The sequence below is a fragment of the Pseudomonas sp. D8002 genome, from assembly GCF_013385695.1.
Lineage (GTDB): Bacteria > Pseudomonadota > Gammaproteobacteria > Pseudomonadales > Pseudomonadaceae > Aquipseudomonas.
Window position 1 is genome coordinate 1 of record NZ_JACAPM010000005.1, and the last position, 56509, is coordinate 56509.

A 56509-nucleotide genomic window follows, 5' to 3' on the forward strand; every position below is an offset into this window, starting at 1 on the left:
TACAAGCGGGCTTGCTCGCGAAAGGGCCCTATCAGGCGCCGAGAAACCCGGCCACCTTCACAGCCGCAGCCTCCAGATGCTGCTCATGACTAAACCCCGAAGCCTTCAACGGCTTCAAATCATGATCCCCCGCCACCAGCCACATCACCTCGATACTCGGCGACAACACATACCCCTCCACCGCCGCTCGATTGCCCAGCGCATCCCGCTCGCCCTGCACAATCAACGTCGACGTCTTCAGCCCGGCCAGGTGCTCGGTTCGTGGCTTCTCCGGCTTGCCCACCGCATAGAACGGATAACCCAGGCACACCAGCGCGTCCGCGCCCAATTCATCCGCCAATAGACTGGCCATCCGCCCGCCCATGGACTTGCCGCCAACGGCCAGTTTCCCAGCGACATGACGTCGCACCTCGGCATACACCTCACGCCAGCATTCCAGCAGTTTCGGGGCTGGATTGGGTGGGCGTTTGCCCCCGTCCACACGGCGCTGGGCCATGTAGGGAAACTCGAAGCGCAACACGTTCACGCCATGCCCGGCAAGGCGTGCAGCCATGTCGTTCATGAAGCCCGAGTCCATCGGCGCACCCGCGCCGTGGGCCAGGATCAACGTCGTGGGCGTACGCGCGATAGACCCTGTGGCGACATCCCACAACCAGCCGCATTCCCGCACACACTGCGCCCATTGATCCCCGTCAATACTGGCCTTGTGCTCTTTGCCCATGCTTGCCTCGCTTTTTAGTCTGCCTATAACTCCAGCCCAAGTGCCGCATTTGCTTGGGTTGAACCGTGGATGGGGAACCATGAACACTACTTTAAGTACCGCCTATAACTACAAGGTGGTCCGCCAATTCGCCATTATGACGGTGGTGTGGGGCATCGTCGGCATGGGGCTCGGGGTTTTTCTCGCTGCCCAGTTGGTATGGCCCGAACTCAACTTCAATTTGCCCTGGACCAGTTTCGGCCGCTTGCGCCCGCTGCACACCAACGCGGTGATCTTTGCCTTTGGCGGTTGCGCGCTGTTTGCCAGCTCCTTCTACTCGGTGCAACGCACCTGCCAGACCCAATTGTTCGCGCCAAAGATCGCGCAGTTCTGCTTCTGGGGCTGGCAGCTGGTCATTGTGCTGGCCGCGATCACCTTGCCGCTGGGCTACACCAGCTCCAAGGAATACGCCGAGCTGGAATGGCCGATCGACATCCTGATCACCATCGTCTGGGTGGCCTATGCCATCGTGTTCTTCGGCACGGTGATGAAGCGCAACACCAAGCACATCTACGTCGGTAACTGGTTCTTCGGTGCGTTCATCATCACCGTGGCCATCCTGCATATCGTCAACAACCTGGAAATCCCGGTCAGCCTGACCAAGTCCTACTCGCTGTACGGCGGTGCGACGGATGCCATGGTGCAGTGGTGGTATGGGCATAACGCGGTAGGCTTTTTCCTCACCGCCGGCTTCCTCGGGATGATGTACTACTTCGTGCCGAAACAGGCCGAACGTCCGGTGTATTCCTATCGCCTGTCCATCGTGCACTTCTGGGCACTGATCACCCTGTACATCTGGGCCGGCCCGCACCACTTGCACTACACCGCGCTGCCGGACTGGGCACAGTCCCTGGGCATGGTGATGTCGCTGGTACTGCTGGCACCGAGCTGGGGCGGGATGATCAACGGGATGATGACCCTGTCGGGCGCCTGGCATAAGTTGCGCAGCGACCCGATCCTGCGATTCCTGGTGGTTTCCCTGGCCTTCTACGGCATGTCGACCTTCGAAGGGCCGATGATGGCGATCAAGACGGTCAATGCCCTCTCCCACTACACCGACTGGACCATCGGCCACGTACACGCCGGGGCGCTGGGTTGGGTAGCGATGATCTCCATCGGCGCGCTGTATCACATGATCCCGAAAATCTTCGGTCGCGAGCAGATGTACAGCCTCGGCCTGATCAACGCGCACTTCTGGCTGGCCACCATCGGCACCGTGCTCTACATCGCCTCGATGTGGGTCAACGGCATCGCCCAGGGCCTGATGTGGCGTGCAGTCAACGAAGACGGCACCTTGACCTACTCCTTCGTCGAAACCCTGGTGGCCAGCCACCCAGGCTTCATCGTGCGACTGGTGGGCGGGGCGATCTTCCTCAGCGGCATGTTCCTGATGGCTTACAACACTTGGCGCACCGTGCGTTCGGCACAACCCGCCGAAGTCGCCGCTGCGGCGCAGATGGCCTGAGGAGTCGATGATGAAACACGAAACCATTGAAAAGAACGTCGGCCTGCTGATGCTGCTGATGGTGCTCGCCGTGAGCATCGGCGGCCTGACCCAGATTGTGCCGCTGTTCTTCCAGGATGTGACCAACAAGCCAGTGGAAGGCATGAAGCCCTACACCGCGCTGCAACTGGAAGGCCGCGACATCTATATCCGCGAAGGCTGCGTACAGTGCCATTCGCAGATGATCCGCCCGTTCCGCGCCGAAACAGAGCGTTATGGCCACTACTCGGTGGCCGGTGAAAGCGTGTGGGATCACCCGTTCCTGTGGGGCTCCAAGCGTACCGGGCCGGACCTGGCCCGCGTCGGCGCGCGCTACTCGGACGACTGGCACCGCGCGCACTTGTACAACCCGCGCAACGTGGTACCGGAATCGAAGATGCCGGCGTACCCATGGCTGGTCACCGCCCCGGTCGACAGCAGCCACACCGAGACCAAGCTCAAGGTGATGCGCACCCTCGGCGTGCCGTACACCGACGACGACATCGCCGGTGCCGTGGCCTCCCTCAAGGGCAAGACCGAGATGGACGCGCTGGTTTCGTACCTGCAAGTGCTCGGCACTGCCATCAAGAGCAAGAGGTGAGCCATGGGATTTGATTTCGATGCTGGAACCATCCGCGGGCTTGGCACGCTGGTCGTGGCCATCGCCTTCATCGGCTTGTCGCTGTGGGTGTTCAACTCCCGGCGCAATTCGGAGTTCGCCGAGGCGTGCCTGCTGCCGTTTGCCGATGAACCGCTACCGCCAACCCCCGACGCTCAAGAAGAGCCTGCAACAAGGAGCAACCGGCCATGACTACCTTCTGGAGTACATGGATCTGTGTACTGACCCTCGGCAGCCTGATCGGCCTGACCTGGCTGTTGATCGGCACCCGCAAGGGCGAGACCAAGGGCAGCGTGGACCAGACCATGGGCCACGCCTTCGACGGGATCGAGGAGTACGACAACCCGCTGCCGCAATGGTGGTTCATGCTGTTCGCCGGCACCCTGGTGTTTGCCGTCGGCTACCTGATCCTCTACCCGGGCCTGGGCAACTGGAAAGGCGTATTGCCGGGCTATGAAGATGGCTGGACCCAGACCAAGGAATGGGACAAGGAGATGGCCAAGGCCGACGCCAAATTCGGGCCGATCTTCGCCAAATTCGCGGCCATGCCGGTGGAAGAAGTTGCCAAGGACCCTCAGGCGCTGAAAATGGGCGGCCGCCTGTTCGCCTCCAACTGCGCGGTGTGCCATGGCTCGGACGCCAAGGGCGCCTACGGCTTCCCGAACCTGGCAGACAACATCTGGCGCTGGGGCGGTTCGGCGGATGCAATCAAGATGACCATCATGAATGGCCGTCATGCCGCGATGCCGGCCTGGGGTGAAGTGCTGGGTGAGGACGGTGTGAAGAACGTCGCAGCCTATGTGCGCCATGAATTGGCAGGCCTGCCGCTGCCGGCGGACAGCACCGCGGATGTCGCCGCGGGCCAAGTGGCATTCAGCACCACCTGTGTCGCCTGCCACGGGCCGGAAGGCCATGGCGTGGAAGCCATGGGCGCGCCGAACCTGACGCAGCCAGGTGGCTTTATCTACGGCACCAGCCTGGCGCAGTTGCAGCAGACCATTCGCCACGGCCGCCAGGGCCAGATGCCTGCGCAGGAAGTACTGCAAGGCAATGACAAGGTGCACCTGCTGGCCGCCTATGTTTACAGCCTGTCCCACAATGCTGATGGCGCAACGCCTGACAGCCAACCCGAGTAATCCTGCACCACCCAAAAGCCGCGCCTGATTCAGGCGCGGCTTTTTTGCGACCCATTGTCGCACCCTTCCGATCGCTGACTTTCCCCTCCTGCCATTCGGGTCTACGCTTGTTTGCACAGTGGACTGGCATTGGCCGGTCGACGGCCGACTTGCACTCGATGGGTTGAAACATTTCTGCTCGATGACAGGCGCAAAGGCTGGTACCTACCGGCTGTCGTGCCACTGGCCATTCGTCACCCGAGCTGCTTGTTTACACACACTCAGTTACAAGTACCTTCGACCCGTTTAAAATCCTGTCCAAGTCGTCAGCTTTTAACCCTGAATTTTGTCCTTACGCCAAACATGGAAAGGGCGCAGAATCTGGTTTGGAACGCATTGACGCAGGTCACCTTGCGTTGCAATGGAATCTTGCTTTCTCCATACTTGCGACCGATTTTTACCCTATAAAAAAACTAAACCGTGGAACCTTAGAATGAGCACAGCAATCAGTCCGACTGCTTATAACTATAAGGTAGTCCGCCAGTTCGCCATCATGACGGTGGTCTGGGGGATCCTTGGCATGGGGCTCGGCGTTTTCATTGCCTCGCAACTGGTTTGGCCAGAGTTGAATTTTGGCCTGCCATGGACGACATTTGGACGCCTGCGCCCGTTGCACACCAACCTGGTGATTTTCGCCTTCGGTGGATGTGCACTGTTTGCCACTTCTTACTACGTCGTGCAGCGAACCTGCCAAACGCGACTGATTTCCGATGCACTGGCGGCCTTTACCTTCTGGGGTTGGCAAGCGGTCATCGTGGGCGCGATCGTCACCCTGCCGCTGGGCTACACCACCACCAAGGAATACGCCGAGCTGGAATGGCCGATCGCCATTTTGCTGGCGATTGTCTGGGTGACCTACGCAGTGGTGTTCTTCGGCACCATCGTCAAGCGCAAGACCAAGCACATCTATGTCGGCAACTGGTTCTACGGGGCATTTATCCTGGTGACGGCGATGCTGCATATCGTCAACCATGCGTCCTTGCCGGTCAGCTTCTTCAAGTCCTACTCGGCCTACGCCGGTGCGACGGACGCAATGATCCAGTGGTGGTACGGCCACAACGCCGTAGGTTTCTTCCTCACCACCGGCTTCCTGGGGATGATGTACTACTTCGTGCCGAAACAGGCCGAGCGTCCGATCTACTCCTATCGCCTGTCCATCGTGCACTTCTGGGCCCTGATCACCCTGTACATCTGGGCCGGTCCGCACCACCTGCACTACACCGCATTGCCGGACTGGGCCCAGTCCCTGGGCATGGCGATGTCGATCATCCTGCTCGCGCCAAGCTGGGGCGGCATGATCAACGGCATGATGACCCTGTCGGGCGCCTGGCATAAATTGCGCACCGACCCGATCCTGCGGTTCCTGGTGGTCTCCCTGGCGTTCTACGGCATGTCGACCTTCGAAGGCCCGATGATGGCGATCAAGACGGTCAACTCGCTGTCCCACTACACCGACTGGACCATCGGCCACGTACACGCCGGCGCCCTCGGTTGGGTAGCGATGATTTCCATCGGCGCGCTGTACCACATGATCCCGAAACTGTTCGGCCGTGCGCAGATGCACAGCGTCAGCCTGATCAACACCCACTTCTGGCTGGCCACCATCGGTACCGTGCTCTACATCGCCTCGATGTGGGTCAACGGCATCACCCAGGGCCTGATGTGGCGTGCAATCAACGATGACGGCACCCTTACCTACTCCTTCGTCGAAGGGCTGCAAGCCAGCCATCCGGGTTACATCGTGCGCGCCCTGGGCGGTGCGATCTTTGCCAGCGGCATGCTGTTCATGGCCTACAACGTGTGGCGCACCGTGCGTGCCTCCGACCCTGTAGAAGCCGAAGCCGCTACCAAGATCGCCGTTGTGGGAGCTCACTGATGAAGCATGAAGTAGTCGAGAAGAATATCGGCCTGCTGGCCTTCTTCATGGTCATCGCCGTGAGTATCGGCGGCCTGACCCAGATCGTTCCGCTGTTTTTCCAGGACGTGACCAACAAGCCGGTGGAAGGCATGAAGCCGCGCACCGCCCTTGAACTGGAAGGCCGCGACGTCTACATCGCCAACGGTTGTGTCGGCTGCCACTCGCAGATGATCCGCCCGTTCCGCGCCGAAACCGAACGCTACGGCCACTACTCGGTCGCCGGTGAAAGCGTGTGGGACCACCCATTCCTGTGGGGTTCCAAGCGTACCGGCCCGGACCTGGCCCGGGTCGGCGGTCGTTACTCCGATGACTGGCAGCGTGCGCACTTGTACAACCCGCGCAACGTGGTGCCCGAATCGAAAATGCCGGCGTACCCGTTCCTGGTCGAAAACAAACTCGACGGCAAGGACACCGCCAAGAAGATGGAAGTCTTGCGCACCCTGGGCGTGCCCTACACCGACGAAGACATCGCCGGCGCGGCAGCGGCCGTGAAGGGCAAGACCGAAATGGACGCACTGGTGGCCTACTTGCAAGGCCTTGGCACCATCATCAAAAGCAAACGGTGATCTGGATGGATATCGGGATGATTCGAGGCCTGGGCACCGTTGTCGTGATGGTGGCCTTTATCGGCCTGGCCTTGTGGGTGTTCAGCCCCAAGCGCAAGTCGGAGTTTGAAGACGCGACGTTGCTGCCCTTCGCGGATGATCCCGAAGCCATCAAGCACGTCGTGGAAGCGTCTAGGAGTAACAAAGAATGACTACGTTCTGGAGTCTGTACGTCACAGTCCTCAGTCTGGGTACCATTTTCGCCCTGACCTGGCTGCTGCTGTCGACCCGCAAGGGCCAGCGCGCCGAGCAAACCGATGAAACCGTCGGCCACTCGTTCGACGGCATCGAGGAGTACGACAACCCGCTGCCCAAATGGTGGTTCATGCTGTTCGTCGGCACCATCATCTTCGCCCTCGGTTACCTGGCGCTGTACCCTGGCCTGGGCAACTGGAAAGGCCTGCTGCCGGGCTACAACTACCTCGACAACGACAAGCAAACCCCATTTGCCAATGGCCAGACCGGCTGGACCGGCGTACACGAATGGGAAAAGGAAATGGCCAAGTCGGACGCCCGGTTCGGGCCGATCTTCGCCAAGTTCGCCGCCATGCCGATCGAAGAAGTGGCCAAGGACCCGCAAGCCTTGAAGATGGGTGGCCGCCTGTTCGCCTCCAACTGCTCGGTGTGCCACGGTTCCGACGCCAAGGGTGCCTACGGTTTCCCCAACCTGACCGACGCCGACTGGCGCTGGGGCGGCGACCCGGCCACCATCAAGGAAACCATCATGAAGGGCCGCCACGCGGTGATGCCGGCGTGGGCCGAAGTCATTGGCGAGCAAGGCGTGGCCGATGTGGCCGGCTTTGTGGTGACCAACCTCGATGGCCGCAAATTGCCGGAAGGCGCGAAGGCAGACGTGGCCAACGGCGAGAAACTCTTCGCCGCCAACTGCGTGGCGTGCCACGGTCCTGCCGGTAAAGGTACACCCGCCATGGGCGCGCCTGACCTGACCCACCCTGGCGCGTTCATCTACGGTTCGAGCTTCGCGCAACTGCAGCAGACCATCCGTTATGGCCGTCAAGGCCAGATGCCTGCGCAGGAGCAGTTGCAGGGCAATGACAAGGTGCACTTGCTGGCGGCCTATGTTTACAGCCTGTCCCATGGAGACAAGGCAGCTGAGGAGCAGTAAGCATTAAAACCAAAAAGCCCCGCGCAGCCAATGCTGCGCGGGGCTTTGGTAATGGGGCATTGGTGGAACTCAACTTACCCCGAGGACGAGGCGTTACCGTTCTTCATGCACTTGGTCCATTCTTTTAATAGCAGCGTTGATCGCCCCCCGATCAGCCGATTTAGACCAATCCGTCAGTCCTAACTGTGCCACTAACTCAGGACGACTCAAGATTTCCCGCGCGACCATCGCTTCATCTGGGCCGCGATCATGACGCGTCCCATCCGCGATGTTCTTCAGTGAAGCGTAAGTCACACCCTCCCTGCGATCAATTCCACCCCAACCGCGCTCCGGGTAATAGGTGTCATATTCATTCAGGAGCTTTTGCGCCAGTTCTTTATCACTCATCGTGGCCAGGGGAAACCCCATATTCTGACCCACGGTTATGATACTTTCACGATCGATTTTGCCATCGTGCTTATGCTTTCCGTACCCATCGAGTTTCTCCATGAGTACAGGATTTTCCAGCAGCGAACGGGCAAAATTCATGTCGTCACTGCTGTAGCCACTCTGCGCAGAGGCATACGCAACCTGTCGTAGAGAGTCGCGGGTGATGTAGTCTGGTTGCGCAGGGTCGGCATACTTATCAAAGTTTCTGAGTAGACGGTCGGCCACCCGATAATCATTCCAACTACTGAATTGCTCTACGCTGATGCCAGAGGATACTGGCAGCGTCGAAGCCGATGGTGGAACGGCTCCAACATTATGCGTGTCATTAGCACGTTGAATGGTCATTGGTTTCCTCGATTTGAATAACGTCAAAACAAAATAAATTTATCGGCGCGCAAGAGACCTAGGCATAACGTTCAACAATTGCTCATCAAAGGTTTCATCGTGGTAACGCTGCGCGCTGCTACAAAACATTGCCGAACACTGATCCAGACTTGATCTCAACGTCGGCATTTCCTGCGTGGCAATAACGCGATCAGCGTTCCTACAACAAACGTTTCATTCTGTGTAAACAAAGGCTCGTTTGGGCCTAAGAACTGATATCGCAGAAGCGTCAGCTTCCTAACCAATCGTTGTAGGTTATTTAACAGCGCAAAAAGCAGTTATAAAAACGCCACCACACCGGCCCGTAGACCTCTCCTGATTTACTTACTCAACACCAGGAAGTCGCAAGGGAAACGGCAAGGTGCACTTGCTGGCGGCGTATGTTTCGGACTGTCCCATGGGAACAAGCCGCCAGACGCCGTGTGAGGAAAAGCGGTGAAAAAAAACGGCCCCGCCAGTGGAGATTGGCGGGGCCGTTTTGTTTTCAAGTCGAAAAAGTCGTCACCGCCAGCAACGCATCTACATTTGAGATTGATCAAGAAAACCGCAGGTAGTAACGTGACTACATTCGTACTCCATACGGAGGTTAGCCCCCATGACCATCACCACCATTTCCAGCCGTGAATTCAATCAAGACACAAGCGGTGCCAAAAAAGCCGCCCGCCAAGGCCCGGTTTTTATCACTGACCGGGGCAAGCCTGCCCATGTACTGCTAAGTATTGAGGACTACCAAAAACTGACAGGCCTCAATGCCGACATCGTTGACCTGTTGGTGATGCCTGAAGCGGCAGATATCGAGTTCGAAACCGAACGCGCCGTGATCACTCATCGACCCGTGGACTTCACTTGATGTATCTACTCGACACCAACGTCATCTCTGAACTGCGCAAACCCCAGGCCGATGCCAAGGTCGTCGCCTGGGCCAAAAGTGTCATCGCGCCACGGATGTATATTTCAGCCATTACCTTGAAGGAACTGGAAACAGGAGTCCTGCGAATGGAGCGGCGTGATCCCGCCCAGGGGAAGGTTTTGCGCACATGGCTCAAGCGCCATGTCATGCCGGCGTTTGATGCCAGAATCCTGCCGATTGATGCAGCAGTTGCCCTGCGCTGTGCCAGCTTGCATGTGCCAGACCAGGCCAACGAAAGTGACGCGCTGATCGCTGCAACCGCGCTGGTTCATGGGCTGACAGTGGTCACGCGCAACACTGGCGACTTTCAATCCAGCGGCGTCGCGCTGATCAATCCATGGGACGAATGACCGGTAAGGCTGCGAAAACCGTCCATACTTCACAAGTCAATTGACCCAGATCACGTACACCATCAATTGATTTCCCCCAACGCGACCAAAGGTCGCACCCGTCGAAGGGTATCAGGGGCGTATCATTAGGCCACTGCAACACCCCTATTTTGACCCCGGCTGGCACGTACTGGCCGAGGCAAATCTCCACTGCCGTGGGATGCAATGATGAGCAACCAGATTCCGGTACATGACGTTACTCCGCCTGCCAAAAATTCGAATAACACCGTCGATCTCTACGCATCGCGGGAGAAAATCTACACCCGTGCCTTCACCGGCTTGTTCCGCAATCTGCGGATGCTCGGGGGTGCCGGTTTGTTCCTGCTCTACTTCGGCACCGTGTGGCTGAACTGGGGTGGCCACCAGGCAGTCTGGTGGAACCTGCCGGAACGTAAATTCTTCATTTTTGGCGCAACTTTCTGGCCCCAGGATTTCATCCTGCTGTCGGGCATCCTGATCGTGGCGGCGTTTGGCCTGTTCTTCATCACCGTGTATGCCGGCCGCGTCTGGTGCGGCTACACCTGCCCGCAAAGCGTGTGGACCTGGATCTTCATGTGGTGCGAAAAGGTCACCGAAGGCGACCGCAACCAACGCATCAAGCTGGACAAGGCGCCGATGAGCGCCAACAAGTTCCTGCGCAAGTTCGGCAAGCACAGCCTGTGGCTGATCATCGGCTTCGTCACCGGCATGACCTTTGTCGGCTACTTCTCGCCGATCCGTGAACTGGTGTTCGATTTCTTCACCGGCCAGGCGGATGGCTGGTCGTATTTCTGGGTCGGCTTCTTCACCCTCGCCACCTACGGCAACGCCGGCTGGCTGCGCGAGCAGGTGTGCATCTACATGTGCCCGTATGCGCGTTTCCAGAGCGTGATGTTCGACAAGGACACGATGATCGTTTCCTACGACCCGCGCCGTGGCGAAGTCCGTGGGCCGCGCAAAAAAGGTATCGACTACAAGGCCCAGGGCTTGGGGGACTGCATCGATTGCACGATGTGCGTGCAGGTGTGCCCTACCGGCATCGACATCCGTGACGGCCTGCAGATTGAATGCATCGGCTGCGCGGCCTGCATCGACGCCTGCGACAACATCATGGACAAGATGGAATACCCTCGCGGGCTGATCAGCTACACCACCGAGCACAACCTGTCCGGGCAGAAAACCCATAAGCTGCGCCCGCGCCTGATCGGTTATGCCCTGGTGCTGCTGGCGATGATCAGCCTGTTGGTGGCCGCCTTCTTCGTGCGCTCGCTGGTGGGTTTCGACGTCAGCAAGGACCGCGTGCTGTACCGCGAAAACGCCGAGGGCCGGATCGAAAACGTCTACAGCCTGAAGATCATGAACAAGGACCAGCGCGACCACACCTACGTGCTTGACGCCGCAGGCCTGCCAGACCTCAAGCTGCAAGGCCGGCGCGAGATCAAGGTAGCGGCCGGGGAAATCTTCAGCATGCCGGTGGAGTTGTCGAGCGCACCGGAACAACTGCCGTCGAGCACCAACGAGGTGAAATTCATCCTCAGGGATGCCGATGACGACAGCGTCCACATTGAAGCCAAGAGCCGATTCATCGGCCCACAAGTCCGTTAATAGAGAGCCGAACAATGCCCGCAGCTACTGCCGCAAGCCCCTGGTACAAGCACCTCTGGCCCTGGATCATCATTGGGATCCTGACCTGCTCGGTGACGTTGACCTTGTCCATGGTGACCATCGCGGTGAACAACCCCGACAACCTGGTCAACGACAACTATTACGAGGCCGGCAAAGGCATCAACCGTTCCCTGGACCGCGAACTGCTGGCCCAGACTCTGCAACTGCGGGCCAAGGTGCACCTGGACGAGTTGACCGGCGAAGTCGAATTGCACCTGACCGGCAACAGCGGGCCCGGCACCCTGGAGCTGAACCTGATTTCGCCGACCCAGCCGGAGAAGGATCGCAAGATCATCCTGACCCGCAGCGACAGCGAGCCCGGCCGCTACATCGGCCAGGTGACCGACAAGGTCGAAGGCCGCCGCTTCGTCGAGCTGCTAGGGGTGGAAGGCGACCGGACCTGGCGTATGTTTGAAGAAGAACAGGTCAGCCATGACAAGGACTTGCTGCTGGGCGACGAGCCGCTGCAGGGTGCTGAAGACCTGAAAAAATAGAGCGTCACCTGTTTGATCGTTCCCACGCTCTGCGTGGGAATGCATCCCGTGACGCTCCGCGTCACAAGAGCGGACGCGGAGCGTCCAGCGAAGCGTTCCCACGCAGAGCGTGGGAACGATCATCGGAACTGAGCCATGACCACCCCGATCCCCTGCTACCACTGCGCCCTGCCCGTGCCGCCCGGCAGCCGGTTCACTGCCGTGATCCTCGGCGAGCCCCGCGAGCTGTGCTGCCCGGGCTGCCAGGCGGTGGCCGAGGCAATTGTCGCCGGTGGCCTGGAAAGCTATTACCAGCACCGCAGCGAAGCCTCGGCCAACCCCGAGGCGCTGCCGGTGCAACTGGTGGACGAGCTGGCGCTGTATGACCGTGCCGATGTGCAAAAGCCTTTCGTGCGCCACGACGGTGATCTGTCGGAAGCCACACTGTTGATGGAAGGCATCAGTTGCGCCGCCTGTGGCTGGCTGATCGAAAAACACCTGCGCAGCCTGCCCGCCGTGGCCGAGGCACGCCTGAACCTGTCCAACCACCGCCTGCACGTGCGCTGGGCCGACGGGCAATTGCCCCTGAGCCAACTGCTCGGCGAATTGCGTCACATCGGCTACGCCGCCCACCCGTATCAAGCCGACCGCGCCGCTGAACAACTGGCCAGCGAAAACCGCCTGGCCCTGCGTCAACTGGGGGTGGCCGGGCTGCTGTGGTTCCAGGCGATGATGGCGACGATGGCCACCTGGCCGGAATTCAATATCGACCTGAGCCCGGAGCTGCACGTGATCCTGCGCTGGGTCGCGATGTTTCTGACAACGCCCATCGTGTTCTACAGCTGCGCGCCGTTTTTCAAGGGGGCGATGCGCGACCTGCGCACCCGCCACCTGACCATGGATGTTTCGGTGTCCCTGGCCATTGGCGGTGCCTACCTGGCCGGAATCTGGACCGCCATCACCGGCACCGGCGAACTGTATTTCGATGCAGTCGGCATGTTTGCCCTGTTCCTGCTGGCTGGGCGCTACCTGGAGCGTCGCGCCCGGGAACGTACGGCGGCAGCCACCGCGCAGTTGGTCAACCTGTTGCCAGCCTCGTGCCTGCGCATGAGTGCCGACGGGCAAAGTGAACGGATCCTGCTCAGCGAACTGGCCCTGGGCGACCGGGTACTGGTGCATCCGGGGGCGGTGCTGCCGGCAGACGGCATCATCCTCGACGGCCAGTCGAGCATCGACGAATCGCTGCTGACCGGCGAGTACCTGCCGCAACCACGCCAGGTCGGCGATGCCGTCACTGCCGGCACCCTCAACGTCGAAGGTGCGCTGACCGTCGAAGTCCGCGCCCTGGGCCACGACACGCGCCTGTCGGCCATCGTGCGCCTGCTGGAGCGGGCCCAGGCGGAGAAACCCCGGCTGGCGGAGATCGCCGACCGCGCCGCCCAATGGTTCCTGTTGTGCTCGTTGGTCGCCGCTGCGGTCATCGGCCTGGTGTGGTGGGAGCTGGATTCGTCACGGGCGTTCTGGATCGTGCTGGCGATGCTGGTTGCGACCTGCCCTTGCGCCCTCTCACTGGCAACACCCACCGCCCTGACGGCAGCCACCGGCACCCTGCACAAACTCGGCCTGCTGCTGACCCGCGGCCACGTGCTGGAAGGCCTGAACCAGATCGACACGGTGATTTTCGACAAGACCGGCACCCTTACCGAAGGTCGCCTGGCGTTGCGCGCGATCCGCCCGTTGAGCCTGCTGGGCAGCGACGAGTGCCTGAGCCTTGCGGCGGCGCTGGAGCAACGTTCGGAACATCCGATCGCCCGCGCATTCGGCCGCGCGCCGTTGGCGGCGGATGAAGTGCTCAGCACGCTGGGCCTGGGCCTGGAAGGCCGCGTCGGTGACCGCCGGTTGCGCATTGGCCAGCCGGGTTTTGTCTGCGAACTGAGCGGCTGCGCCCTCCCCGCCTCGCCGAAGGAAGCCGGCCAATGGCTGCTGCTGGGCGACACCGACGGCGCCCTGGCCTGGTTTGTCCTGGATGACCGCCTGCGCAGCGACGCGCCCGCCTTGCTCGCCGCCTGCAAGGCACGCGGCTGGCGCACGTTGCTGCTGTCGGGAGACAGCTCGCCGATGGTTGCCAGTGTCGCCGCCGAGCTGGGCATCGACGAAGCCCATGGCGGCCTGCGCCCCGATGACAAGCTGCAAATGCTGCAACAGTTGCACAAGGAAGGCCGCAAGGTGCTGATGCTCGGCGATGGCGTCAACGATGTGCCGGTGCTGGCCGCCGCCGATATCAGCGTGGCCATGGGCTCGGCCACCGACCTGGCCAAGACCAGCGCCGACGCGGTGTTGCTGTCGAACCGCCTCAACGCCCTGGTACAAGCCTTTACCCTGGCCCGGCGCACCCGCCGGGTAATCATTGAAAACCTGCTGTGGGCCGGGCTGTACAATGGCCTGATGTTGCCGTTTGCCGCCCTCGGCTGGATCACTCCCATCTGGGCGGCGATCGGCATGTCCCTCAGTTCGTTGACCGTGGTGCTCAATGCCCTGCGCCTGACTCGCATGCCGAGCACGCCAGCCGTGAGCCCCGCCCCCGTAACCCGCCCGCTGCCGGCTTGAGCCGCGCGGGCATGGAGTGCAGATGCCAGCTCTTTACGTGATGATCCCGGCGGCGCTGTTGATCGTTGCCATCGCCATTTACATCTTCTTCTGGGCGGTGGACAGCGGCCAGTACGACGACCTCGATGGCCCGGCCCACAGCGTGCTGTTCGATGACCAGGACCCGAACCACCTGGCGGCCGTCGATGAAGCCAACGGCCCTGAACAACCGCCCAAGCCGAAAGATCCGCCCCATGCTTGAACTGGCGCCCCTGCTGGTCTCGGCGGTGATCCTCGGCCTGCTGGGCGGCGGCCATTGCCTGGGTATGTGTGGCGGCCTGATGGGCGCGCTGACCCTGGCGATTCCCAAGGAGCAACGCAGTCGGCGCTTTCGCCTGCTGCTGGCCTACAACCTGGGGCGCATCCTCAGCTACGCCACCGCCGGCTTGCTGATCGGCCTGGCCGGCTGGGCCGTGGCCAACAGTCCGGCAGCGATGTTCATGCGCATCGTCGCCGGGCTGTTGCTGATCTGCATGGGCTTGTACCTGGCTGGCTGGTGGAGCGGCCTGACCCGTATCGAAAGCCTCGGGCGCGGCCTGTGGCGGCATATCCAGCCGGTTGCCAACCGTTTGCTGCCGGTGTCCAGCCTGCCCCGGGCGTTGCTGCTGGGTGCGCTCTGGGGCTGGTTGCCGTGCGGGTTGGTCTACAGCACGTTGCTGTGGGCGGCCAGCCAGGGCAATGCGCTGGACAGTGCGGTGCTGATGCTCGCGTTCGGCCTTGGCACCTGGCCGGTACTGCTGGCCACGGGCTTAGCCGCTGATCGAGTCACCGCGTTATTGCGCAAACGCAGCGTGCGGATGGCTGGCGGCCTGCTGGTCATGCTGTTCGGCATCTGGACCTTGCCCGGGCCGCACCAGCACTGGCTGATGGGCCACTAGATCGCCATGTGGCATAGCGCCGCTCCCCGTTGATGCAAATCAAGATGGCTTCCCCACCCAGCCCCTAGACTCGGCCCACTAGCCTATCCGGGGGAACGCCCGCATGCTCGACGCCATTCGTTGGGACACTGATCTGATTCACCGCTACGACCTGGCGGGGCCACGCTATACCTCGTACCCCACCGCCGTACAATTCGACAGCCAGGTCGGCACCTTCGACCTGCTCCACGCCCTGCGCGACAGCCGCAAGGCCGTACGGCCCCTGTCGCTGTATGTGCATGTGCCGTTTTGCGCCAACATTTGCTACTACTGCGCCTGCAACAAGGTCATCACCAAGGATCGCGGCCGGGCTCACGCCTATCTGCAACGCCTGGAGCAGGAAATCCAGTTGGTGGCGTGCCACCTCGACCCCAAACAGCCGGTGGAGCAGCTGCACTTCGGCGGCGGCACCCCGACCTTTCTCAGCCATGACGAGCTGCGTCAGGTCATGGGCCGCCTGCGCCAGCACTTCAACCTGCTGGACGATGACTCCGGCGACTACGGGATTGAAATCGACCCACGGGAAGCCGACTGGGCGACCATGGGCCTGCTGCGTGAACTGGGGTTCAACCGCGTCAGTATCGGCCTGCAGGACCTGGACCCCGAAGTGCAGCGTGCGGTGAACCGCCTGCAAAGCCTGGAAGAAACCCGCGCAGTGATCGACGCAGCGCGCACCCTGCAGTTTCGTTCGATCAATATCGACCTGATCTACGGTTTGCCCAAGCAGACACCGCTGAATTTCGCACGCACCGTGGAAGAAGTCATCAGCCTGCAACCGGACCGCCTCTCGGTATTCAACTACGCACACCTGCCGGAACGGTTCATGCCCCAGCGACGGATCAACACCGACGACCTGCCCTCCCCGGCGGAAAAACTGCTGATGCTGCAAACCACCATCGAGCAGTTGACCCGGGCGGGCTACCGCTACATCGGCATGGACCACTTTGCCCTGCCGGACGACGAATTGGCCGTCGCCCAGGAAGAAGGCACGCTGCAACGCAACTTCCAGGGCTACACCACCCACGGGCATTGCGATTTGATCGGGCTTGGGGTGTCGGCGATCAGCCAGATCGGCGACCTGTACTGCCAGAACAGCAGCGACCTGAACCACTACCAGAACGCCCTCGCCGGCGCGCAACTGGCCACCAGCCGTGGGTTGTTATGCACCACGGATGACCGGTTGCGACGGGAAGTGATCCAGCAGCTGATCTGCACGTTCAGCCTGAATTTCGAGAAGATCGAACAGGCCTTCAACATCGATTTTCGCGGCTATTTCGACGAGCTCTGGCCGCAACTGGAGGCGATGACCGAGGACGGACTGATCGAACTCGACCCACAGGGCATCCGCGTATTGCCGGCGGGACGCCTGCTGGTACGCTCGGTGTGCATGGTGTTCGATGCCTATCTGGAGCACCAGAATCGGCAACGATTTTCGCGGGTAATCTGAACCTGTCCTACTTCGCCAGCAGGGCCATCGCTTCCAGCTGCGACTCAGGAGACTCGTCCTTCAAGGCCTTGGTCAACTGCGATTGGGCCGTCATCAAGCCGGCCTGCAATGTCGCGATATCACTCTGCAAGGCGGCCACTCTGGCCTGCCTTGCCTGCGGGGTCTTTGAGGCGTCGGACATGGCAGCTGAGAGCTGAGCCAGCTTCTCGGCGAGCTGTTTTCTCATCTCGCGAATCATTTTCAACAGCTGCTTGATGTTGTCTTTCAGGTTGCTGTCGTCAATGTCCTTGTTGGAGTTGGTGCTGGCCTTGGAGGCTTTCAGCCCCGCCCCCGAGATATCCACCACCAGTCCTTGGGGCTTGGTGTCAGTGGCCCGATCGGTCGAAGACGCTTGGTCTTTATCGTCTGCAGCGGGGTCTTTTTTCGCATCAGGCACGGTTAGCGAAGAAACAATGGCAGGGTTGGTTGCGCCAATGGAAAGCATGATCTGAGCCTCCAGCTCTAGGAGTGACAATCCTGTATCGACCTCGATACAAAATTCTTTATACCGCTGCTGCTTTTCTGTACACGCTGGCCTGATTGCCCCCCGGTGCGTTACCCTTACGTCTTATGTGTGTTTTCCCACAAGGATTTAAGAAATGTCCGAGCCAGTTAAACTGCGCGCTCATAGCCAGGCTCATTGCAAGGATTGCAGCCTGGCCCCCCTCTGCCTGCCACTTTCGTTGAATCTGGAAGACATGGAAGCGCTGGACGAGATCGTTAAACGCGGTCGCCCACTGAAAAAAGGCGAGTTCCTGTTTCGCCAGGGCGACAAGTTTGACTCCGTTTATGCAGTACGTTCTGGCGCGCTGAAAACCTTCAGCCTGAGCGATGGCGGCGAAGAACAGATCACCGGCTTCCACCTGCCGAGCGAACTGGTCGGACTGTCGGGCATGGACACTGAGATTCACCCCGTGTCGGCCCAGGCCCTGGAAACCACATCGGTGTGTGAAATCCCGTTCGAACGCCTGGATGAGCTGGCCCTGCAACTGCCGCAACTGCGTCGCCAGCTGATGCGCGTGATGAGCCGGGAAATCCGCGACGACCAACAGATGATGCTGCTGTTGTCGAAGAAAACCGCCGACGAGCGTATCGCCACTTTCCTGGTCAACCTTTCCGCACGTTTCCGCGCGCGGGGTTTCTCGGCCAACCAGTTCCGCTTGAGCATGTCGCGCAACGAAATCGGCAACTACCTGGGCCTGGCGGTGGAAACCGTATCCCGGGTATTCACCCGCTTCCAGCAGAACGAGTTGATTGCGGCCGAAGGCAAGGAAGTGCATATCCTCGACCCGATCCAGCTCTGCGCATTGGCTGGCGGTTCGCTCGACGGTTGATCCAGACGCTTGCGGCCGAGCCAATCGGCTGGGCCGCAGGTATACTTCGAGTCCGCTTTCCTCCCCAGGACTCCTCGACGATGGTCTTCGATTCGTTCGACATCAAATCCCTGATTCGCCCAGTCATCGACTTCCCCAAGCCTGGGGTGATCTTTCGCGATATCACGCCGCTGTTCCAGTCGCCCAAGGCCTTACGCCTGGTGGCCGACACCTTCGTACACCGCTACGTCGAAGCCGACTTCACCCACATCGGCGCGATGGATGCCCGCGGTTTTTTGATCGGTTCGATCATTGCCTATCAGTTGAACAAACCGCTGATCCTGTTCCGCAAGCAAGGCAAATTGCCGGCTGACGTGCTGGCCGAGAGTTACCAGACCGAATACGGCGAAGCCTTCCTGGAAGTGCACGCCGACAGCCTGTGTGAAGGTGATTCGGTGCTGATGTTCGATGACCTGATCGCCACCGGCGGCACGCTGATCGCAGCGGCCAACCTGGCGCGGCGCATGGGCGCACGGATTTTCGAAGCGGCGGCGATCATCGATCTGCCGGAGCTGGGTGGTTCCCAGCGCCTGGAAGACATGGGCATTGCGACGTTCTGCCTGACGCAGTTTGCACTGACAGACCAATAACCCCGGGACTCGTGTGGCGAGTGAGCTTGTGTGGCAGGGAGCTTGTGTGGCGAGGGAGCTTGCTCCCGCTGGAGTGCGCAGCGCTCCCAAAGATCTTGGGGCCGCTACGCAGCCCAGCGGGAGCAAGCTCCCTCGCCACAGCTCCCTCGCCACAAAAGCGCTTTCTACAAGCCCATCTGCTTGCTGATGATTTCGTTCATCACTTCCCGAGTCCCGCCACCGATGGACAGGATGCGGTTGTCGCGATACAGCCGCTCCACCAGGTTGCCGCGCATGTAGCCCTGGCCGCCGAGGATCTGCACGGCATCAAAGGTCACGCGGTCGGCGGTGTCGGTGGCGAGGTTCTTGGCCATCGAGATCTCCTTGATCACACTCTTGCCCGCGGCCATCTTGGCGGCCTGGCGGTAGGTGAATTCCCGCGAGACCTCCACCGCCGTGGCCATTTCCGCCAGGCGATGCTTGAGCACCTGGAACTTGCCGATGGGTTTGCCGAAGGCCTCGCGCTGGGCCGCCCACTTCAGGCTTTCCTCCAGGGCCATCTGCGCAGTCATATTGGCCATCAGGGCCAGGGCCAGGCGCTCGCTCTGGAAGTTGCCCATGATGCAGGCGAAACCCATGTTCTCGGCGCCGATCAGATTGCCTACGGGTACGCGGCAATCATCGAAGAATAATTCGGCAGTGTCCGACGCCCACCAGCCCATCTTCTTCAGGGGTGTACCGGTGGTGAAACCAGGCGTGCCCTTTTCGATCAACAACAGGCTGATACCGCCAAACCCCGGCCCACCGGTACGCACGGCGACGGTGTAGAAGTCGGCGCGCTGGCCGCTGGTGATAAAGGTTTTGCTGCCGCTGACCCGGTAATGGTCGCCGTCGCGCACAGCACGGGTCTGCAGGCTGGCGACATCGGAGCCGCCACCGGGCTCGGTGACGGCCAGGGCGGCGATCTTCTCGCCGGATAACACCTGCGGCGCCACACGATCGCGCACCTCGGGCCGGGCCCATTTGACGATGGGCGGCAAGCCGATATCCAGCGAGCCCAACCCTGCCACTACTCCGCCGGAGCCGCAGCGCATCAGTTCTTCGCTGGCGGCGACCTTGGCGAACAGGTCACCTTCGTGGCTGCCTCCAAGGGCTTCGGGGTAACCGATGCCCAGGATCCCCGCCGCACCGGCCTTGAGGTACAGCTCCCGGGGGAAGCTTTCCGCTTCTTCCCACTGCTCGATGCCCGGCAACATCTCGCGCTCGACGAAACGACGCACGCTGTCGCGGACCAATTGGTGGCTGGGGTCGAAGTATTCCTGATAGGCAGACATCGGCAAGCTCCACGGGACGGTAGAGCGAACTTACCAAGCGCTTGCTTGGTTATCAAGCAAGAGGAAAGACTCGTGAACGCCACAAAACAAATGTGGGAGCGGGCTTGCTCGCGAATGCGGTGTATCAGTCGCCAGATGCATTGACTGAACCACCGCATTCGCGAGCAAGCCCGCTCCCACATTTTGTTCTGCGGTGTTTGTTATAGGGCGATCGGCTTACGTCCGGCAAACGAATGCGCCAGGGTCCCGCCATCCACCAGTTCCAGCTCGCCACCCAGCGGCACGCCGTGGGCGATGCGCGAGGTAATCAGGCCTTTGTTGGTCAGCAGCTGGGCGATGTAATGGGCCGTCGCTTCGCCTTCCACCGTAGGGTTGGTGGCCAGGATCACCTCGACGAACGTGCCCTGCTCCTCGATCCGCGTCACCAGTTGCGGAATACCAATCGCCTCCGGCCCCAGCCCGTCCAGCGGCGACAGGTGGCCCTTGAGCACAAAGTAGCGCCCGCGGTAACCGGTCTGCTCCACCGCGTAGACATCCATCGGCCCTTCGACCACGCACAGCAGCGTGTCGTCGCGACGCGGGTCGGCGCATTGCGGGCACAGCTCTTCCTCGGTCAGGGTGCGGCACTGGCGGCAGTGGCCGACCCCTTCCATCGCCTGGCTCAGGGCCTGGGCCAGTCGGGAGCCGCCGCTGCGATCACGCTCCAGCAGTTGCAGCGCCATGCGCTGGGCGGTTTTCTGACCCACACCTGGCAAAGTGCGCAGGGCGTCGATCAGTTGACGAATCAGGGGGCTGAAGCTCATGGGGAAAGGTCCGACAAAACAACGAGACGCGGTTTATACCCGCGCCTCGGATTAGCGTCAAATGCTCAATCTTGTGCGACCCGCACCACCAACTTGCCGAAGTTGCGCCCCTCCAGCAAACCGATAAAGGCTTCAGGTGCCTGCTCCAGGCCTTCCACCACGTCCTCGCGGAACTTGATCTTGCCATCCCGCACCCACGGCGCCATGGCACTGAGGAATTCCGGTTGGCGGTCGCCATAGTCGTCGAACACGATAAAGCCCTGGATCCGCACACGCTTGGTCAGCAAGGTACGTTGCAACGCCGGCAGCCGGTCGGGACCGCTGGGCGCTTCGTGGGCGTTATAGCCGGCGATCAGGCCACACAAGGGAATGCGCGCCTTGGCATTCAGCAGCGGCACGACCGCGTCGAATACCTTGCCGCCGACGTTTTCAAAGTAGATATCGATGTCCTTGGGGCAGGCCTGGGCAAGCTCCTCGGCAAAGTTGTCGCTCTTGTGATCGACACAGGCATCAAAGCCCAGCTCGTCCACCACATAGCGGCACTTGTCGGCGCCGCCCGCCACACCGACCACCCGCAGGCCCTTGATCTTCGCCACCTGGCCCACCACCGAGCCCACCGCACCGGAAGCGGCCGCCACCACCAGGGTTTCCCCGGACTTGGGCTGGCCGATATCGGTGAGGCCCATATAGGCGGTCATGCCGGGCATACCCAGCACACCCAGGGCCATGGACGGGCTGGCCAGTCCCTTCGGTACCGGGATCAGGTTGCGCCCATCGGAGATGCTGTGGCTCTGCCAGCCGGTGGAACCGACCACCAGGTCACCCACCTCGAACTTCGGATTGCGGGACTGTTCGATGCGGCTGACAGCGCCACCGGTCATCACTTCGTCGATTTCTACCGGTGCGGCGTAGGACGGCGCATCACTCATGCGCCCGCGCATGTAGGGATCCAGGGACAGGTAAAGGGTCTTCAGCAAAACCTGGCCGTCGGCCAGTTCCGGCAGCGCGACGCGCTCCAGGCGAAAGTTTTCCGGCACCGGTGCGCCGTGGGGGCGTGAGACCAGCACAATGCGCTGGTTGAGGGTCAATGCTTCGGACATCAGCGAGGCTCCTTCTATCGGTGATTGAATTCAACGGTATAGGGTGCAGACCCCAACACAGGGTCCAGGGTTCGACAAAACTCTCGCAGTAGCCGTTGTCGAGCGCCAGCGAGGCTACGTTAGCCGCACCGCTGCTTTCATGCCAGACGTGGGACCGAGTCGCTGCCGACGCAGCCTCGCTGGCGCTCGACAGCTGCTACGGGTATGGAAAATAGCCGGACAAAAAAATGCCAGGCGCGGGGCCTGGCATTTTCGGTGCTGCGCTTGCCGATCAGAACGGCAGCTTCATGCCCGGTGGCAGTTGCATGCCAGCGGTCACGCCAGACATCTTGTCCTGGCTGTTGGCTTCGATCTTGCGCACGGCGTCGTTGACGGCCGCGGCAAACAGCGCCTCGAGCATTTCCAGGTCGTCTTCGCCGACGCCCGGCAATACGCTTGGGTCGATGCTCACGCGCTTGATGTCGTGACGACCGGTCATCACCACGCTGACCATATCGCCACCGGCTTTACCGGTGACTTCGGCGTTGGCCAGTTCTTCCTGCATCTTGGCCATCTTTTCCTGCATCTGCTGCGCCTGCTTCATCAGGCCGGCCATGCCACCTTTCATCATGGGAATCACCTCAAAAGTACGTGGATCAATTATTGGCCCCGGGTTATGACGCTTGGGGTACCGGGGCTTCTACAGGTTCAATAGTATCGTGCCGCACCACCGCGCCAAACTGCTGCATCATCTGCTGGATGAGCGGATCACCGTGGATCGACTCTTCAGCCTCGCGCTGGCGGTTGACCCGGCGACGGGACGCCGCCTGGGCCGGGGTTTCCTGCTCGGGCTTGATCAGCTCGATGCTGATGGTCAGCGTGCGCCCGTGGAACTGGTTCAGGGCATCGTTGAGCCGGCGCTGCTGGGTCGCGTTGAACAGGGCGCTGTGGGCCGGGTCCAGGTGCAGCAGCCAGTGGTCGCCATCAACGGCAATCAGGGTGCAGTTGGCGGCGATGCTGCCGGTCATGCCGGAGATCGGCAGTTTCGGGAACAGCTCCAGCCATTGCAACGCCAGGCCGGTGGCCGGCATCGCGGCAGGTTCGGGTTCAGGCTCCGGGGCAGGCTCGGCGGTGTGTTCGCTGGCCAGGTCGTCCAGGTAGCTGTAGGCCGAATCCATGTCCGGCTCGATGTAATCTTCGTCCAGCGGCGGCTCGTCGTCGAGGTCGGTGCCCGGGGTGGCGGCGTCCACTTGCGCAACGGTCGGCTCCGGCACCGGGGCCGAAACCCACTCGGGGGCGTCCGGCACCACGCTGTCCGGGGTCGGCGCGGGCATGGGTGTCAGTTCAGGCTGCTCGCTGGTGGTTTCCAGCACCGGCTCGACGGCAGGCTGCAGCTCGACCTCGACCTCGACCTCTACCGGGTCGTTCCACGGCAGATCGACTTCAGGCACGGGCGCAGGCTCAACCACCGGCTCCGGCACCACCACAGGCGCCACGGGCTCGGCGACAACCGGGGCGGCGGCCTGTGCAACCGGCGCAGGCGGCGCAACCACTGGCGCGACAACAGCCGGGCCAGCCACTGGTTTGGCGGAATCAACTGTGGCCTGGCTGATCCCCACTGGCTTTAGCGGCTGTCTCGGCGCATCCGCCGTGTCGGCGGGCCTGAAGGCCAGCATCCGCAGCAGGACCATTTCGAAGCCGCCCCGCGGATCGGGTGCCAACGGCAGGTCACGTCGCCCAATCAGGCCCATCTGGTAGTAGAACTGTACGTCTTCGGCCGGTAACGCCTGGGCCAGGGCCAACACGCGGTCGCGGTCGCCGTGGCCGTTGTCGACACCTTCGGGCAGGGCCTGGGCGATGGCGACGCGGTGCAGCACATTGAGGATTTCCGACAGCACGCCATTCCAGTCCGGGCCTTGCTCGGACAGGTGGCGCACGGCTTCGAGCAACGCCTTGGCGTCGCCTTCGATCAGCGCGTGCAGCACGTCGAACACCTGGCCGTGGTCCAGGGTGCCGAGCATCGCCCGCACGTCGGCGGCCAGCACCTTGCCTTCACCGAAGGCGATGGCCTGGTCGGTAAGGCTCATGGCATCACGCATCGAGCCGTCGGCGGCACGACCCAGCAACCACAGGGCGTCGTCTTCGAACGGTACGTTCTCGACACCCAGCACGTGGGTCAAATGCTCGACCACACGCTCCGGGGTCATGTTTTTCAGGGAGAACTGCAGGCACCGCGACAAAATCGTTGCAGGAAGTTTCTGCGGGTCGGTGGTGGCCAGGATGAATTTGACGTAGGGCGGCGGCTCTTCCAGGGTCTTCAACAAGGCGTTGAAGGAGTGGCTGGACAGCATGTGCACTTCGTCGATCAGGTAGACCTTAAAGCGGCCACGGCTCGGTGCGTACTGCACGTTGTCGAGCAGCTCGCGGGTGTCTTCGACCTTGGTGCGGCTCGCGGCGTCGATCTCGATCAGGTCGACAAAACGCCCTTCGTCGATTTCCCGGCACACCGAGCAGGTACCGCACGGCGTCGAGGTGATGCCGGTTTCACAGTTCAGGCACTTGGCGATGATGCGGGCAATGGTGGTCTTGCCCACCCCGCGGGTACCGGTGAACAGGTAGGCGTGGTGCAGCCGCTGGCTGTCCAAGGCATTGATCAGAGCCTTGAGCACATGGGTCTGGCCGACCATTTCGCGGAACGAGCGCGGACGCCATTTACGTGCAAGAACCTGATAACTCATCGAAAACCGTCGCAACTGGGAAGCGGAAGCGGGTAATGCTAGCGGAGCAAGGGGGAAATTGCATCCGGCACGCTCGTCTAATCTGACTAAGCTGGTCTGACCAAGCCTGTAAAAGGCTGAACCCGGAGAATTTATGCGCGCAGTCCTGGGCGCCTTGTGGATGATTGCCACGGTCACCCTGGCGGCACCCGCACCTCTGCGATTCTCCATTTCCGACAGCTGGACTATGCCCATGGTGCAACTTGACCAGGGCCAGCCGACCCAGGGGATTTTGTATGACCTGATGTTGAGCCTGGCCACCCAGGTCGGCCGTCCTGCGATATTCCATGTGCTGCCGCGTGCGCGCATCGACACCGCCATGGAGCGCGGGGATGTGGACGTGCGCTGCTACGTGACACCGGCGTGGCTGAACAACCTGTCGGGGGACTACACCTGGAGCATCCCGCTGCTGGTCCAGCGCAATGTGCTGGCCGCCGCGCGCGTGCCATCAACGTCGGTGGCACTGGACAGCCTTGCGCCGCAACACATCGGCACGGTACTCGGCTACAGCTACCCGACCCTGGAGGCGCGCTTCGCCAGCGGCCAGTTCAGCCGCGACGACAGCCGCAGTGAAGAGCAAGTGCTGCAAAAACTGGTGGCCGGACGCTTCAACTATGCAGTGATCAACGAATGGATCCTTGACCGCTTCAATCAGCAATTACCGCCCACACAGCGCCTGCATACGGTGGCCGTGATCGAGGAGCAACGCCTGGGCTGCTATGTGCGCAACGACCCGCAGGTGCCGGGGCAGCAGATCCTGCGCACGTTGCTGCGGATGAAAATGTCCGGGGAGATTGATGAAATCATCCAGCTGTATATCGGGAACAGCGCTCCCGCCCCTTAAGATCACCTGATTGTCCTTGTGGCGAGGGAGCTTGCTCCCGCTGGAGTGCGCAGCGCTCCCAAAGATCTTGGGGCCGCTACGCAGCCCAGCGGGAGCAAGCTCCCTCGCCACAGCAAGCTCCCTCGCCACAATAAACATCACTCAAGCTTTTGCCACTGCGGCGGCGGTGCAAATTCCTCGACCCAACCCGGCACGTCTTCTGCAGGCATCGGCCGGGCGATGAAATAGCCTTGGGCCACTTCGCAGCCCATGCGCATCAACAGCTGGCCGTGCTCCAGGGTTTCCAGGCCTTCGGCAATCACTTCGCGGCCAAACGCGCGGGCCAGGCCGATCACGGCCTTGGTCAGCGCCAGGTCGTCCTTGTCGTGCAGGATGTCGCGCACGAACGACTTGTCGATCTTGATGGTCTGGGTCGGCAGGCGCTTGAGGTAGCTCAGGGAGGAATAGCCGGTGCCAAAATCATCCAGGGAGAACTGCACGCCCAAGGCCTGGCAGGCCTCCAGGTGCTGGGTGACACGCTGGATATTGTCGATGGCCACCGACTCGGCGATCTCCAGGTCCAGCCGGTGCGGCTCCACCTGCGGGTATTGCGCCAGCAAGTCTTGCAGGCGCTCGACAAAATCCTCGCGCTGGAAGTGCCGCGCCGCGATGTTCACGCTCACCGACCACCAATGCCCATGCACCTGCCAGCGATGCATCTGGCCCAACACCTGGGCGATCACCCATTCGCCGATATCGACAATCAGGTCGGTCTGCTCGATCAGTGGCAGGAAATCCCCCGGCTTCACCAGGCCACGCTCGGGGTGCTGCCAGCGTAACAACGCTTCGAACCCCACCACCGTGCCGCAGCGCAAGTTGACCTTGGGCTGGTAATGCAGGCACAACTGGCCCGCCGCCAGGGCCTGGCGGATCTGCTCCACGGTCTGGTGGCTGGCCTTGACCTCCTGTTCCAGGGATACATCAAACAACTGGTAGCGGTTGCGCCCGCTCTGCTTGGCCACATACATCGCCTGGTCGGCATGGCGCAGCAAGGTGTCGGCGTCCTCGTCATCCAGGGGGAACAGCGTGACGCCGATGCTGGCGAACACATTCAGCTCCGCCCCCTGGATCGAGTACGGCTCGGAAATCGCCTTGAGGATGCGCAGCAAGGCGCCGTTCAGCTCGTCGATATCGCGCACATAACGCAGGATCAGCACAAATTCGTCACCGGCGAGCCGGGCGACCACGTCCTCGCCGCGGATGATCTCCCGCAACCGAGTGGCCACTTCCACCAACAACAGATCCCCACAGGCATGCCCATACCCGTCGTTGACCGCCTTGAAGCCGTCCAGGTCGAGCATGCACAACGCCAACGGTATGTCTTCGCTGCGGGAGAACTCCAGGGACTGGTTAAGCAACTCCGACAGATAGGCGCGGTTCGGCAAGCCGGTCAGCACATCGTGGCCGACCCGCCATTGCAGGGTGTGCAACAGCTGGCGCTTTTCGCTGACATCAAAGCGGATCGACACGTACTTCTGCACGCGCCCGGTCTTCTCATCGAGCAGCGGCACCATGGTGCTGTCCACCCAATACAACGTCCCATCCTTGGCCCGGTTGCAGATTTCCCCACGCCACACCCGGCCTTCGCTGATGGCTTGCCACATGCCCTGGAAGAACCCCGCAGGGTGCAGTCCCGAGCTCAGAATGCGGTGATTTTGCCCCAGCAACTCGTCACGCCCGTAGCCGGACATGCCGCAGAACTGGTCATTGACGTAAGTGATGCAGCCCGCCAGGTCAGTCTCGGAGAAAATGGCGGCTGCATCCACGGCCCTGCGGTATTTCTCGTCCATGAGTCAGGCTCACTGTGGCTAGCGGTTGAACCGCTCGACCAGGGCGCGCAACCCGGAAGAGATGCTTTCGAGTTCCCGGCCACGGGTGACTGCAGCGTTGGCATTGCCCGCTGTCTTTTGCACCGTGGCGGCAACGTTATTGATCTGCTGTGAAACTTCCTCGGCGACGTGGGATTGTTCCTGTGAGGCAGCAGCCATTTGCTGACTCATACCGGTAATACGCTCCACCGCGTGGCGAATGCCTTGCAGCGCCTGCTGCGCCTCAAGTACTTGCTGCACGCCCTGCTCGGCCTCGTGAATGCCCAGGCTCGCGATCTCGACCGCCTCATCGGCGCCCGCCCGCAGGTTCTGGATGATGCCCTGGATCTGCTGGGTCGACTCCCGCGTCTTGCCCGCCAGGGCGCGCACCTCGTCGGCCACCACGGCAAAGCCACGGCCCTGCTCGCCGGCGCGGGCCGCTTCAATGGCCGCGTTGAGGGCCAGCAGGTTGGTCTGGTCGGCGATTGCCTGGATCATGCTCGCGGCCACCTGGATTTGCTGGGTCTGCCCGGCCAGGTTGCCCACCGCCTGGTTGATCTGGGTGACGGTGCCGGCCAGCAGCTGGATCGCCTCGCGCGACGTGCCGGCCACCTGGCTGCCCTGCTCGGCGAGGGTGTTGGCGGTGTGGGCTTCACTGGCGGTTTGTTGAACGTGCACTGCCACTTCGGCGATGGACGCAGCCATCTCGGTCATGGCGGCGGCGGTCATGTCGGTCTCGGCACGCTGTTCCAGCAACGCCGATTCGGTGGTGCTCGACAACACGCTGGAATGGGCGGCTGCTTCGGCCATCTGGTTGGCCAGGTCGCTGAGGCGCGTCAGGGCGGTTTTAAGTCGCGCTTCTTCGCTGATCAGGATCATTTCGAGCTGCGCGGTCGGCCCCAGCGCGTCGCTGTAGGTCATGGCGCTGATGGGGTCGGAAAAGGTATTGGGCGTGTTCTGCACAATCTGCTTGAGCTGTAGCCCCAAGCGTTGATGCCCCCAGACGCCCAGGCCGAGAAACAAGCCGACAGTCAACGCCTGGGCCCACAAACCCGGAACCCATTGGAAGGCGGCGACACTGGCAACGGCAGCGGCCAGTGGCAACGCCATGGCCCGGGATACAGACGCCACACGCCGCATCGGCGAGACCGCCGCACCACCTGCCTGCAACCGCGCGTACAGCGCTTCTGCGCGGCGCACCTGTTCGCGGGTGGGCTTGACCCGCACCGACTCGTAGCCCGTCAGCCGCCCGTCTTCGAGAATCGGCGTCACATAGGCGCTGACCCAATAATAGTTGCCGTTCTTGCAGCGGTTCTTCACCACACCCATCCAGCTCTGCCCGGCCTTGAGGTAGCTCCACATCAGCTGGAACACGGCGGGCGGCATGTCCGGGTGGCGCACCAGGTTGTGGGTGCTGCCGATCAGCTCGGCCTGGGTAAAGCCGCTCATGGCGGCAAACTCGGCGTTGCAGTAGGTAATATGGCTGTTGACGTCAGTTGCGGAAATTAGCCGTTGCTGCTCCCCAAAAGTCTGTTCAACAGCAGTGACCGGCAAATTGAGACGCACGTTAAAGCTCCATGGACAGCATTCGATCGCCCTCTCGACCACCGGGTAGGCAGGACAGGCGGATTCGTATTTCCAGTCGGGCTGCGCCGTCGATCGGCTGGTTGGCCGCAAAGGTACGCAAACCCACGATTTTGCACAGCAATTCATCATCCATTCAGTGATGATCAACTAGGCTTGAATTCGGGTATCCGGCACGTGAGGCGCAATGAAGCGTGGCACTGACGAGCGACATTTCAGTCCCTGCCAGGCGTCCGTTTTATGGGCACATTTATGAGAGTAAGGAGAGAGCAATGATTTCCTGTTTCATAAACCTGCCTTCTGAAACGAGACCACCAAATACTTGTCCTAGATGCCGATTCTACGAATTACATCACATTTTGCAAGAAAAGGTGATGGTACATGCGGTTGTCTAATTTTAAGATTTATCGTTAAGTTCTTGATTCTAAATGGGAATTGAGCGATGCACATTTCAAGTTTGGGTCCAGCCATCAGACGTTACCGCAAGGTCGCAGGGCTTACTCAGGCTGAACTAGGTGAAAAAACCGGTTTTGACCCTAAAACCATCAGCCGCTTCGAAACCGGCACCTATACACCCAGCGTCGAGGCACTGTTCTTGTTCGCAGAGGCGCTGGGAGTGAAGCTGAAAGTCTTTTTCGCAGACCTGGTCGACGAGGAGGAACAGCGCGCTTATCTGTTCGGTGTCATTCACAAAGCCACCCCGAAGGATCTGGGAAAGCTGATCGCAGCGGTAGACCAGGCCTTGTCCAAGCCTTAGAGCTCGCAACACACGTGCACGCAATAAAAAGAGCAGACAGCCAGATTGACTGTCTGCTCTTTGCTTGATGACTCCTGACATGAACTGACAGGACAGCCCCTTAGACTAGGGACTGAGCCGCGCCATTGCTGCGTCATTCCACGGAGTCATCATGAATAGCATTGCCCATTACTTTTTGTTGTACGTCGACAGCCCGGCCACCAGCGCCAACCTCTACAGCCGGCTGCTGGACAAGCCGCCGGTGGAGCTGGGGCCGACCTTCGCGCTGTTCATCCTCGACAACGGGGTGAAACTCGGCCTGTGGTCGCGCCATACCGTGGAGCCTGCGGCCCAAGCCTCGGTTGGCGGTAGCGAGGCGGGTTTCTGCGTCGCTGATATCGCAGCGGTCGAAGATTTGCACACGCGCTGGGCGCAACTCGGGATGAGCATCATCCAGTCACCGGTCGAGGCGGACTTCGGCTACACCTTTGTCGCCCAGGACCCCGACGGCCACCGCCTGCGGGTGTTCACCGTGAACCCGTAACGGCTTGCGGCGCCAGCGCCCTTCGAGGCTGATGGCGCCGACACTGGCCAGCACGATCAGGCCACCCAGCACCACGCGCAGCGAAACCTGCTCGCCCAGCAGCGTGGCGGCCATCACCATCGCCACCGGCGGCACCAGGTACAACGCCACTGACGCGCGGCTGACCTCGACATGCCGCAACACATAGGCCCAGGCCAGGTATGCCAGGGCGCTGGGAAAGGCGCCGAGCAACAACACCGCCCAGTTGGCTTGCGTCGATGATTGCGACACCACCGCCGGCAAACCCGGCAAATAGACACACAACAGCAAGGTGCCCGACCACACCGTGTAGCACACCGTGGTCAGCGGGCTGTAGCGCCGGGAATAGTGTTTCTGGATGGTGAAATAAAGGCTCCACGACAGCGCCGCCAGCAGGATCATCAGTCCGCGGGGATCAATCTGCCCCAGGCCATGCTCGCCCCAGATCACCACCAGCACCCCGCTCAAGCCCAGCAGCACGCAACCCCAGCGCCAGCCGGTAACTCGCTCCTTCAAGCCGAAAAACGCCACCAGAACAGTAAACAGCGGAACCGACTGCGCCAGCACACTGGAGGCGGCGGCCGTGACAAATTGCTGGCCGAAATTGATCGTCAGGTGATGCAGGAAAATCCCGAAGAAGCCCAGCACCAGCAACCACGGCAGGTCCCGCAGACGTGGCCGCTCGATCCTCATGACCAACGCCACGCCGGCCATCAATACCGAAGCAATCAGGAACCGTCCCAAGGCCAACTGGCCAGGGCTGTAGCTGTGCAAGGCCAGATGCACGCCAATCGGCGAATACGCCCAACAGAGGATGACGCTGGCAGTGACTAGCGTAAGCTTTACAGGTGACGGGGCTTTCATGAACGGCGTCCAGCAGTGGGAATGCCGTCAGTCTTGGCCTCGGCAAGGCGCAGGACAATTAACCGTTTCTGACTTCTGTAATCACTGGAACTGAGCGATGGAACTGGCCCAACTGAAAATGGTGAAAGCCGTGGCACAAACCGGCAGCGTGGCCCAGGCCGCCCTGCAACTGCACTGCGTGCCGTCCAACATCACCACACGCATCAAGCAACTGGAAAGCGAGTTGGGTACCCCGCTGTTCATTCGCGCCGGGCGCGGGTTGGCGATCAGTGCCGCAGGGGAAGTGTTTCTCGACTACTGCGAGCGCATCCTCGCGCTGGTGGAAGAGTCCAAGCGTGCCGTCGACAGCAACGCGATTCCCCGCGGCAAGCTGCGCATCGGCGCAGTGGAATCCAGCGCCAGTGGCCGCCTGCCGCCGCTGCTGGCCGAATACCATCGACGTTATCCACAAGTGGAGCTGGAACTGGTGACCGGTGCCTGGGCGCAGTTACTCGATGACCTGCAACATCACCGCATCGACGCCGCGCTGGTGGCCGCCGGCGGCAAACGCCCGAAGCTCGAACAAAGCGTGGTCTACAGCGAGCGCCTGGTGCTGATTACCAGCGCCTCCAGCGCACCCATCGAGGACGCCCGGGACCTGGCCGGCCGCACGCTGCTGGTGTGGCCGCCCGGCTGCCCGTATCGCGCCGCCCTGGAGAACTGGCTCAAGCCCCACGACATCAAGCCTGCCATCGCGAGTTATGCCAGTTGGGGCACGATCATTGGCTGCGTCAGCGCGGGGATTGGCGTGGCACTGGCGCCGGAAGGCATCCTGGCGCGCTACGAGCAGGCCAACCAATTGACGTCCTACCGCTTCGACGAATTGGCGGCGGTGGATAACCTGCTGTTCTGGCACAAGGACACCCAACGCCACCTGGCGCGGGATGCCTTTGCGGGGCTGTTGCGGGAGACTTTCGGCTAACCGGTTTTCGCCCCGCTACGCGCGGGCGCAGCAGCATCTTCAGCCTTTTGCGGGGACCAGCCTGGCGTACTGGTCCTGGCTGATCCAGCCCTTGGAAGAGCGGCCTTCGCCATTGATGAACTCGACCTGGGCCCAGCCATCCTTAAACGCCAGTACCGCGACCACATCGTCCTTGACCACGTAGGCACGATGGCTGGCCTTGGCGTCCGGGGTCTTCTGCAGGAAGGCCTTGTCGGACGAAACGGTCACCAGGCCAATCCATTTCTTGGCAGCGGTTTGGGTCAGGTCCAGGCCGGTGGCAATTTCCGGCATCAACACGTTGATGCAGCCGGGATGTTCGCGGCCCTTCTCCACGGTCAGCATCACACCGTCCGAGGAGGCCGCGACGGTACCCGGATAGGCCTCATCCAGCCATGTCGACACCGATGCCTTCGCACCGTCGACCTTGCCCTGCAGGAAGAACGTGCACGAGCGGGTCACGCCCTCGCCCATTTCCTCGGCATAAAACCCCTCCACCTGATGCTCGGGCGTCACGGCCAGCATCAGCCCTTCGTACTTGCCCGAGTGCAGCGTAGCGGCAAACGCCGGCGCACCAGCAGCAACACACACGAAAGAGGCAACCAGCAATCGGGACACGCAACGTTTGAACGGCATTCTATTTTTTCCCTTCAAGTGCTTCGTAGGCTTTTTTGATGCGTTGGTCATAGTCGCCATAATCCTTGCCGTTATAGTTCAGCGCCATGGCGGCGTAATCCTTGTTCTTCATGGCCTTGACCAGGGCCGGGCTCTGGCTGCAAAAACCGAGGAAGGCCTTTAGTTGATGCCCGGCATTAATCTTCATGGCCACCACAAATTCAAACACCGTTTTATAACCGCATGCCGTGAAGTTGGAGCCCATAATCTGAAACATGCCCCAGGAGGCCGACTTCAAGGCCGCTTCCTGATCCAACGCAAAGGCGGTGGCCATGGTTTCCCAGGCCTTGGTCTGGTCCTTGTTATTGGCCTTCCACTGGGGCCCGGCCTTCTTCACGTAGGGGTACGACAACAGCGGGTGGGTCTGGTCGTATTTACTCTTGGTGTACTTGCGAAAATGGTGCCCTTCAAAGGCGATCACCGGCAACTTGGCCGGGCCGAACCCGGAGCGCCCGCCCGACTCCACCGTGGCGAAGGCCTTGATAATATTGACCGAAATCCCGTTACCCAACTGCGCGGCAGCGTTCTGGAAGTCCGTATCCGTCAGCGTCGTGCCGCCGTCGCACGTGGCCTGGAGCATCATCTGCCGGTTGCGCCGCTCGGCCTCGATCATTGCCCGCATGCGGTCCAGATAGTGGTCGACCGTGGCCTGGACCATGTCCGCGCCGGTGTTGCCGAACACATTGAGGAACGTCGGAATACGCAGGGTCGGGTTCGGCTTGACCGGCACCTTCACCGCTTCTTCGATCAGGCTATTGAAGGTGCGCCCGGTAGGGTCGATGACACCATCGGGATGCGCGTATTTGAGGTGGCGGAACTGATACTGGCTGATGCACTGCACCAACTGGCCGTCGCACTTGCCATTTTCCGCCAGGGGGAAACCCAACTTGGGAATGATCAAGTTGAATAAATACTGGATGCATTGAACATCGGCGGGCAAGTTGCGGGCTTTGCCCGGCGCACCGACGGAAGCGCTGATGAGAGTGGGCAACCCTTGCAGGCTTTTCATTACTGACATCCTTGTTAGTTGGAGTAGATGAGCCATAAAGCGCCATCACTTTAATATCATCCATGTGCCACTGACATATTTAGAAATATGTCGCTGGCGCAAACTAACAAGGCGAATTTGGCTTGTCCAGCGCAAGGTTTAAGGATGTGAGCAATCCCTCACTGACGTCGTCCCTGGGAATAATTTTTAAACGGACTGGGCACTTTGCCACTACCTGCGCTACTGTCTGTTTCGCAGGATGCATTGTCGTCCTGACATCTAACAATGACGTCCAGGGACTGACATGAAATCGACCTTTATTGCCTGTGCCATCAGCGGATTGCTCTTCGTCTCGCCAAACACCCACGCAGAAGATTTTGCGGGCTACTTGCTCAAGGCGGTAACGCCAAAAGGTCCGCAATGGCAAACCAAAAACGATGACGAGATGGCATCAGCGTTCGCGAATGCCGGGGTAAAACGATACAAGTGGTCTGCCGACACCGGAAAAGACGAGATCACCCTGTTTGTGTTGCCGGGCCAGAATCAACCGCCAAGCGCGGCCCGTGATTCCGATACCCGGGCCGCCGAGAAGAACTGCAAAACACATATCAGCCAGACTGACATGGGAGATACCAGCACCCCGTATATGGGCTGGTCGGTGATCTGCACACAGGCGAACGGCAACGTCATGACCTTGAGGCATTTTGCCTATCAATTGGGGGGCGACACGTACAAGGTTTCCAGGACCTGGAGAGAAATGCCTTCAGAACAAACCGTTGCACAATGGAGCGCAACGCTCGCCAGCATCGCCGACCACATCAACAGCACTAAGCCGTGACACAGGAGGTGCCCATGCGTTGGCTAATCGTGGTATCGACTGTCCTGCTGCTGTTCGGCTGTGCATCCAAACCGCCTGTGGCGCCGCCGGACCTGTCCCGCCCGTCGATCGCCGAGACAAAGTCGGTGGTGTTTGCAGGGAAAACATACGTCCTGAAATACCAGGCCCGGGGCAACGTTCCGCTCTGGGAATATTTCCTCGCACCAGAAAGCGTCAACGCCTGGAGCGAACTGGTGGATTTTCGCCTCGCGCCGCCCCAGAGCACCGGCAACGAGCCCCGGGATCTTGCCAACCTGACCGCGCAGGCCCACAAACAGGAATACCCCAACCTTCCGGTGGAGATGTTTTCAGACGAGAAAACCGATGCGATCTACGTGCTGCTGTTTTATCCGACCTCCACACGCAAGGACGGCAGCTTCTTTGAGTTCAATATCTTCAAATACTACAAGGACAACGGGACCGGCCAAATCATCAGCTTCCACTTTGCCAAGAACATCCCGTCCGACACGCCTGCCGCACGACAGGAGTTGCCCGGGCACATGGCGAGGTTGCGCGCAGAAGTGATTCCGGCCATGGGAGAGTTCCCGCTGTACCGTCAGTAACCCTGATGAGCGAACAGCAGAAATCGCTTCGCAGATGACGATTGTCAGCGAAGGGCTTCATAAAAGTATTTTTTGAATCAAGGAGGGTTGCGTTATGGAGGCAACCCCACCAGCCACACCCCGGCACACAATGTTCCCGCTGTGGCTGCTGCCTTCCGGCTCTGACCAGGTTCACGGGTAATCGTTGCGGGGGGACCGATGGGGTCACCATAACGACGCTCGCCTCTCGGCAAGCCGCGCCATTGTACCGATCTCATCGGAAGTTACAACCGTTGGCGCGGGATTAAAAATATCTGATGGTTCAAGTACTTGGCTGCAGGAGCAAGCTTGCTCCTACAAAAGCACGACCTCGTCCGCCCGACCGCCCTCTTGCTGGATCACCAGGTGAATGAAGTGCAGCTTGGCAATCACCGCCGGCGGCAGGACGAACGGATAGAAATCCGGCTGGCCCATGCTGCGGGACAGTTCGTTGAGCATGCCGGCCAGTTCGATCCACGCATTGACGAATGACAGGAACGCCGTGCCGCCGGGATGCCCGGGGTCGTAGAGGGTGCTGAGGGGGAACGGCTGGTAATCCAGGTCCATCTCCCGGGCGCTCATGCCGAAGCCCAGCGCGGTGTCGACGGCGTCCATCATGTGCAGGTAATGCGCCCAGGTTTCCGCCCAGTCTTCCCACGGGTGCATGGTGGCGTAGGCGCTGACGCAGGTTTGCTGCCAGTCCGGGCGCGGGCCGTTCTGGTAGTGCTGCTCCAGGGCGTCGGCGTAGCTGGCGCGCTCGTCACCGAACAGCGTGCGGAACGGCTCCAGCCAATGGCTGTTGGCGATCAGGCGGTCCCAGTAGTAATGGCCGACCTCGTGACGGAAGTGACCGAGCAAGGTGCGGTAAGGCTCGCGCATCTGTACGCGAATTTTCTCACGGTGGGCGTCGTCGGCTTCCTTGATGTCGAGGGTGATCAGGCCATTGGCGTGGCCGGTGGTGGGCGCGTTGCCTTCCAGGTCGATGCCGACAAAATCGAAGGCCAGGCCGGTGTCTTCATCGACCGTCTTGGGAATCACCTGCAAGCCCAGGCTGATGAGTTGGGCCACCAGACGACGCTTGGCGGTTTCGACCTTGCGCCAGCGTTCGGGGTTTTCGGAGATCGACAGGTCGGGAATGGTGCGGTTCAGGCTGCAGGCCACGCACAAGACCTGGCCGTTGTCGGCGGGCAGCAGCCAGTTGCAGGCGGCCGGCGTGTCGAGGTTGGCGCAGCGGCGAAAGGCACCGGCTTCAGGGTCGGCGTCCAGCAGCCAGGTATCGGCATACGGGCCGGGCTGCAGGGAGGACAGGCGACTCTGCTCCGGCTGATAGCCCAGCAGCGCCGAGCAGGCCAGGCACTGGCTGTTGCGAAAGAACAGCGATTGCCCACAGCGGCACTGCCAGACCTTGCTGTTGCGCGAGGTCTCGGCCATGAACGGTGCGGCGATGCGCGAACTGAGTTGTTCGAAGAAGCGGTACATGGCGATCTCTCCGGGAGGCTTGCCAATACTAGAGCATTGCCCGAGAGAGATCGTTCCCACGCTCTGCGTGGGAATGCATCCTGTGACGCTCCGCGTCGCAACTTTAGAGCGGACGCAGAGCGTCCAGGGCGGCGTTCCCACGCAGGGCGTGGGAACGATCATCAGACTGTGATGTTGTGCTTGGCCAAAAATGCCACGAACGCCTCTTCATCCAGCACTTTCAAGCCCAGCTCAGTGGCCTTGGCCAGCTTCGAACCCGCGCCCGGCCCGGCGACCACGCAATGGGTTTTCGCCGACACCGAGCCCGCCACCTTGGCGCCCAGGCTTTCGAGTTTTTCCTTGGCAACATCGCGACTCATCAGTTCCAGGGAGCCGGTGAGCACCCAGGTGTGACCGGCCTCGGGCAAGCCTTCGACGACTTTCTTCTCACTCTGCCAGTGCATGCCGAAGTCCTTGAGCTGTTGCTCGATGGCCAGCGCGCGCCGGGCGTTTTCTTCAATATCAAAAAAGTCCCGGACGGCCTTGGCCTGCTTCTCCGGCAACGCCTGGCGCATGTCGAGCCAGTCGGCCTTGATCACGCCTTCGAGGGAGCCAAACTTGTCCGCCAGCTTCTGCGCGGCGCCCGGCCCTACGGACGGTACGTGCAGCTTGTCGAGCAAGCCGCCCAACGTGGTGCTGGCCGCAAACTCGGCGCTCAGGTCGCCCTGCTCCTGCAACTCCAGGCCGCACTCGTCCCTCGAGATCAGGGCGCCAATCACATCCTGGTTATGGCTGTCTTCAAAGAAGCTGTGAATCTCGTGGGCCACTTCCAGGCCAACGTCCGGCAAGTACGTCAGCACTTCCGGCAAGGCCTGCTGCACGCGCTCCAGGGATGCCAGCGAGCGCGCCAGCACCTTGGCCGTCTCCTCGCCCACATCGGGAATGCCCAGGGCGTAGATAAACCGTGCGAGGGTTGGCGTCTTGCTGTTTTCAATAGAGGCAATCAGCTTCTTGCTGGAAACGTCGGCAAAACCTTCCAGGTCGATGATCTGTTCGTACTTGAGCTTGTAGAGATCCGCCGGCGAGCCGATGAGTTTTTCGTCCACCAGTTGCTCGATGGTCTTGTCGCCCAGGCCATCGATGTCCATGGCCCGGCGCGAAACGAAATGGATGATCGCCTGCTTGAGCTGCGCACCACAGGCCAGGCGCCCGACGCAGCGGTATACCGCGCCTTCGCTGACGGTTTCCTTACCCTTGCTGCGCTTGACCAGTTGCGTGCGCTCAACGTGGGAGCCGCACACCGGGCAGCTCTCGGGGATCTGCACCGCGCGGGCGTTTTCCGGGCGACGCTCGGTGACAACCGACACCACCTGGGGGATTACGTCACCGGCACGGCGGATGATCACGGTGTCGCCGATCATCAGGCCCAGGCGCGCCACTTCGTCCATGTTGTGCAAGGTGGCATTGGACACGGTCACACCCGCGACCTTGACCGGCTTCAAGCGTGCCACGGGCGTCACAGCGCCGGTGCGGCCGACCTGGAATTCAACGTCAAGCAGCTCGGTCAGCTCTTCCATGGCCGGGAATTTATGGGCAATTGCCCAGCGCGGCTCGCGGGCACGAAAGCCCAGCTCCCGCTGGTAGGCAATGCTGTTGACCTTGAACACCACGCCGTCGATTTCATAGGGCAAGGCGTTGCGGCGCTCACCGATATCGCGGTAGTAGTCGAGGCAATCCTGAATCCCCTTGGCCAGCTTCAGCTCATGGCTGATGGGCATGCCCCACTTCTTCAGCTGTTGCAGGTTGCCGATGTGGGTGTCGCTGATATCCGTGGTCACGCCATAGCAGCAGAATTCCAGCGGACGGCTGGCGGTGATCTTCGAGTCCAGCTGACGCAGGCTACCCGCCGCCGCGTTGCGCGGGTTGGCGAAAGTCTTGCCGCCAACTTCCAGCTGGGTGGCGTTCAGCCGCTCGAAACCGGCCTTGGACATGAATACTTCGCCGCGCACTTCGAGGGTCGCCGGCCAGCCGGTGCCGTGCAGTTTCAAAGGAATGTTGCGCACGGTACGCACGTTGACGCTGATGTCTTCGCCAGTGGTGCCATCGCCACGGGTGGCGCCACGCACCAGCTCACCGTCCTGATACAGCAGGCTGACCGCCAGGCCATCGAGCTTCGGCTCGCAGCTGTACTCCACCGCTGCGCCACCGCCAAACAGGTCGCCCACGGGCAGGTCCAGGCCTTCAGTGACCCGGCGATCGAATTCCAGCATGGTGCTTTCATCAAAGGCGTTGCCGAGGCTGAGCATCGGGATTTCGTGGCGTACCTGAGTGAACGCAGACAATGCCGCACTGCCGACCCGCTGCGTCGGTGAATCACGGGTTACCAGCTCCGGGTGCTCGGCTTCAAGCGCCTTGAGCTCGTGGAACAAACGGTCGTACTCGGCGTCCGGAATGCTCGGCTCGTCGAGGACGTGGTAACGGTAGTTGTGCTGATCCAGTTCAGCGCGCAGTTCGAGGATGCGGGTGTGGGCGGCGGTCATGGGTGTTCTCTCATAAAGCAAAAGAGCAGCCGAAGCTGCTCAATATGTTAGTGCATGGATTCTACAGGCAACGCTTAAGCTTGGACCTTAGCGCTTCTGTGTCAGGGCACGACGCTCGAACTCGACGATGCGCTGACGGTAATGCTCGATGGTCTGGGCGGTCAGGACACTGCGTTGATCGTCCTTGAGTTCGCCGTTGAGTTCCTGGGACAGCTTGCGAGCTGCCGCCACCATCACGTCGAACGCTTGTTTCGGGTGACGCGGGCCCGGCAAGCCGAGGAAGAAGCTCACCGCCGGAGTGCTGAAATGGTCGATGTCGTCCAGATCGAAGATGCCCGGCTTGACCGCATTGGCCATGGAGAACAGGACTTCACCGTTGCCGGCCATGCTTTCGTGGCGATGGAAAATATCCATCTCGCCAAAGCGCAGGCCGCTTTCCAGAATATTCTGCAGCAGGGCCGGGCCCTTGAAGCCGGCGGCGTCACGGCAGATCACGCTGATCACCAGCACCTCTTCGGCAGCCGGCTGGTCCTTGACGGATTCTTTATGGGCGCTCTTGGCCGGGGACTCATCCGGGAAGTCGTCATCACGGCTGCTGAAGCTCGGGCCTTCTTCCAGGTCCAGGTTCAGGTCGCCCTGGGATGGCTCGCTGGCCGCGCTGCGCTTGCCGCGCTTGGGTTCACGGGCTTCACGCACCGGTGCGCTCATCGACGGCAGGTCGTGCTCGTCCAGGTGAGGTTCTTTATGGTTGTCCAGGACACGCGGTGGCCCCAGCAGCTCGGCGCTGCCGTCGTCGTCCGGCAAATTGGACAGGTTGCGGTCCAGGCGAAATTTCAACTTGCCCTTGCCGCCACGCATCCGGCGCCAGCCATCAAAAAGAATACCGGCAATGACAATAATGCCGATGACGATCAGCCACTCGCGCAGACCGATTTCCATGTAATCCCGTGCCTCTAATAAAAAATGCTGAAAAATAAGGGGTTTAGCACCGTGCAAACCGCTTTAAAACGTGGCGCCAACTCTATGTTCTGAATGACGTTTTGCCCACGCATACGAAAATTTGACATTAAACTAGCACGACCAAAGATAACTTTACACCGTCTGTCAAAATGCCTTGAACAAATATGTCCATTTGCCACTTTTCCCAGACCGGTAAATCACCTTACGTCCTGCTGAAAATCCTCCTTCGACCTGCGGCTCAGGATTCCACCAGCGCCATCGCCTCTTCGACATCCACCGCCACCAATCGCGAACAGCCCGGCTCGTGCATCGTCACGCCCATCAATTGATCGGCCATTTCCATGGCGATCTTGTTGTGGGTGATATAGATGAACTGCACCGTCTGGGACATCTCTTTAACCAGTCGGGCGTACCGTCCAACGTTAGCGTCATCCAGCGGGGCGTCAACTTCGTCGAGCATGCAAAACGGCGCCGGGTTCAACTTGAAGATCGCAAATACCAGGGCCAATGCGGTCAGTGCCTTCTCGCCACCAGACAACAAATGGATGGTGCTGTTCTTCTTGCCCGGAGGCCGCGCCATGATCGTTACCCCTGTATCGAGTAGATCTTCGCCCGTCAGTTCCAAGTAAGCGCTGCCACCACCGAAAACTTTCGGGAATAACGCCTGTAAACCGCCATTAATCTGATCAAAGGTATCTTTGAAGCGATTACGGGTTTCCTTGTCGATCTTGCGGATCACGTTCTCCAGGGTGTCCAGCGCTTCGACAAGATCGGCGTTCTGCGCATCCAGATAACGTTTGCGCTCGGACTGCTGCTGGTACTCGTCGATGGCCGCGAGGTTGATCGCGCCGAGTCGTTGAATGCGCGCGGCAATCCGCTCAAGTTCTTCTTCGGCTTCTTTCTCGTTGGCCTCGGCGGTCAGGGTATTGAGCACGCCGTGCAGGTCGTAGCCGTCTTCCAGCAACTGGTCTTGCAGGGTTTTGCGGCGCACCGTCAGGGCCTGCCATTCCATGCGCTGCTGTTCGAGCTGGCCCCGGATCAGTTGCGACTGTTGCTCGGCCTGGGTCCGGCGTTTTTCCGCGTCGCGCAGTTCGCGGTCGGCGTCTTCCAGGGCGATCTGGGCGGTCTTGAGCTCTTCGTCGACGGTCATGCGCTTGTCGAGCAACTCTTCAAGCTTCAGGCGCAGCTCTTCCAGCGGGGCCTCGCCCTCCTCCAGGTTGAGGCTCAGTTGCTCGCGTTTTTCGGTCAGGCGTTCGGACTGCATTTCCAGGCGCTCAAGGGCCTGGCGCGTGGAGTCGTGCTGCGCCCGCAGGGAGCCGAGGCGCACGGCCAATTGATGGGCGTGATCCTTGTGCTGGCGAGCTTCCTGGCGCACCCGATCGAGGCGCTCGCGCAAGCTGTCGCGCTGGGCCAGCAGCAGCTCGCGTTGCTCGGTGTCCAGGGCCATGCTGTCGAGGGCTTCCTGCAGTTGCAGGCGTGCTTCGCCGACTTGTTCGTGTTCGAGGGCGCGTTGCTCGCCCATCTCCGCCACTTCTTCGTCGAGCCGGGTGCGGCGCAGGGTCAGTTGCTCGACCTTGGCCTTGCTCGCCGAGAGCTGGGCTTTCAATTCGCCCTGCTGGCGCGCTTCGTCCTGCAACAGCCGGCGCAGGTGTTCGCGGCCGGTCTCTTGCTGGCGCTGGGTGGCGCGCAGGGTTTGCAGCTGGTTTTCCAGGGACTCGAGTGTGGCTTCGCGCTCTTCGCGCTCGGCGGTCAGGTTGACGATTTCCTGGCCACGGGCCAATACGCCGCTTTCCGCTTCGCTGGCACGCCGTACCCGCAAAAAGTGCCGGCCGACCCAAAAGCCATCACGGCTGATCAGGCTTTGCCCGGCGGCCAACTGCCCGCGCTGGGCCAGGGCCTGCTCAAGGCTGTCGACCGGCTTGACCTGGCCGAGCCAGGGCGACAGGTCAATCGCCGCCTCCACTTTATCCAGCAGGCTGCCCGGCACGCGAGTGCCGTCCGCCGCCGGGCTGAGCAAACGCAGATCGCCCTGGGCAAAACCCGCCAGGTCAAACCCGCCAAAATCATCCACCAGCACCGCTTGCAGGTCGGCGCCGAGCACGGTTTCCACCGCCAGCTCCCAACCGGCTTCAACCTTCAGGCCTTCGGCCAGGCGCGGACGCTCGGCCAGGTGTTGGTCACGCAGCCATTCAGCCGTGCCGGTGCCCGGGTCAAGCGCCGCTTGCTGCAAGGCTTCCAGGGAAGCCAACCGGCCGTTGAGCCGCTGCAAATCGCCCTGGGCCTGCTGCTGTGCCTGGGTCGCCTGCTGCAGTTGCTGACGCAATTGCTCGAGGCGCTCCACTTGTTGTTCTTCGCTGGCTTCCAGCTCTTCCAGCGTCATTTCGCTTTCGGCGAGTTTCTCGCTCAGTTCGAGGATCGCTGCATCTTCCGGGTCGGCAGCGAGCAGCACGCGCTCTTCCACCAGGCGCCGCTGACGCTCGGCCAGGCGCTCCATGCTGGTTTCCAGTTGCTGGATGCGTGACTGCTGCACCTCAGCCTGGCGGCGCGGCTCGGCAGATTGCAGGTTGAACGTGTCCCACTGCTCCTGCCAGGCGTGCATGGTGGTTTCGGATTCTTCCAGGGCCGCAGCGGCTTCCTCGGCAGCGGCGCTGGTGACTTCCTGCTCGGGAGTGAGCATGTCCAGCTCCTCCCCAAGGGTCAGCAGCAAGGTGCGGTCGTGGCCCAGGTGCGATTCGGTTTCCAGGCGCGCACGCTCGGCTTCTTTCAAGTCGTCCTGCAACTGGCGCAAACGCTGCTGGCCGTGCTGGATGCTCTGCTCGACCCGGGCGATATCGCCGCCCACCGAATAGAAGCGCCCCTGCACCAGATTGAAGCGCTCGGACAGGTCATGGTGACCGTCCCGCAGGCGTTCGATGCTGGCGTCGGCATTGCGCTGCTCGGCCACCAGGGCTTCGAAGCTGATTTCCTGGGTGCCGATGATTGCTTCGCGCTGGCCCACCTGGTCATTCAACGCCTGCCAGCGCAGGGCCGACAGTTGCGCCTTGAGCTGACGCTCCTCGCCCTTGTATTCCTGATACTTCTCGGCGGCCTGGGCCTGGCGGTGCAGGCGCTCCAGCTGGCGCTCCAGCTCTTCACGCAGGTCAGTCAGGCGGGCAAGGTTTTCATGGGTGCGGCGGATACGGTTTTCGGTCTCGCGCCGGCGCTCCTTGTACTTGGAGATGCCGGCCGCTTCCTCGATAAAGTTACGCAGGTCTTCGGGCTTGGCTTCGATCAGCTTGGAGATCATCCCCTGTTCGATGATCGAATAGCTGCGCGGGCCCAGGCCGGTACCGAGGAAGATGTCGGTGATGTCCCGGCGGCGACACTTGGTGCCGTTGAGGAAGTAGCTGTTCTGGCTGTCGCGGGTCACTTTGCGGCGAATGGAGATTTCCGCATAGGCCGCGTACTCGCCCACCAGAGTGCCGTCGGAATTGTCGAACACCAGTTCGATGCTGGCCTGGCTCACCGGCTTGCGGCTGGTGGAGCCGTTGAAGATGACGTCGGTCATCGACTCGCCACGCAGGTTTTTTGCGGAGCTCTCGCCCATCACCCAGCGTACGGCGTCGATGATGTTCGACTTGCCGCAGCCATTGGGCCCGACCACTGCCGCCATGTTACTGGGGAAGTTCACCGTGGTCGGGTCGACGAAGGATTTGAACCCCGCCAGTTTGATGCACTTGAGCCGCACGCTTAGGCTTCCGCCAACGCAGCAATGACCAGCGAGCAACTGCGCTCGCCGTAGGCCGAGAGCACCAGGCGAATCTGCGGCAGGTCACGGGCCAGCACGGCGGCGAGCAATTGCTCGAACAGCACCAGGTACTCGCTCATGGACGCCTTGCGCTGATCCAGCGCCAGGTAATAGGCGCGGTTCATCGCCGGCTGCAGGTTCTCGACGGTTTCCTGCAGGTACGGGTTGTTGGCGAACGGATAGGCGGCACGCATCACGTTGAAGCTCTCTTCGACGAAGGCGCGGATGTCCTGGCGTTCGAAGCTGGCGATCAGGCGCTGCTGGATTTGCACGAACGGCGCCATGTCGGCCTGGGTCTGCCAGCCGGCGGCGACCGCATTGCCCAACAGGATGTACAGCTCGCCCATCAGCGTGCACAGGCTTTGCACCTTGTGGGCCGTCAGCTCGGTGACGTGGGCGCCACGGCGCGGCAGGATCGCAATCAGGTGCCGGCGCTCGAGGATCAGCAAGGCTTCGCGCACGGAACCACGACTGACATTCAGCGCCAGTGTGACCTTCTGCTCCTGGATCCGCTCCCCAGGCTTGAGATCGCCGCGAATGATACGTTCGGCGAGGTGGTGAGCGATTTGCTCGGCAAGACTATCCGGCGCCTTGAACGTCATGTTTTCCCTTCAAAATCTTCTATCGGTACAAGCGCGGCAGTGTAGCGCACTTGCCGGTTGATGGCGTACGGCCCACAGAGCGGAATTTGGCATGAAATAAGCAGCCATTAAAGTCCAGAAGCCCCCAAAAACGGCGGTTCCAGAGAACTGGACCATAATTAAGGATGTTGATATCGCATTTTCTTGACCTTTCGGTCAGAAAATCGTTGACCGAAAAGTCAGACATGACTAGATTCGGCGCAAAGCGGTTAACAACAATAATGAGTCTGCGAGGCCTTCCGTGATCCAGTTTTTACTAAACCAGGAGCTCCGTAGCGAGCACGCCCTGGACCCGAACCTGACTGTGCTCAACTATTTGCGTGAGCATCTGGGCAAATCCGGCACCAAGGAAGGCTGCGCCAGCGGCGACTGTGGCGCCTGCACCGTGGTAGTCGGCGAGTTGCACACCGACGATCAGGGCGCCGAGCAGATTCGCTATCGCAGCCTCAATTCGTGCCTGACGTTTGTCTCGTCCCTGCATGGCAAACAACTGATCAGCGTCGAAGACCTCAAGCACCAGGGCCAACTCCACAGCGTGCAACAGGCCATGGTGGAGTGCCACGGTTCGCAATGCGGCTTCTGCACCCCGGGCTTTGTGATGTCGCTGTTCGCCCTGCAAAAGAACAGTGATGCACCCGACAGCCAAAAGGCGCACGAAGCCCTGGCCGGCAACCTCTGCCGCTGCACTGGCTATCGCCCGATTCTTGCGGCCGCCGAACAGGCCTGCTGCAACAAGCCCCAGGACCAGTTCGACAGTCGCCAGGCCGACACCATCGCCCGCCTGAAAGCCATCGCCCCGACGCAAACCGGCGAGTTGAACAGCGGCGACAAACGCTGCCTGGTGCCGCTGACCGTCGCCGACCTGGCGGACCTTTACGACGCTTATCCACAAGCCCGGCTGTTGGCCGGTGGCACCGACCTGGCGCTGGAAGTCACCCAGTTCCACCGCACGCTGCCGGTGATGATCTACGTCGGCAATATCGAAGAAATGAAGCGCATCGAAAGCTTCGACGACCGCCTGGAAATCGGCGCCGCCACTCCCCTGTCCGATTGCTACAGCGCGCTCAACCACGAATACCCGGATTTCGGCGAATTGCTCCACCGTTTCGCCTCGTTGCAGATCCGCAACCAGGGCACCCTGGGCGGCAATATCGGCAACGCGTCGCCCATCGGTGACTCGCCGCCACTGCTGATCGCCCTCGGCGCGCAGATCGTGCTGTGCAAGGGCAACACACGCCGTACCCTGGCGCTGGAAGACTACTTCATCGACTACCGCGTCACTGCCCGCCAGGACAGCGAATTCATCGAGAAAATCATCGTGCCCAAAGGCGTGCCGCTGTTCCGCGCCTACAAGGTTTCCAAGCGCCTGGACGATGACATCTCTGCCGTCTGCGCGGCCTTCAACCTGAAGATGACTAACGGTGTGATCGACGATGCCCGCGTGGCGTTCGGCGGCATGGCCGCCACCCCAAAACGCGCGAAGAACTGCGAAGCCGTACTGAACGGCGCCACCTGGAATTCCGCCACCGTGGAAAAAGCCTGCGCGGCCCTGGCCGAGGATTTCACCCCGCTGTCGGACTTCCGCGCCAGCAAGGAATACCGCCTGCTCAGCGCACAGAACCTGCTGCGCAAATACTTCATCGAACTGCAAACGCCGCACATCGAGACTCGGGTGACCGCTTATGTCTAACCATCACGCCGTGGAAAAATCCCAGGCCGAACTCGCCGAACTGTTTGCCAAGGACCTGACCAGCGGCGTCGGTCGCAGCGTCAAGCACGACAGCGCCGCCAAGCATGTCTCGGGCGAAGCGCAGTACATTGATGACCGCCTGGAATTCCCCAACCAATTGCACCTCTACGCACGCATGTCGGACCGTGCCCACGCGAAGATCCTCAGCATCGACACCGCGCCCTGCTATGCATTTGAAGGCGTGCGCATCGTCATCACCCACGAAGACGTGCCGGGTCTGAAAGACATCGGCCCGTTGATGCCCGGCGACCCGTTGCTGGCCATCGACACCGTGCAGTTCGTCGGCCAGGTGGTGCTGGCCGTCGCCGCCCGCGACCTGGAAACCGCACGCAAGGCGGCGATGGCCGCTGTGATCGAATACGAAGACCTGGAGCCGGTGCTGGACGTGGTCGAGGCGTTTCGCAAAAAACATTTCGTGCTCGACAGCCACACCCACCAGCGCGGTGATTCGGCGGGCGCACTGGCGACCGCGAAGAACCGTATCCAGGGCACCCTGCACATCGGCGGCCAGGAACACTTCTACCTGGAAACCCAGATCTCCTCGGTGATGCCCACCGAAGACGGCGGCATGATCGTCTACTGCTCCACGCAAAACCCCACCGAAGTACAGAAGCTGGTGGCCGAAGTACTTGACGTATCGATGAACAAAATCGTGGTCGACATGCGCCGCATGGGCGGTGGTTTTGGCGGCAAGGAAACCCAGGCTGCCAGCCCGGCATGCCTGTGTGCGGTGGTCGCACGCCTCACCGGCCAGCCGACCAAAATGCGCCTGCCGCGTGTCGAAGACATGCTGATGACCGGCAAGCGCCACCCGTTCTATATCGAGTACGACGTAGGCTTCGACGACAGTGGCCGGCTGCACGGTATCAACCTGGACCTGGCGGGCAACTGCGGTTGCTCACCGGACCTGTCGAACTCGATTGTCGACCGCGCAATGTTCCACTCCGACAACTCGTATTACCTGGGCGACGCCACCGTCAACGGCCACCGCTGCAAGACCAACACCGCCTCCAACACCGCTTACCGCGGCTTCGGCGGCCCCCAAGGCATGGTCGCCATCGAAGAAGTGATGGACGCGATTGCCCGACACCTGGCCCTCGACCCGCTGGCCGTGCGCAAGGCCAACTACTACGGCAAGACCGAGCGCAACGTCACCCACTACTACCAGACCGTCGAGCACAACATGCTCGAAGAGATGACCGCCGAACTCGAACAAAGCAGCCAGTATTTCGAGCGCCGCGAAGCGATCCGTCGCTATAACGCCAACAGCCCGATCCTGAAAAAAGGCCTGGCACTCACACCGGTAAAGTTCGGCATTTCCTTCACCGCCAGTTTCCTCAACCAGGCCGGTGCGCTGATCCATATCTACACCGACGGCAGCATCCACCTGAACCACGGTGGCACCGAGATGGGCCAGGGGTTGAACATCAAGGTCGCGCAGGTGGTGGCCGAGATTTTCCAGGTGGAAATCGACCGCGTGCAGATCACCGCCACCAACACCGACAAGGTGCCCAACACCTCGCCGACGGCGGCTTCCAGCGGTGCCGACTTGAACGGCAAGGCCGCGCAGAATGCCGCCGAAACCATCAAGCAGCGCCTGGTGGAATTTGCCGCGCGCAAGTATGAAGTCAGCGAGGCCGACGTTGAATTCCACAACGGGCATGTGCGGGTCCGCGATCACATCCTGACCTTTGAAGCGCTGATCCAGCAGGCGTATTTCGCCCAGGTGTCGCTCTCCAGCACGGGCTTCTACAAGACCCCGAAAATCTTCTACGACCGCAGCCAGGCACGTGGGCGGCCGTTCTACTACTTTGCGTTCGGCGCGGCCTGTTGCGAGGTGATCGTCGACACGCTGACCGGCGAGTACAAGATGCTGCGCACCGACATCCTGCATGACGTGGGCGCCTCGCTGAACCCGGCCATCGACATCGGCCAGGTCGAAGGCGGCTTCATCCAGGGCATGGGTTGGCTGACCATGGAAGAGCTGGTGTGGAATAACAAGGGCAAGCTGATGACCAACGGCCCGGCCAGCTACAAGATCCCGGCGGTGGCCGACATGCCGCTGGACCTGCGGGTGAAGCTGGTGGAAAACCGCAAGAACCCGGAAGACACGGTGTTCCATTCCAAGGCCGTGGGTGAGCCGCCGTTCATGCTCGGTATTGCCTCGTGGTGTGCGATCAAGGACGCCGTGGCGAGCCTGGGTGACTATCGCCATCAGCCGAAGATCGATGCACCGGCGACGCCGGAGCGGGTGTTGTGGGGCTGTGAGCAGATGCGCCAACTGACCGCTGCAAAAGCTGTGGAAACGGAAACCGAGCTGGCTTCGCTCTAGACCGAGGCGCTGCCATCGCGGGCAAGCCCGGCTCCCACATTTTGATGTGTGAACCCAATCAAATGTGGGAGCGGGCTTGCTCGCGAAGGCGGTCGAACTGACAACAGAGATGCTGAGGTAGACATGAACAACTGGATCAGCGCCCTCGCCGACCTGCAGAACCAGGGTGAACCCTGCGTGCTGGTGACCATCATCGAAGAGCTCGGCTCCACGCCGCGCAACGCCGGTTCGAAGATGGTGATCAGCGCCGCCCAGACGTTCGACACCATCGGTGGCGGGCACCTGGAATACAAGGCGATGCAGATCGCCCGGGACATGCTTGTGCGCGGCCAGCAAAACACCCACCTGGAGCGCTTCAGCCTCGGCGCCAGCCTGGGCCAGTGCTGCGGCGGCGTGACGGTGCTGTTGTTCGAACCCATGGGCCAGGTGCAGGCGCAGATCGCGGTGTTCGGCGCCGGCCACGTGGGCCGCGCGCTGGTGCCGTTGCTGGCCAGCCTGCCATGCCGGGTACGCTGGATCGATTCCCGGGAACAGGAATTCCCGGAACACATCCCCCAAGGCGTGCGTAAAATCGTCAGCGAAGAGCCGGTGGATGAAATCGACCACTTGCCTGTGGGCAGTTACTGCATCGTCATGACCCACAACCACGCGCTGGACCTGGAACTCACCGCCGCCCTGCTCAAGCGCAATGACTTCACCTACTTCGGCCTGATCGGCTCGAAGACCAAACGCGTCAAGTTTGAACACCGCCTGCGGGATCGCGGTTTCGACACCGCGCAACTGCAACGCATGCATTGCCCGATGGGGCTGACCGAGGTCAAAGGCAAACTGCCTGTGGAAATCGCCATCTCCATCGCCGGCGAAATCATCGCCACCTATAACGCCAACTTCGGCCAGCACACTGCGAGCGCCGAACCCATTGCCAAACTGCTGCCGGTATCCCGCCGCAGCCAAGCGACTAACTGAGACGACCATGCCTTTGACACGCAAAGCCTACCGTGCCGCCATTTTGCACAGCATCGCCGACCCTGCCGAAGTGGGGATCGAAGCCTCCTACGAATATTTCGAGGACGGCCTGCTGGTGATCGACAACGGCCAGATCAGTGCCCTTGGCCATGCCTGCGACTTGCTCGCCAGCCTGCCCGCCGACATCGAAGTCACCCATTACCAGGACGCGCTGATCACCCCCGGCCTGATCGACACCCACATCCACCTGCCGCAGACCGGCATGGTCGGTGCCTATGGCGAGCAGTTGCTGGACTGGCTCAACACCTACACCTTCCCGTGTGAAAGCCAGTTCGCCGACAAGGCCCACGCCGAAGAAGTCGCGGATATTTTCATCAAGGAACTGCTGCGCAACGGCACCACCACCGCGCTGGTATTTGGCAGCGTGCACCCGCAGTCAGTGAACTCGTTTTTTGAAGCGGCCGAGAAGCTCGACCTGCGGATGATCGCCGGCAAGGTAATGATGGACCGCAACGCGCCGGACTATTTGACCGACACCGCCGAATCCGGCTACGCGGAGAGCAAGGCGCTGATCGAGCGCTGGCACGGCAAGGGCCGTTTGCACTACGCGGTGACGCCACGTTTCGCACCGACCAGTACACCTGAACAACTGACCCTCGCCGGACAGCTGCTGGGGGAATACCCGGACCTCTACATGCAGACTCACATCAGTGAAAACCTGCAGGAAGTGGAATGGGTGAAAGAACTGTTCCCGGAGCGCAAGGGCTACCTGGACGTGTACGACCATTACAAACTGCTGGGTGAACGCTCGGTGTTCGCCCACGGTGTGCACCTGTGCGACGACGAATGCGCGCGGTTGGCAGAAGCCGGTTCGGCAGTCGCGTTCTGCCCGACATCGAACTTCTTCCTGGGCAGCGGTTTGTTCAACCTGCCGATGGCCGAGAAGCACAAGCTGAATGTCGGCCTGGGTACGGACGTCGGCGGTGGCACCAGCTTCTCGCTGCTGCAAACCCTGAACGAAGCGTACAAGGTGATGCAACTGCAAGGGGCGCGCTTGAGTCCGTTCAAGTCGTTGTACCTGGCGACCCTGGGTGGTGCGCGGGCGCTGCGTCTGGAAGACAAGATCGGCACGCTGCAACCCGGCACTGATGCGGACTTCCTGGTACTGGATTACAACGCCACCCCGCTGCTCAGCTATCGCCTGAAGCAGGCCAATAACATCGCCGAGACGTTGTTTGTGTTGATGACACTGGGGGATGACCGGGCGGTGTTGCAGACGTATGCGGCGGGGCAATTGGTGCACCAACGCTGATTTAACAGGTACAACAAAACAAATGTGGGAGCGGGCTTGCTCGCGAAGGCGGTGTGTCAGTCGCTGGATGTGCTGACTGATCCACCGCCTTCGCGAGCAAGCCCGCTCCCACATTTGGTTAGTGGCGAGCCTGGAAAATTACAGTTTTACAGACGAGCGCCCCGGCTTCTTTGTCTGCAACAGATGCGAGAACACTGCATGCAGATCGTCAGAAGCGCTTTCCTCATCGAGGTTGAGCTTGCTGTCGATGTGATCCATGTGATGCATCATCAGGTTCACCGCCAAATCCGCATCCCGCGCTTCGATCGCGTCGATCAACTGCGTGTGCTCATCGTAGGAACAGTGCGAGCGGTTGCCGCTTTCGTACTGGGCGATGATCAACGAGGTCTGGGACACCAGACTGCGCTGGAAACTGATCAGCGGGGCATTCTTCGCCGCCTCGGCCAGCTTCAGGTGGAACTCGCCGGAAAGCCGGATGCCCGCGCCGCGATCGCCCCGGGAGAAGCTGTCGCGCTCGTCGTTGACCATCTGCCGCAGCTCGGCCAGTTGCTCGGCCGTGGCATGCTGCACCGCCAATTCAGTGATCGCACGCTCCACCAGGCGCCGGGCGAGGAATACCTGGCGGGCTTCCTCGACGCTCGGGCTGGCCACTACCGCACCACGATTGGGCCGCAGCAGTACCACGCCTTCATGGGCCAGGCGCGACAGCGCGCGGCGAATGATGGTGCGGCTGACGCCGAAGATTTCGCCCAGCGCTTCTTCACTCAATTTGGTACCGGGCGCCAGGCGTTGTTCGAGGATCGCCTCGAAGATATGCGCGTAGACGATATCGTCCTGGGTTCCACTGCGACCGGCCTTACCGGCTCGCGGCTGTTTCTTGAGGGGCTGCAACTGTTCGTTCATGGGCACTCGGGTCGGGAGAACGGCGGCGAATTGACGTTGACTGTAATACGGCACAGAGGGTCGCTGGCAAGTATCGCGTAAAATCAGCGCACATTGTACACAACCCAGTGCGCCAACACACTGTACGGCTGTTTGCGGCGCCGGCTGTATTGCAATGAATCGTTACGTTTGAGTTTAGGCTTGATTCCACGTTTTCTCCTTTGTAGGAGCGAGCTTGCTCGCGAAAAACGTCCAGGCAGCGCATTCATTCAGGGTGCCAGCGTCATCGTTAACGACCTTCGCGAGCAAGCTCGCTCCTACAGACAGCCCGGTAAAAGGAACACCGCCCATGTCCGACGTCCCCCAAGCGCGATTACGCCCACTGGCCGACACTTCGCCTTCGGCCATCGTCGCCGGTTTCATTGCCATGATGACCGGCTACACCAGCTCCCTGGTGCTGATGTTTCAGGCTGGCCAGGCAGCGGGCCTGACCACCGCGCAAATTTCCTCGTGGATCTGGGCGATTTCCATCGGCATGGCGGTGTGCAGCATTGGTCTGTCCCTGCGCTATCGCACGCCGATCACCATTGCCTGGTCCACACCGGGCGCGGCGCTGTTGATCACCAGCCTGGGCGGCGTCAGCTACGGCGAGGCCATCGGCGCCTACATCACCTGCGCGGTGCTGGTGACCATCTGTGGGCTGACCGGCAGCTTCGAAAAACTCGTCAAGCGCATCCCGGCGTCCCTGGCGGCGGCCTTGCTGGCGGGGATTCTGTTCAAGATCGGCAGCGAGATTTTCGTCGCCGCGCAGCACCGTACCGGGCTGGTACTGGGGATGTTCTTCACTTACCTGGTCATCAAGCGCCTGTCGCCGCGTTATGCCGTGCTCGCGGCACTGCTGATCGGCACGGCACTGTCCGGGCTGATGGGGCTGCTGGATTTCAGTGGCTTTCACCTGGAAGTGGCAACGCCGGTGTGGACCACGCCGCACTTCTCCCTGGCCGCGACCATCAGCATCGGCATCCCGCTGTTCGTGGTGGCCATGACCTCGCAGAACATGCCGGGTGTCGCGGTGCTGCGGGCCGACGGCTATAACGTACCGGCGTCGCCATTGATTACTACCACCGGCCTGGCCTCGCTGGTGCTGGCGCCGTTTGGCTCCCATGGCATCAACCTGGCAGCCATCAGCGCGGCGATCTGCACCGGCCCTCATGCCCATGAGGATCGCAACAAGCGCTACACCGCCGCGGTCTGGTGCGGGATTTTCTACGGGATCGCCGGGGTGTTTGGCGCGACATTGGCCGCGTTATTCGCCGCCCTGCCCAAGGAACTGGTGCTGTCGATTGCGGCACTGGCATTGTTTGGCTCGATCATCAATGGCCTGAGCATCGCCATGAATGAACCCAGGGAACGGGAAGCTGCGTTGATCACCTTCATGGTCACAGCGTCGGGGTTGACGTTGTTTTCCATCGGTTCGGCGTTCTGGGGAATTGTCGCGGGGGTGTTGACGCTGGTGATTCTGAACTGGCGCAAGGCCTGATTCTTTAGACCCAGTAACGAAAAAGCGACCCGGGCGGGTCGCTTTTTCATGACATCAGACTGCCGGGTTAATCGGCTTTTCTGGGTGCCAAGCGTCCAGCAGGGCGCTGACTTCAACGCGGGTCAGCTCTGGACGAGCCTTCAGCCACGCTTCAACAGCGGCACGCTGTTCTTCGTTGACCGAACCACGGGTGGCTTTGCAAACCAGACCGAAGTCATCACCGCCGACGTAGTCCAGGCCGTTGCCGTCCATCGCTTCAGTGAGGAATGCTTCGAGGAAAGCGTCAACCGCTTCATCGTCCAAACCTTCTTTGAAGTCCAGGTTCAGTTCGAAACCCAGCTCTTGAAATTCATCAACGCACAGTTTTTTGCGCAGACGCCGGGAACGGTTAGTCGCCATTGGAACAATCCTCTTAAGTAATAACGGGCGGCACTTTAGCAGTTTAAGCAGGCCTTTGCCCGATTCTCTGGGACAGGCGGCAGAGTGCCAGTAAAAAAAACCGCCAATTGCAGCTATCGTTCAGCCACAAGTGCGACAGCCTTGGGGCATAATGCCGACACTTTCATGACCATTGAGGGATTTTTCGTACATACCCCTCACCTTTTTACCCCCTCAGCAGTAGGGTTTTAATTCTTATGATCAAATCTTTGCGTCCACTGTTACTCGCCAGTTTTCTTCTGCCCCTGGCCTTTTCCGTTACCGCCGCCCCGATCAACACTTCCCTGCCGCCCAAGGTCCAGGAAGCCCTCCAGAAAGCCAAGCTGCAAAACAATGCCCTGTCCCTGGTGATGATTCCCCTCAATGGCCCGGGCACACCTACCGTGTTCAACGCCGACGTGTCGGTCAACCCGGCCTCGACCATGAAGCTGGTCACCACCTACGCGGCCTTGGAAATGCTCGGTCCCAACCATCAGTGGAAAACCGAGTTCTACACCGACGGCACCCTGAGCGGCGGGATCCTGAACGGCAACCTGTACCTCAAGGGCGGCGGCGACCCCAAGCTGAACATGGAAAAACTCTGGCTGCTGATGCGCGACCTGCGGGCCAATGGCGTGCAGCAAGTGACCGGCGACCTGGTGCTGGACCGTGGCTTCTTCATCCCGCCGCAACTGCCGGAGTTCAATGACGACGGCAACGACGAGAACAAGCCGTTCCTGGTCAAGCCCGATGCCTTGATGGTCAACCTCAAGGCGCTGCGCTTCGTCACCCGCAATGATTCGGGCAAGGTGCTGGTCTCGGTCGAGCCGCCGATTGCGAGCATCCGCATCGACAACCAGGTCAAGGTCTCCAACGCCAAGCAATGCACCGGCGATGTGCGCTACAGCCCGATGACCGCCGCCGACGGCAGCGTCACCGTGACCGTCAGCGGCCAGTTGGCGGACGGCTGCAGTTCGCAGACGTATCTGTCGTTGCTGGACCACGCCACCTACACCGCCGGCGCCGTTCGGGCGATCTGGAAGGAACTGGGCGGCAGCATCCAGGGCCGCGACATCCAGGCGCCGGTACCGAAGAACGCCAAAGTGCTGGCTCGTGCGTTCTCGCCGGACCTGGCGGAGATCATCCGCGACATCAACAAATACAGTAACAACACCATGGCCCAGCAGTTGTTCCTGAGCCTGGGTGCGCAGTACCGCACCGATGCCGACGGCGACGACGCCAAGGCCGCCCAGCGCGTGGTGCGCCAGTGGCTGGCGAAAAAAGGCATCACCGCGCCGCACCTTGTGATGGAGAACGGCTCCGGCCTGTCCCGTGCTGAACGGGTCAGCGCCCGCGAGATGGCGACCATGCTGCAAGCGGCGTGGAGAAGCCCGTACGCGGCGGAGTACATCAGTTCGCTGCCGATTGCCGGCACCGACGGCACCATGCGTAAACGCCTGAAGACCACGGCCATGCGCGGCGAAGCCCACGTCAAGACCGGCACCCTGAACACCGTGCGGGCGATTGCCGGGTTCAGCCGCGACAACAATGGCAATACCTGGGCTGTGGTGGCGATTCTCAACGATCCGAAACCGTGGGGCGCGTCCTCGGTACTGGACCAGGTGCTGCTGGACCTGTATCGCCAGCCGAAACTGGCGGCGGCGGCCCCGGTCCTCTAACAGCAGCAAATATCAAATGTGGGAGCTGGCTTGCCTGCGATGTATACGCCTCGGTCTATCAGGAATACCGAGGTGATGCTATCGCAGGCAAGCCAGCTCCCACATTGATCTCTAATAGCTTGAATGGCCGTGCACTTCAGGCAAGCACCCGCTCTGCCTCAACCCTGTCCCTGCCCGCCTGCTTGGCGGCATAGACACCCGAATCCGCCCGCAGCAACAAGCTGTCGACGCCCTCCTCGACCCGCCAACTGGCGACCCCGAAGCTCGCCGTCACCGTGCCGACACCTTCCATCGGCTCACCGCGCAACGCCTGCCACAACTCCAGGGCAACATTGAACGCCTGGCTGCCGTCGGTATTGGCGCACAGCACCACAAACTCCTCGCCGCCCAGCCGGCAAAACACATCCGTGCGTCGTAACCGCTGGCTGATGCGCCGGCATAACTCCTTGAGCACTTCATCACCCACCGCGTGACCATGCTGGTCGTTGATGCGCTTGAAGTGATCGATGTCGAACATGATCACCGACAACGCCCCCGAGGCACGCTTGACCCGGATCATCTCGGCCTTCAGCCGGTCCTGGAAGTAGCGTCGGTTATGAATGCCGGTCAGGGAATCGGTAATCGACAGCGCCCGCAGCTCTTCCTCGACCCGCTTGAGATCGGAAATATCCGACACATAGCCATGCCATAACGTACCGCCACCGGCCAGCTCTTCCGGCGTCGCCTCACCGCGAACCCAGCGCAGCCCCCGATGGGGCAACTGCACCCGGTATTCTTCACGCCAATGGCTCAGTTGCAGGGTGGACAGG

General features: G+C 61.2%; 52 protein-coding genes and 1 other RNA gene (1 of these 53 cut by a window edge). 30 read left to right on the forward strand and 23 right to left on the reverse strand.

Annotated features, from left to right (window positions below):
- Window positions 1-31 precede the first annotated feature (31 nt).
- Window positions 32-721: an alpha/beta family hydrolase gene (locus HX807_RS02990; RefSeq protein WP_177049207.1), complete on the reverse strand. Its 690-nt coding sequence runs from the start codon at window positions 719-721 to the stop codon at window positions 32-34.
- Window positions 722-800: 79 nt separating this feature from the next.
- Between HX807_RS02990 and ccoN (HX807_RS02995) the strand changes: the two genes are divergently transcribed.
- The 8 genes from ccoN (HX807_RS02995) to ccoP (HX807_RS03030) all read left to right on the forward strand — a co-directional run bounded on the left by ccoN (HX807_RS02995) (window position 801) and on the right by ccoP (HX807_RS03030) (window position 7686).
- Window positions 801-2225 (forward strand): cytochrome-c oxidase, cbb3-type subunit I, encoded by a 1425-nt coding sequence (gene ccoN / locus HX807_RS02995; RefSeq protein WP_003219009.1) that lies wholly within the window; start codon window positions 801-803, stop codon window positions 2223-2225.
- A gap of 10 nt (window positions 2226-2235) precedes the next feature.
- Complete coding sequence (gene ccoO, locus HX807_RS03000) at window positions 2236-2844, forward strand: cytochrome-c oxidase, cbb3-type subunit II (RefSeq protein WP_003219010.1); 609 nt, start codon at window positions 2236-2238, stop codon at window positions 2842-2844.
- A gap of 3 nt (window positions 2845-2847) precedes the next feature.
- On the forward strand, window positions 2848-3054 hold the full coding sequence (locus tag HX807_RS03005) for a cbb3-type cytochrome c oxidase subunit 3 (protein ID WP_008437576.1): 207 nt from the start codon (window positions 2848-2850) through the stop codon (window positions 3052-3054).
- On the forward strand, window positions 3051-3998 hold the full coding sequence (gene ccoP, locus HX807_RS03010) for a cytochrome-c oxidase, cbb3-type subunit III (RefSeq protein WP_003219014.1): 948 nt from the start codon (window positions 3051-3053) through the stop codon (window positions 3996-3998). Before HX807_RS03005 ends, ccoP (HX807_RS03010) begins: the two co-directional genes overlap by 4 nt.
- Before the next feature lie 472 nt (window positions 3999-4470).
- Window positions 4471-5913 carry a cytochrome-c oxidase, cbb3-type subunit I gene (gene ccoN / locus HX807_RS03015; protein ID WP_003219015.1) on the forward strand — a complete coding sequence of 481 codons (1443 nt, stop codon included), beginning with the start codon at window positions 4471-4473 and terminating at the stop codon, window positions 5911-5913.
- On the forward strand, window positions 5913-6521 hold the full coding sequence (gene ccoO, locus HX807_RS03020; protein WP_003193167.1) for a cytochrome-c oxidase, cbb3-type subunit II: 609 nt from the start codon (window positions 5913-5915) through the stop codon (window positions 6519-6521). The genes ccoN (HX807_RS03015) and ccoO (HX807_RS03020) overlap by 1 nt, the downstream gene beginning before the upstream one ends.
- A 5-nt stretch (window positions 6522-6526) precedes the next feature.
- A complete protein-coding gene (locus HX807_RS03025) occupies window positions 6527-6712 on the forward strand; it encodes a CcoQ/FixQ family Cbb3-type cytochrome c oxidase assembly chaperone (RefSeq protein ID WP_008437575.1) in 186 nt (61 codons plus the stop codon).
- A complete protein-coding gene (ccoP, locus tag HX807_RS03030) occupies window positions 6709-7686 on the forward strand; it encodes a cytochrome-c oxidase, cbb3-type subunit III (RefSeq protein ID WP_003219020.1) in 978 nt (325 codons plus the stop codon). The genes HX807_RS03025 and ccoP (HX807_RS03030) overlap by 4 nt, the downstream gene beginning before the upstream one ends.
- 93 nt (window positions 7687-7779) lie before the next feature.
- Here the strand turns inward: ccoP (HX807_RS03030) and HX807_RS03035 are convergent, their stop codons facing one another.
- Window positions 7780-8460, reverse strand: a complete 681-nt coding sequence (locus HX807_RS03035; protein ID WP_023659084.1) for a hypothetical protein — start codon at window positions 8458-8460, stop codon at window positions 7780-7782.
- A 634-nt stretch (window positions 8461-9094) separates the two neighbouring features.
- On the opposite strand from HX807_RS03035, the gene HX807_RS03040 reads away from it, so the two are divergent.
- The 8 genes from HX807_RS03040 to hemN all read left to right on the forward strand — a co-directional run bounded on the left by HX807_RS03040 (window position 9095) and on the right by hemN (window position 16925).
- Window positions 9095-9349 (forward strand): type II toxin-antitoxin system Phd/YefM family antitoxin, encoded by a 255-nt coding sequence (locus HX807_RS03040; protein WP_003219024.1) that lies wholly within the window; start codon window positions 9095-9097, stop codon window positions 9347-9349.
- Window positions 9349-9759 carry a type II toxin-antitoxin system VapC family toxin gene (locus HX807_RS03045; RefSeq protein WP_087694843.1) on the forward strand — a complete coding sequence of 137 codons (411 nt, stop codon included), beginning with the start codon at window positions 9349-9351 and terminating at the stop codon, window positions 9757-9759. The genes HX807_RS03040 and HX807_RS03045 overlap by 1 nt, the downstream gene beginning before the upstream one ends.
- Window positions 9760-9966: 207 nt before the next feature.
- Window positions 9967-11382 (forward strand): cytochrome c oxidase accessory protein CcoG, encoded by a 1416-nt coding sequence (gene ccoG / locus HX807_RS03050; RefSeq protein WP_003219028.1) that lies wholly within the window; start codon window positions 9967-9969, stop codon window positions 11380-11382.
- A 14-nt stretch (window positions 11383-11396) separates the two neighbouring features.
- A complete protein-coding gene (locus tag HX807_RS03055; protein WP_008437568.1) occupies window positions 11397-11936 on the forward strand; it encodes a FixH family protein in 540 nt (179 codons plus the stop codon).
- 135 nt (window positions 11937-12071) lie between these two features.
- Window positions 12072-14522, forward strand: coding sequence for a heavy metal translocating P-type ATPase (locus HX807_RS03060; RefSeq protein WP_177049209.1), 2451 nt, complete (start codon window positions 12072-12074; stop codon window positions 14520-14522).
- Window positions 14523-14544: 22 nt separating this feature from the next.
- A complete protein-coding gene (ccoS, locus tag HX807_RS03065; RefSeq protein WP_003219033.1) occupies window positions 14545-14763 on the forward strand; it encodes a cbb3-type cytochrome oxidase assembly protein CcoS in 219 nt (72 codons plus the stop codon).
- Window positions 14756-15439, forward strand: coding sequence for a sulfite exporter TauE/SafE family protein (locus tag HX807_RS03070; RefSeq protein WP_177049212.1), 684 nt, complete (start codon window positions 14756-14758; stop codon window positions 15437-15439). The genes ccoS and HX807_RS03070 overlap by 8 nt, the downstream gene beginning before the upstream one ends.
- 103 nt (window positions 15440-15542) lie before the next feature.
- A complete protein-coding gene (hemN, locus tag HX807_RS03075) occupies window positions 15543-16925 on the forward strand; it encodes an oxygen-independent coproporphyrinogen III oxidase (RefSeq protein ID WP_003219038.1) in 1383 nt (460 codons plus the stop codon).
- A gap of 7 nt (window positions 16926-16932) precedes the next feature.
- On the opposite strand, the gene HX807_RS03080 is transcribed toward hemN, so the two are convergent.
- Entirely contained in the window at window positions 16933-17409 is a 477-nt protein-coding gene (locus HX807_RS03080; RefSeq protein WP_008437565.1) for a hypothetical protein, read from the reverse strand.
- Window positions 17410-17563: 154 nt separating this feature from the next.
- Between HX807_RS03080 and fnr the strand changes: the two genes are divergently transcribed.
- Together fnr and HX807_RS03090 are read left to right on the forward strand one after the other, a co-directional pair.
- Window positions 17564-18298: a fumarate/nitrate reduction transcriptional regulator Fnr gene (gene fnr, locus HX807_RS03085; RefSeq protein ID WP_003219044.1), complete on the forward strand. Its 735-nt coding sequence runs from the start codon at window positions 17564-17566 to the stop codon at window positions 18296-18298.
- 80 nt (window positions 18299-18378) lie between these two features.
- Window positions 18379-18927, forward strand: a complete 549-nt coding sequence (locus HX807_RS03090; RefSeq protein WP_003219046.1) for an adenine phosphoribosyltransferase — start codon at window positions 18379-18381, stop codon at window positions 18925-18927.
- Between the two features lie 164 nt (window positions 18928-19091).
- Here HX807_RS03090 and HX807_RS03095 read toward each other — a convergent pair whose 3' ends face one another.
- The 5 genes from HX807_RS03095 to dnaX form a co-directional block, all read right to left on the reverse strand.
- Complete coding sequence (locus HX807_RS03095) at window positions 19092-20240, reverse strand: acyl-CoA dehydrogenase family protein (protein WP_177049214.1); 1149 nt, start codon at window positions 20238-20240, stop codon at window positions 19092-19094.
- Window positions 20241-20440: 200 nt separating this feature from the next.
- Complete coding sequence (gene recR / locus HX807_RS03100) at window positions 20441-21043, reverse strand: recombination mediator RecR (protein WP_003219049.1); 603 nt, start codon at window positions 21041-21043, stop codon at window positions 20441-20443.
- A gap of 65 nt (window positions 21044-21108) precedes the next feature.
- Window positions 21109-22143, reverse strand: coding sequence for an NADP-dependent oxidoreductase (locus HX807_RS03105; protein WP_177049216.1), 1035 nt, complete (start codon window positions 22141-22143; stop codon window positions 21109-21111).
- Window positions 22144-22414: 271 nt separating this feature from the next.
- Window positions 22415-22753, reverse strand: coding sequence for a YbaB/EbfC family nucleoid-associated protein (locus HX807_RS03110; protein WP_003193199.1), 339 nt, complete (start codon window positions 22751-22753; stop codon window positions 22415-22417).
- Window positions 22754-22796: 43 nt separating this feature from the next.
- On the reverse strand, window positions 22797-24860 hold the full coding sequence (dnaX, locus tag HX807_RS03115) for a DNA polymerase III subunit gamma/tau (protein WP_008430186.1): 2064 nt from the start codon (window positions 24858-24860) through the stop codon (window positions 22797-22799).
- 133 nt (window positions 24861-24993) lie between these two features.
- Between dnaX and HX807_RS03120 the strand changes: the two genes are divergently transcribed.
- Window positions 24994-25743, forward strand: coding sequence for an ABC transporter substrate-binding protein (locus HX807_RS03120; protein ID WP_177049217.1), 750 nt, complete (start codon window positions 24994-24996; stop codon window positions 25741-25743).
- Window positions 25744-25880: 137 nt separating this feature from the next.
- On the opposite strand, the gene HX807_RS03125 is transcribed toward HX807_RS03120, so the two are convergent.
- The 3 genes from HX807_RS03125 to HX807_RS03135 are packed head-to-tail and all read right to left on the reverse strand — an operon-like array spanning window position 25881 to window position 29310.
- Window positions 25881-27572 carry a bifunctional diguanylate cyclase/phosphodiesterase gene (locus HX807_RS03125; RefSeq protein WP_087694836.1) on the reverse strand — a complete coding sequence of 564 codons (1692 nt, stop codon included), beginning with the start codon at window positions 27570-27572 and terminating at the stop codon, window positions 25881-25883.
- An 18-nt stretch (window positions 27573-27590) separates the two neighbouring features.
- Window positions 27591-29156, reverse strand: a complete 1566-nt coding sequence (locus tag HX807_RS03130) for a PAS domain-containing methyl-accepting chemotaxis protein (RefSeq protein ID WP_177049218.1) — start codon at window positions 29154-29156, stop codon at window positions 27591-27593.
- 1 nt (window position 29157) lies between these two features.
- The gene (locus HX807_RS03135) at window positions 29158-29310 is read right to left on the reverse strand and encodes a hypothetical protein (RefSeq protein ID WP_157222851.1); all 153 of its coding nucleotides are present in this window, start codon (window positions 29308-29310) and stop codon (window positions 29158-29160) included.
- Window positions 29311-29616: 306 nt separating this feature from the next.
- On the opposite strand from HX807_RS03135, the gene HX807_RS03140 reads away from it, so the two are divergent.
- Together HX807_RS03140 and HX807_RS03145 are read left to right on the forward strand one after the other, a co-directional pair.
- Entirely contained in the window at window positions 29617-29931 is a 315-nt protein-coding gene (locus HX807_RS03140; RefSeq protein WP_003219061.1) for a helix-turn-helix domain-containing protein, read from the forward strand.
- Window positions 29932-30082: 151 nt separating this feature from the next.
- Window positions 30083-30454 carry a VOC family protein gene (locus HX807_RS03145; protein ID WP_177049219.1) on the forward strand — a complete coding sequence of 124 codons (372 nt, stop codon included), beginning with the start codon at window positions 30083-30085 and terminating at the stop codon, window positions 30452-30454.
- On the opposite strand, the gene HX807_RS03150 is transcribed toward HX807_RS03145, so the two are convergent.
- On the reverse strand, window positions 30368-31336 hold the full coding sequence (locus tag HX807_RS03150; RefSeq protein ID WP_177049220.1) for a DMT family transporter: 969 nt from the start codon (window positions 31334-31336) through the stop codon (window positions 30368-30370). The genes HX807_RS03145 and HX807_RS03150 overlap by 87 nt on opposite strands.
- Window positions 31337-31433: 97 nt before the next feature.
- Between HX807_RS03150 and HX807_RS03155 the strand changes: the two genes are divergently transcribed.
- The gene (locus tag HX807_RS03155; protein ID WP_003219067.1) at window positions 31434-32297 is read left to right on the forward strand and encodes a LysR family transcriptional regulator; all 864 of its coding nucleotides are present in this window, start codon (window positions 31434-31436) and stop codon (window positions 32295-32297) included.
- Between the two features lie 39 nt (window positions 32298-32336).
- Here the strand turns inward: HX807_RS03155 and HX807_RS03160 are convergent, their stop codons facing one another.
- Window positions 32337-32951, reverse strand: coding sequence for a hypothetical protein (locus HX807_RS03160; RefSeq protein ID WP_003219069.1), 615 nt, complete (start codon window positions 32949-32951; stop codon window positions 32337-32339).
- A gap of 1 nt (window position 32952) precedes the next feature.
- Complete coding sequence (locus HX807_RS03165) at window positions 32953-33999, reverse strand: N-acetylmuramidase family protein (protein ID WP_102368373.1); 1047 nt, start codon at window positions 33997-33999, stop codon at window positions 32953-32955.
- A 283-nt stretch (window positions 34000-34282) separates the two neighbouring features.
- Between HX807_RS03165 and HX807_RS03170 the strand changes: the two genes are divergently transcribed.
- Together HX807_RS03170 and HX807_RS03175 are read left to right on the forward strand one after the other, a co-directional pair.
- On the forward strand, window positions 34283-34816 hold the full coding sequence (locus tag HX807_RS03170; protein ID WP_003219072.1) for a hypothetical protein: 534 nt from the start codon (window positions 34283-34285) through the stop codon (window positions 34814-34816).
- 14 nt (window positions 34817-34830) lie between these two features.
- On the forward strand, window positions 34831-35418 hold the full coding sequence (locus tag HX807_RS03175; RefSeq protein WP_177008134.1) for a hypothetical protein: 588 nt from the start codon (window positions 34831-34833) through the stop codon (window positions 35416-35418).
- 104 nt (window positions 35419-35522) lie between these two features.
- Here HX807_RS03175 and ffs read toward each other — a convergent pair.
- The 6 genes from ffs to HX807_RS03205 form a co-directional block, all read right to left on the reverse strand.
- Window positions 35523-35619: signal recognition particle sRNA small type (gene ffs, locus HX807_RS03180), an RNA gene on the reverse strand.
- 132 nt (window positions 35620-35751) lie between these two features.
- Window positions 35752-36915: a putative zinc-binding metallopeptidase gene (locus HX807_RS03185; protein ID WP_177049221.1), complete on the reverse strand. Its 1164-nt coding sequence runs from the start codon at window positions 36913-36915 to the stop codon at window positions 35752-35754.
- A 161-nt stretch (window positions 36916-37076) separates the two neighbouring features.
- Window positions 37077-39434 (reverse strand): NAD-dependent DNA ligase LigA, encoded by a 2358-nt coding sequence (gene ligA, locus HX807_RS03190; protein WP_177049222.1) that lies wholly within the window; start codon window positions 39432-39434, stop codon window positions 37077-37079.
- 87 nt (window positions 39435-39521) lie between these two features.
- On the reverse strand, window positions 39522-40373 hold the full coding sequence (gene zipA, locus HX807_RS03195) for a cell division protein ZipA (RefSeq protein WP_003219080.1): 852 nt from the start codon (window positions 40371-40373) through the stop codon (window positions 39522-39524).
- 259 nt (window positions 40374-40632) lie between these two features.
- Window positions 40633-44121 (reverse strand): chromosome segregation protein SMC, encoded by a 3489-nt coding sequence (smc, locus tag HX807_RS03200; protein WP_003219082.1) that lies wholly within the window; start codon window positions 44119-44121, stop codon window positions 40633-40635.
- 2 nt (window positions 44122-44123) lie between these two features.
- The gene (locus tag HX807_RS03205; protein ID WP_003219085.1) at window positions 44124-44783 is read right to left on the reverse strand and encodes a GntR family transcriptional regulator; all 660 of its coding nucleotides are present in this window, start codon (window positions 44781-44783) and stop codon (window positions 44124-44126) included.
- A 280-nt stretch (window positions 44784-45063) separates the two neighbouring features.
- Between HX807_RS03205 and xdhA the strand changes: the two genes are divergently transcribed.
- From xdhA to guaD, 4 genes are all read left to right on the forward strand, one after another.
- A complete protein-coding gene (gene xdhA, locus HX807_RS03210) occupies window positions 45064-46512 on the forward strand; it encodes a xanthine dehydrogenase small subunit (RefSeq protein WP_008437558.1) in 1449 nt (482 codons plus the stop codon).
- Window positions 46505-48904, forward strand: a complete 2400-nt coding sequence (xdhB, locus tag HX807_RS03215) for a xanthine dehydrogenase molybdopterin binding subunit (protein ID WP_003219089.1) — start codon at window positions 46505-46507, stop codon at window positions 48902-48904. Before xdhA ends, xdhB begins: the two co-directional genes overlap by 8 nt.
- 123 nt (window positions 48905-49027) lie before the next feature.
- Window positions 49028-49870 (forward strand): xanthine dehydrogenase accessory protein XdhC, encoded by an 843-nt coding sequence (gene xdhC, locus HX807_RS03220; protein ID WP_003219091.1) that lies wholly within the window; start codon window positions 49028-49030, stop codon window positions 49868-49870.
- Window positions 49871-49877: 7 nt separating this feature from the next.
- Entirely contained in the window at window positions 49878-51182 is a 1305-nt protein-coding gene (gene guaD / locus HX807_RS03225) for a guanine deaminase (protein ID WP_177049224.1), read from the forward strand.
- Between the two features lie 138 nt (window positions 51183-51320).
- Here the strand turns inward: guaD and HX807_RS03230 are convergent, their stop codons facing one another.
- Complete coding sequence (locus tag HX807_RS03230; protein WP_003219095.1) at window positions 51321-52085, reverse strand: GntR family transcriptional regulator; 765 nt, start codon at window positions 52083-52085, stop codon at window positions 51321-51323.
- 328 nt (window positions 52086-52413) lie between these two features.
- Here HX807_RS03230 and HX807_RS03235 point away from each other — a divergent pair, with 328 nt between their 5' ends.
- On the forward strand, window positions 52414-53604 hold the full coding sequence (locus HX807_RS03235; protein WP_008437554.1) for a benzoate/H(+) symporter BenE family transporter: 1191 nt from the start codon (window positions 52414-52416) through the stop codon (window positions 53602-53604).
- A 54-nt stretch (window positions 53605-53658) separates the two neighbouring features.
- Here the strand turns inward: HX807_RS03235 and HX807_RS03240 are convergent, their stop codons facing one another.
- Window positions 53659-54003, reverse strand: a complete 345-nt coding sequence (locus HX807_RS03240) for a YggL family protein (RefSeq protein WP_003219101.1) — start codon at window positions 54001-54003, stop codon at window positions 53659-53661.
- A 236-nt stretch (window positions 54004-54239) separates the two neighbouring features.
- Here HX807_RS03240 and dacB point away from each other — a divergent pair, with 236 nt between their 5' ends.
- Window positions 54240-55700 (forward strand): D-alanyl-D-alanine carboxypeptidase/D-alanyl-D-alanine-endopeptidase, encoded by a 1461-nt coding sequence (gene dacB / locus HX807_RS03245; protein ID WP_003219103.1) that lies wholly within the window; start codon window positions 54240-54242, stop codon window positions 55698-55700.
- 136 nt (window positions 55701-55836) lie between these two features.
- Here dacB and HX807_RS03250 read toward each other — a convergent pair whose 3' ends face one another.
- Window positions 55837-56509, reverse strand: partial view of a diguanylate cyclase gene (locus tag HX807_RS03250; protein ID WP_177028693.1) — the end only. Its footprint extends 1727 nt past the window's final position; the window shows 673 of its 2400 coding nt (coding positions 1728-2400); the start codon falls outside the window, past its right edge; the stop codon is at window positions 55837-55839.

What these genes read in the sequence shown, in the direction of transcription:
- HX807_RS02990 (WP_177049207.1), bottom strand. Translation starts at nt 721, where the DNA reads ATGGGCAAAGAGCACAAGGCCAGTATTGACGGGGATCAATGGGCGCAG.
- ccoN (WP_003219009.1), top strand. Translation starts at nt 801, where the DNA reads ATGAACACTACTTTAAGTACCGCCTATAACTACAAGGTGGTCCGCCAA.
- ccoO (WP_003219010.1), top strand. Translation starts at nt 2,236, where the DNA reads ATGAAACACGAAACCATTGAAAAGAACGTCGGCCTGCTGATGCTGCTG.
- HX807_RS03005 (WP_008437576.1), top strand. Translation starts at nt 2,848, where the DNA reads ATGGGATTTGATTTCGATGCTGGAACCATCCGCGGGCTTGGCACGCTG.
- ccoP (WP_003219014.1), top strand. Translation starts at nt 3,051, where the DNA reads ATGACTACCTTCTGGAGTACATGGATCTGTGTACTGACCCTCGGCAGC.
- ccoN (WP_003219015.1), top strand. Translation starts at nt 4,471, where the DNA reads ATGAGCACAGCAATCAGTCCGACTGCTTATAACTATAAGGTAGTCCGC.
- ccoO (WP_003193167.1), top strand. Translation starts at nt 5,913, where the DNA reads ATGAAGCATGAAGTAGTCGAGAAGAATATCGGCCTGCTGGCCTTCTTC.
- HX807_RS03025 (WP_008437575.1), top strand. Translation starts at nt 6,527, where the DNA reads ATGGATATCGGGATGATTCGAGGCCTGGGCACCGTTGTCGTGATGGTG.
- ccoP (WP_003219020.1), top strand. Translation starts at nt 6,709, where the DNA reads ATGACTACGTTCTGGAGTCTGTACGTCACAGTCCTCAGTCTGGGTACC.
- HX807_RS03035 (WP_023659084.1), bottom strand. Translation starts at nt 8,460, where the DNA reads ATGACCATTCAACGTGCTAATGACACGCATAATGTTGGAGCCGTTCCA.
- HX807_RS03040 (WP_003219024.1), top strand. Translation starts at nt 9,095, where the DNA reads ATGACCATCACCACCATTTCCAGCCGTGAATTCAATCAAGACACAAGC.
- HX807_RS03045 (WP_087694843.1), top strand. Translation starts at nt 9,349, where the DNA reads ATGTATCTACTCGACACCAACGTCATCTCTGAACTGCGCAAACCCCAG.
- ccoG (WP_003219028.1), top strand. Translation starts at nt 9,967, where the DNA reads ATGAGCAACCAGATTCCGGTACATGACGTTACTCCGCCTGCCAAAAAT.
- HX807_RS03055 (WP_008437568.1), top strand. Translation starts at nt 11,397, where the DNA reads ATGCCCGCAGCTACTGCCGCAAGCCCCTGGTACAAGCACCTCTGGCCC.
- HX807_RS03060 (WP_177049209.1), top strand. Translation starts at nt 12,072, where the DNA reads ATGACCACCCCGATCCCCTGCTACCACTGCGCCCTGCCCGTGCCGCCC.
- ccoS (WP_003219033.1), top strand. Translation starts at nt 14,545, where the DNA reads ATGCCAGCTCTTTACGTGATGATCCCGGCGGCGCTGTTGATCGTTGCC.
- HX807_RS03070 (WP_177049212.1), top strand. Translation starts at nt 14,756, where the DNA reads ATGCTTGAACTGGCGCCCCTGCTGGTCTCGGCGGTGATCCTCGGCCTG.
- hemN (WP_003219038.1), top strand. Translation starts at nt 15,543, where the DNA reads ATGCTCGACGCCATTCGTTGGGACACTGATCTGATTCACCGCTACGAC.
- HX807_RS03080 (WP_008437565.1), bottom strand. Translation starts at nt 17,409, where the DNA reads ATGCTTTCCATTGGCGCAACCAACCCTGCCATTGTTTCTTCGCTAACC.
- fnr (WP_003219044.1), top strand. Translation starts at nt 17,564, where the DNA reads ATGTCCGAGCCAGTTAAACTGCGCGCTCATAGCCAGGCTCATTGCAAG.
- HX807_RS03090 (WP_003219046.1), top strand. Translation starts at nt 18,379, where the DNA reads ATGGTCTTCGATTCGTTCGACATCAAATCCCTGATTCGCCCAGTCATC.
- HX807_RS03095 (WP_177049214.1), bottom strand. Translation starts at nt 20,240, where the DNA reads ATGTCTGCCTATCAGGAATACTTCGACCCCAGCCACCAATTGGTCCGC.
- recR (WP_003219049.1), bottom strand. Translation starts at nt 21,043, where the DNA reads ATGAGCTTCAGCCCCCTGATTCGTCAACTGATCGACGCCCTGCGCACT.
- HX807_RS03105 (WP_177049216.1), bottom strand. Translation starts at nt 22,143, where the DNA reads ATGTCCGAAGCATTGACCCTCAACCAGCGCATTGTGCTGGTCTCACGC.
- HX807_RS03110 (WP_003193199.1), bottom strand. Translation starts at nt 22,753, where the DNA reads ATGATGAAAGGTGGCATGGCCGGCCTGATGAAGCAGGCGCAGCAGATG.
- dnaX (WP_008430186.1), bottom strand. Translation starts at nt 24,860, where the DNA reads ATGAGTTATCAGGTTCTTGCACGTAAATGGCGTCCGCGCTCGTTCCGC.
- HX807_RS03120 (WP_177049217.1), top strand. Translation starts at nt 24,994, where the DNA reads ATGCGCGCAGTCCTGGGCGCCTTGTGGATGATTGCCACGGTCACCCTG.
- HX807_RS03125 (WP_087694836.1), bottom strand. Translation starts at nt 27,572, where the DNA reads ATGGACGAGAAATACCGCAGGGCCGTGGATGCAGCCGCCATTTTCTCC.
- HX807_RS03135 (WP_157222851.1), bottom strand. Translation starts at nt 29,310, where the DNA reads ATGGATGATGAATTGCTGTGCAAAATCGTGGGTTTGCGTACCTTTGCG.
- HX807_RS03140 (WP_003219061.1), top strand. Translation starts at nt 29,617, where the DNA reads ATGCACATTTCAAGTTTGGGTCCAGCCATCAGACGTTACCGCAAGGTC.
- HX807_RS03145 (WP_177049219.1), top strand. Translation starts at nt 30,083, where the DNA reads ATGAATAGCATTGCCCATTACTTTTTGTTGTACGTCGACAGCCCGGCC.
- HX807_RS03150 (WP_177049220.1), bottom strand. Translation starts at nt 31,336, where the DNA reads ATGAAAGCCCCGTCACCTGTAAAGCTTACGCTAGTCACTGCCAGCGTC.
- HX807_RS03155 (WP_003219067.1), top strand. Translation starts at nt 31,434, where the DNA reads ATGGAACTGGCCCAACTGAAAATGGTGAAAGCCGTGGCACAAACCGGC.
- HX807_RS03160 (WP_003219069.1), bottom strand. Translation starts at nt 32,951, where the DNA reads ATGCCGTTCAAACGTTGCGTGTCCCGATTGCTGGTTGCCTCTTTCGTG.
- HX807_RS03165 (WP_102368373.1), bottom strand. Translation starts at nt 33,999, where the DNA reads ATGAAAAGCCTGCAAGGGTTGCCCACTCTCATCAGCGCTTCCGTCGGT.
- HX807_RS03170 (WP_003219072.1), top strand. Translation starts at nt 34,283, where the DNA reads ATGAAATCGACCTTTATTGCCTGTGCCATCAGCGGATTGCTCTTCGTC.
- HX807_RS03175 (WP_177008134.1), top strand. Translation starts at nt 34,831, where the DNA reads ATGCGTTGGCTAATCGTGGTATCGACTGTCCTGCTGCTGTTCGGCTGT.
- HX807_RS03185 (WP_177049221.1), bottom strand. Translation starts at nt 36,915, where the DNA reads ATGTACCGCTTCTTCGAACAACTCAGTTCGCGCATCGCCGCACCGTTC.
- ligA (WP_177049222.1), bottom strand. Translation starts at nt 39,434, where the DNA reads ATGACCGCCGCCCACACCCGCATCCTCGAACTGCGCGCTGAACTGGAT.
- zipA (WP_003219080.1), bottom strand. Translation starts at nt 40,373, where the DNA reads ATGGAAATCGGTCTGCGCGAGTGGCTGATCGTCATCGGCATTATTGTC.
- HX807_RS03205 (WP_003219085.1), bottom strand. Translation starts at nt 44,783, where the DNA reads ATGACGTTCAAGGCGCCGGATAGTCTTGCCGAGCAAATCGCTCACCAC.
- xdhB (WP_003219089.1), top strand. Translation starts at nt 46,505, where the DNA reads ATGTCTAACCATCACGCCGTGGAAAAATCCCAGGCCGAACTCGCCGAA.
- xdhC (WP_003219091.1), top strand. Translation starts at nt 49,028, where the DNA reads ATGAACAACTGGATCAGCGCCCTCGCCGACCTGCAGAACCAGGGTGAA.
- guaD (WP_177049224.1), top strand. Translation starts at nt 49,878, where the DNA reads ATGCCTTTGACACGCAAAGCCTACCGTGCCGCCATTTTGCACAGCATC.
- HX807_RS03230 (WP_003219095.1), bottom strand. Translation starts at nt 52,085, where the DNA reads ATGAACGAACAGTTGCAGCCCCTCAAGAAACAGCCGCGAGCCGGTAAG.
- HX807_RS03235 (WP_008437554.1), top strand. Translation starts at nt 52,414, where the DNA reads ATGTCCGACGTCCCCCAAGCGCGATTACGCCCACTGGCCGACACTTCG.
- HX807_RS03240 (WP_003219101.1), bottom strand. Translation starts at nt 54,003, where the DNA reads ATGGCGACTAACCGTTCCCGGCGTCTGCGCAAAAAACTGTGCGTTGAT.
- dacB (WP_003219103.1), top strand. Translation starts at nt 54,240, where the DNA reads ATGATCAAATCTTTGCGTCCACTGTTACTCGCCAGTTTTCTTCTGCCC.